The 57,671-nt window shown below is 37.7% G+C and carries 50 protein-coding genes and 1 rRNA gene; 1 reads left to right on the forward strand and 50 read right to left on the reverse strand.

Translation table 11 applies throughout. The annotated features are described in order from the left end of the window. From BM102_RS10005 to BM102_RS10055, 11 genes are all read right to left on the reverse strand, one after another. Window positions 1–317 (reverse strand): 16S ribosomal RNA (locus BM102_RS10005); the annotation flags it as partial. A 471-nt stretch (window positions 318–788) separates the two neighbouring features. Continuing rightward, entirely contained in the window at window positions 789–2,174 is a 1,386-nt protein-coding gene (gene radA, locus BM102_RS10010) for a DNA repair protein RadA (protein WP_090481611.1), read from the reverse strand. Between the two features lie 74 nt (window positions 2,175–2,248). Further along, on the reverse strand, window positions 2,249–2,662 hold the full coding sequence (locus BM102_RS10015; protein WP_033154424.1) for a hypothetical protein: 414 nt from the start codon (window positions 2,660–2,662) through the stop codon (window positions 2,249–2,251). 96 nt (window positions 2,663–2,758) lie between these two features. Then, window positions 2,759–5,200 carry an ATP-dependent Clp protease ATP-binding subunit gene (locus tag BM102_RS10020; RefSeq protein WP_044937996.1) on the reverse strand — a complete coding sequence of 814 codons (2,442 nt, stop codon included), beginning with the start codon at window positions 5,198–5,200 and terminating at the stop codon, window positions 2,759–2,761. Between the two features lie 13 nt (window positions 5,201–5,213). Beyond that, window positions 5,214–6,671, reverse strand: a complete 1,458-nt coding sequence (locus BM102_RS10025) for a hypothetical protein (protein WP_090481614.1) — start codon at window positions 6,669–6,671, stop codon at window positions 5,214–5,216. 116 nt (window positions 6,672–6,787) lie between these two features. Beyond that, entirely contained in the window at window positions 6,788–6,982 is a 195-nt protein-coding gene (locus BM102_RS10030) for a hypothetical protein (RefSeq protein ID WP_044938001.1), read from the reverse strand. Between the two features lie 68 nt (window positions 6,983–7,050). Continuing rightward, a complete protein-coding gene (locus tag BM102_RS10035) occupies window positions 7,051–8,193 on the reverse strand; it encodes an aldo/keto reductase (protein WP_090481616.1) in 1,143 nt (380 codons plus the stop codon). A 145-nt stretch (window positions 8,194–8,338) separates the two neighbouring features. Beyond that, on the reverse strand, window positions 8,339–9,766 hold the full coding sequence (locus tag BM102_RS10040) for an NCS2 family permease (protein ID WP_044938005.1): 1,428 nt from the start codon (window positions 9,764–9,766) through the stop codon (window positions 8,339–8,341). 34 nt (window positions 9,767–9,800) lie between these two features. After that, complete coding sequence (locus BM102_RS10045) at window positions 9,801–11,393, reverse strand: CTP synthase (RefSeq protein WP_090481619.1); 1,593 nt, start codon at window positions 11,391–11,393, stop codon at window positions 9,801–9,803. A 1-nt stretch (window position 11,394) separates the two neighbouring features. After that, a complete protein-coding gene (locus BM102_RS10050) occupies window positions 11,395–11,967 on the reverse strand; it encodes an ANTAR domain-containing response regulator (RefSeq protein ID WP_044938010.1) in 573 nt (190 codons plus the stop codon). Window positions 11,968–11,981: 14 nt separating this feature from the next. Next, entirely contained in the window at window positions 11,982–13,229 is a 1,248-nt protein-coding gene (locus tag BM102_RS10055) for a glutamine synthetase family protein (protein WP_044938012.1), read from the reverse strand. Between the two features lie 259 nt (window positions 13,230–13,488). Between BM102_RS10055 and BM102_RS10060 the strand changes: the two genes are divergently transcribed. Next, window positions 13,489–17,742 carry a 2-hydroxyacyl-CoA dehydratase gene (locus tag BM102_RS10060; RefSeq protein WP_090481621.1) on the forward strand — a complete coding sequence of 1,418 codons (4,254 nt, stop codon included), beginning with the start codon at window positions 13,489–13,491 and terminating at the stop codon, window positions 17,740–17,742. 41 nt (window positions 17,743–17,783) lie between these two features. Here BM102_RS10060 and BM102_RS10065 read toward each other — a convergent pair whose 3' ends face one another. From BM102_RS10065 to BM102_RS10255, 39 genes are all read right to left on the reverse strand, one after another. After that, entirely contained in the window at window positions 17,784–19,418 is a 1,635-nt protein-coding gene (locus BM102_RS10065; RefSeq protein WP_090481624.1) for an alpha-glucosidase, read from the reverse strand. A 190-nt stretch (window positions 19,419–19,608) separates the two neighbouring features. After that, the gene (gene htpG, locus BM102_RS10070) at window positions 19,609–21,687 is read right to left on the reverse strand and encodes a molecular chaperone HtpG (RefSeq protein ID WP_090481627.1); all 2,079 of its coding nucleotides are present in this window, start codon (window positions 21,685–21,687) and stop codon (window positions 19,609–19,611) included. 173 nt (window positions 21,688–21,860) lie between these two features. Further along, complete coding sequence (cobA, locus tag BM102_RS10075; RefSeq protein WP_090481630.1) at window positions 21,861–23,396, reverse strand: uroporphyrinogen-III C-methyltransferase; 1,536 nt, start codon at window positions 23,394–23,396, stop codon at window positions 21,861–21,863. 1 nt (window position 23,397) lies between these two features. Then, window positions 23,398–24,303 (reverse strand): hydroxymethylbilane synthase, encoded by a 906-nt coding sequence (gene hemC / locus BM102_RS10080; protein WP_090481633.1) that lies wholly within the window; start codon window positions 24,301–24,303, stop codon window positions 23,398–23,400. Continuing rightward, window positions 24,303–24,884: a biotin transporter BioY gene (locus BM102_RS10085; RefSeq protein ID WP_090481636.1), complete on the reverse strand. Its 582-nt coding sequence runs from the start codon at window positions 24,882–24,884 to the stop codon at window positions 24,303–24,305. The genes hemC and BM102_RS10085 overlap by 1 nt, the downstream gene beginning before the upstream one ends. 10 nt (window positions 24,885–24,894) lie before the next feature. Continuing rightward, window positions 24,895–25,326, reverse strand: coding sequence for a M67 family metallopeptidase (locus BM102_RS10090; protein WP_090481639.1), 432 nt, complete (start codon window positions 25,324–25,326; stop codon window positions 24,895–24,897). Next, window positions 25,313–26,152, reverse strand: a complete 840-nt coding sequence (gene thiF, locus BM102_RS10095) for a thiazole biosynthesis adenylyltransferase ThiF (RefSeq protein ID WP_090481642.1) — start codon at window positions 26,150–26,152, stop codon at window positions 25,313–25,315. Before thiF ends, BM102_RS10090 begins: the two co-directional genes overlap by 14 nt. Continuing rightward, window positions 26,152–26,358, reverse strand: a complete 207-nt coding sequence (thiS, locus tag BM102_RS10100) for a sulfur carrier protein ThiS (RefSeq protein ID WP_074791351.1) — start codon at window positions 26,356–26,358, stop codon at window positions 26,152–26,154. The genes thiF and thiS overlap by 1 nt, the downstream gene beginning before the upstream one ends. Window positions 26,359–26,377: 19 nt before the next feature. Then, window positions 26,378–26,695 carry a thioredoxin family protein gene (locus BM102_RS10105; protein ID WP_090481645.1) on the reverse strand — a complete coding sequence of 106 codons (318 nt, stop codon included), beginning with the start codon at window positions 26,693–26,695 and terminating at the stop codon, window positions 26,378–26,380. 2 nt (window positions 26,696–26,697) lie between these two features. Next, on the reverse strand, window positions 26,698–26,946 hold the full coding sequence (locus BM102_RS10110; protein ID WP_074791347.1) for a sulfurtransferase TusA family protein: 249 nt from the start codon (window positions 26,944–26,946) through the stop codon (window positions 26,698–26,700). A gap of 112 nt (window positions 26,947–27,058) precedes the next feature. Next, entirely contained in the window at window positions 27,059–27,928 is an 870-nt protein-coding gene (locus BM102_RS10115; RefSeq protein ID WP_090481648.1) for a 4Fe-4S binding protein, read from the reverse strand. A gap of 11 nt (window positions 27,929–27,939) precedes the next feature. Further along, window positions 27,940–29,157, reverse strand: a complete 1,218-nt coding sequence (locus tag BM102_RS10120) for an O-acetylhomoserine aminocarboxypropyltransferase/cysteine synthase family protein (protein ID WP_090481651.1) — start codon at window positions 29,155–29,157, stop codon at window positions 27,940–27,942. A gap of 141 nt (window positions 29,158–29,298) precedes the next feature. Then, window positions 29,299–30,138 carry a carbohydrate ABC transporter permease gene (locus BM102_RS10125; RefSeq protein WP_074791341.1) on the reverse strand — a complete coding sequence of 280 codons (840 nt, stop codon included), beginning with the start codon at window positions 30,136–30,138 and terminating at the stop codon, window positions 29,299–29,301. After that, window positions 30,139–31,017: a carbohydrate ABC transporter permease gene (locus BM102_RS10130; protein ID WP_090481653.1), complete on the reverse strand. Its 879-nt coding sequence runs from the start codon at window positions 31,015–31,017 to the stop codon at window positions 30,139–30,141. It lies immediately after the preceding gene. A 12-nt stretch (window positions 31,018–31,029) separates the two neighbouring features. Beyond that, window positions 31,030–32,334, reverse strand: a complete 1,305-nt coding sequence (locus BM102_RS10135) for an ABC transporter substrate-binding protein (protein ID WP_090481656.1) — start codon at window positions 32,332–32,334, stop codon at window positions 31,030–31,032. 75 nt (window positions 32,335–32,409) lie between these two features. Continuing rightward, window positions 32,410–33,345: a glycyl-radical enzyme activating protein gene (locus BM102_RS10140; protein ID WP_090481659.1), complete on the reverse strand. Its 936-nt coding sequence runs from the start codon at window positions 33,343–33,345 to the stop codon at window positions 32,410–32,412. Between the two features lie 2 nt (window positions 33,346–33,347). Then, window positions 33,348–35,819, reverse strand: coding sequence for a (2S)-3-sulfopropanediol dehydratase (gene hpsG, locus BM102_RS10145; protein ID WP_090481662.1), 2,472 nt, complete (start codon window positions 35,817–35,819; stop codon window positions 33,348–33,350). Between the two features lie 167 nt (window positions 35,820–35,986). Next, window positions 35,987–37,153 carry a PP-loop family protein gene (locus BM102_RS10150; RefSeq protein ID WP_090481664.1) on the reverse strand — a complete coding sequence of 389 codons (1,167 nt, stop codon included), beginning with the start codon at window positions 37,151–37,153 and terminating at the stop codon, window positions 35,987–35,989. Window positions 37,154–37,390: 237 nt separating this feature from the next. Then, window positions 37,391–37,672, reverse strand: coding sequence for a hypothetical protein (locus BM102_RS10155; protein ID WP_242942931.1), 282 nt, complete (start codon window positions 37,670–37,672; stop codon window positions 37,391–37,393). A 20-nt stretch (window positions 37,673–37,692) separates the two neighbouring features. Then, the gene (locus tag BM102_RS10160) at window positions 37,693–39,069 is read right to left on the reverse strand and encodes a YeiH family protein (protein WP_090481669.1); all 1,377 of its coding nucleotides are present in this window, start codon (window positions 39,067–39,069) and stop codon (window positions 37,693–37,695) included. A 150-nt stretch (window positions 39,070–39,219) separates the two neighbouring features. After that, window positions 39,220–39,852, reverse strand: a complete 633-nt coding sequence (locus BM102_RS10165; protein WP_090481671.1) for a helix-turn-helix domain-containing protein — start codon at window positions 39,850–39,852, stop codon at window positions 39,220–39,222. Between the two features lie 4 nt (window positions 39,853–39,856). Continuing rightward, window positions 39,857–40,507 carry a DUF3990 domain-containing protein gene (locus BM102_RS10170; protein ID WP_090481674.1) on the reverse strand — a complete coding sequence of 217 codons (651 nt, stop codon included), beginning with the start codon at window positions 40,505–40,507 and terminating at the stop codon, window positions 39,857–39,859. Between the two features lie 271 nt (window positions 40,508–40,778). Then, window positions 40,779–42,224, reverse strand: coding sequence for a nitrogenase component 1 (locus BM102_RS10175; RefSeq protein WP_090481677.1), 1,446 nt, complete (start codon window positions 42,222–42,224; stop codon window positions 40,779–40,781). Window positions 42,225–42,226: 2 nt separating this feature from the next. Further along, window positions 42,227–43,624, reverse strand: a complete 1,398-nt coding sequence (locus tag BM102_RS10180; protein ID WP_090481682.1) for a nitrogenase component 1 — start codon at window positions 43,622–43,624, stop codon at window positions 42,227–42,229. 23 nt (window positions 43,625–43,647) lie between these two features. Beyond that, window positions 43,648–44,526, reverse strand: coding sequence for a nucleotide-binding protein (locus BM102_RS10185; RefSeq protein WP_074791288.1), 879 nt, complete (start codon window positions 44,524–44,526; stop codon window positions 43,648–43,650). Between the two features lie 28 nt (window positions 44,527–44,554). Continuing rightward, complete coding sequence (locus tag BM102_RS10190) at window positions 44,555–45,256, reverse strand: SDR family oxidoreductase (RefSeq protein ID WP_090481785.1); 702 nt, start codon at window positions 45,254–45,256, stop codon at window positions 44,555–44,557. Between the two features lie 22 nt (window positions 45,257–45,278). Beyond that, on the reverse strand, window positions 45,279–46,553 hold the full coding sequence (locus BM102_RS10195; protein ID WP_207646573.1) for a radical SAM protein: 1,275 nt from the start codon (window positions 46,551–46,553) through the stop codon (window positions 45,279–45,281). A 15-nt stretch (window positions 46,554–46,568) separates the two neighbouring features. Further along, window positions 46,569–47,411, reverse strand: a complete 843-nt coding sequence (locus BM102_RS10200) for an ABC transporter ATP-binding protein (RefSeq protein WP_090481685.1) — start codon at window positions 47,409–47,411, stop codon at window positions 46,569–46,571. A 15-nt stretch (window positions 47,412–47,426) separates the two neighbouring features. Next, the gene (locus BM102_RS10205) at window positions 47,427–48,521 is read right to left on the reverse strand and encodes a taurine ABC transporter substrate-binding protein (RefSeq protein WP_090481688.1); all 1,095 of its coding nucleotides are present in this window, start codon (window positions 48,519–48,521) and stop codon (window positions 47,427–47,429) included. Between the two features lie 2 nt (window positions 48,522–48,523). After that, a complete protein-coding gene (locus tag BM102_RS10210; protein ID WP_242942932.1) occupies window positions 48,524–49,294 on the reverse strand; it encodes an ABC transporter permease in 771 nt (256 codons plus the stop codon). An 18-nt stretch (window positions 49,295–49,312) separates the two neighbouring features. Then, window positions 49,313–50,545: a methionine adenosyltransferase gene (gene metK / locus BM102_RS10215; protein WP_090481694.1), complete on the reverse strand. Its 1,233-nt coding sequence runs from the start codon at window positions 50,543–50,545 to the stop codon at window positions 49,313–49,315. A gap of 123 nt (window positions 50,546–50,668) precedes the next feature. Beyond that, complete coding sequence (locus BM102_RS10220; RefSeq protein WP_074791284.1) at window positions 50,669–50,812, reverse strand: YezD family protein; 144 nt, start codon at window positions 50,810–50,812, stop codon at window positions 50,669–50,671. 162 nt (window positions 50,813–50,974) lie between these two features. Beyond that, window positions 50,975–51,382, reverse strand: coding sequence for a PaaI family thioesterase (locus tag BM102_RS10225; RefSeq protein WP_044938042.1), 408 nt, complete (start codon window positions 51,380–51,382; stop codon window positions 50,975–50,977). A gap of 90 nt (window positions 51,383–51,472) precedes the next feature. Continuing rightward, complete coding sequence (locus BM102_RS10230) at window positions 51,473–52,450, reverse strand: LacI family DNA-binding transcriptional regulator (RefSeq protein WP_090481697.1); 978 nt, start codon at window positions 52,448–52,450, stop codon at window positions 51,473–51,475. A gap of 46 nt (window positions 52,451–52,496) precedes the next feature. Then, on the reverse strand, window positions 52,497–53,351 hold the full coding sequence (locus BM102_RS10235) for a carbohydrate ABC transporter permease (protein WP_044938046.1): 855 nt from the start codon (window positions 53,349–53,351) through the stop codon (window positions 52,497–52,499). Next, window positions 53,351–54,229, reverse strand: coding sequence for a carbohydrate ABC transporter permease (locus BM102_RS10240; RefSeq protein ID WP_090481700.1), 879 nt, complete (start codon window positions 54,227–54,229; stop codon window positions 53,351–53,353). Before BM102_RS10240 ends, BM102_RS10235 begins: the two co-directional genes overlap by 1 nt. A gap of 69 nt (window positions 54,230–54,298) precedes the next feature. Further along, on the reverse strand, window positions 54,299–55,591 hold the full coding sequence (locus BM102_RS10245) for an ABC transporter substrate-binding protein (RefSeq protein ID WP_090481703.1): 1,293 nt from the start codon (window positions 55,589–55,591) through the stop codon (window positions 54,299–54,301). A gap of 231 nt (window positions 55,592–55,822) precedes the next feature. Continuing rightward, window positions 55,823–57,040 carry an acyltransferase gene (locus BM102_RS10250; protein WP_177194953.1) on the reverse strand — a complete coding sequence of 406 codons (1,218 nt, stop codon included), beginning with the start codon at window positions 57,038–57,040 and terminating at the stop codon, window positions 55,823–55,825. An 84-nt stretch (window positions 57,041–57,124) separates the two neighbouring features. Next, window positions 57,125–57,571, reverse strand: a complete 447-nt coding sequence (locus tag BM102_RS10255; RefSeq protein WP_090481708.1) for a DUF6465 family protein — start codon at window positions 57,569–57,571, stop codon at window positions 57,125–57,127. Between the last annotated feature and the right edge of the window lie 100 nt (window positions 57,572–57,671).

Consider the following 57,671-nt stretch of genomic DNA (forward strand, 5'->3'; position numbering starts at 1 on the left):
CCTCTCAGGTCGGCTACTGATCGTCGCCTTGGTGGGCCGTTACCTCACCAACTAGCTAATCAGACGCGGGTCCATCTTGTACCGAAAAAACTTTTCACACTGCTTCATGCGAAGCTGTGCGCTTATGCGGTATTAGCAGTCGTTTCCAACTGTTGCCCCCCTGTACAAGGTAGGTTACCCACGCGTTACTCACCCGTCCGCCACTCAGTCAACAAATCGTCACCCCGAAGAGATCGTAATAAGTTGCTTCGTTCGACTTGCATGTGTTAAGCACGCCGCCAGCGTTCATCCTGAGCCAGGATCAAACTCTCATGTTTAAAAGAATTTAATTCCGAATCAGTATAAAACTGACTTGTTTACTATAAAGGTTTCGTTTCATTAAGAAACTTAAATGAATTTCAAGGATACATGTTTTATACAAAACTGTATTAATTCAAGGTTTGTTTCACTGTTCAGTTATCAATCTTCGCTTTGTTGTTGCCCTCAGCAGCAACTCGTTTATATTATCACGATGCTGTCTTTTTGTCAACAACTTTTTTATTTATTTTGTGAACTATTTAGGAAATCAAAATTGTTTATACAATTCTTTCAATTCCTTATTTCATTCAGCACTTCGTTTCCCTCAGTGCTCGATTATAATATCACCTAAAATAGGGCGTGTCAACAGAATTTCTGTGTTTTTTTAAAGTAAATCTATTTAACTCAAACGCTCATAATTGTGTGAATTGTACCAATTATTTTATCAATTCTATTTTGACGCCCATATATAGGTCATATAAGCACCTTCATTATCGAGATATAGCATCAACTGCCTCTTTTATATTTGATACGCCAACAACTATAATCCCATCAATATTTTTCACAGAAGGTATATTTGACATAGGCATTATTACCCTCTTAAATCCAAGCTTCTTAGCTTCGTTAACTCGCTGCTCTGCCATTGACACAGATCTAACTTCGCCTGACAAACCTATCTCACCAAATACTATCGTTCCTTCGTCAACAGGTATATCCTTTTCACTAGAATATATAGCAAGTGCTATAGCTAAATCGATTGCTGGTTCATTAATTCTAATTCCACCGGCTATATTCACATAAACGTCTGATCTTCCTAAGAATATACCACATGATCTGTTAGCCTTAGCATCTCTCATTCTTTCAAGTACCGCAACTAACAGATTAACCCTATTGTAATCGCATCCTGTAGCCATTCTTCTAGGAATTTCAAAAGCAGTTTTGCTGACTAATGACTGTATTTCCACAAGAATTGGTCTTGTACCCTCCATTGAGCATGTAACTATAGAACCCGTAGCATTTTCTGGTCTTCCATCCAGCATAACAGCAGAAGGATTCTTAACCTGTTCTAAGCCGGTGTCCCTCATTTCAAAAACGCCTATTTCATTGGTAGATCCAAATCTATTCTTAACTCCACGAAGTATTCTGTAAGAGGCGTGTCTATCTCCTTCAAAATACAAAACAGTATCTACCATATGTTCAAGAACTCTAGGCCCTGCAACAGTACCCTCTTTTGTAACATGTCCGACTATGAAGACAGCTATTCCTTTTCCTTTGGCTATCTCCATTAAGACGCTAGTCGATTCTCTAACCTGTGAAACTGAGCCTGGAGCCGAACCCACTGACTCATTAAACATTGTTTGAATAGAATCGATGATAAGAACTGTAGGCATCTCTCTTTCAACTACAGCTTTTATAGTATCTAGATTTGTTTCACATAATAAATCCAGCTTATCGTTAAACTTGCCAATTCTATCTGCCCTTATTTTTATTTGCTGCAATGATTCCTCACCAGAAACATACATGACATTTACACCAGACAAACAAAGCTTTTGACATGTCTGAAGCAAAAGTGTCGACTTTCCAATACCAGGATCTCCGCCAACTAAAACCATAGAACCAGGAACAATTCCACCGCCTAATACGCGGTTAAACTCCTCGATATTTGTAGATATTCTCTGTTCATTAGAGGCAGTAACATCGATAATCTTTGTTGGCTTAACATCCGATACTTTTGCTCTACTTTTAACAGATGTCTTATCTATGACCTCTTCTACTAAAGAATTCCACGCACCACATGATGGGCATTTTCCAGCCCACTTTGATGTTTCATTCCCACATTCCTGGCAGAAGAATACTGAAACCTTTTTATTTGCCATAATATATCTCCTTCTATAAATAAAAAAATCTTCCCACATTTATTTGTGGGAAGATAATAGTTTAAATTACGGTATTAAACTCTACTAACCTGAACTGTTACTGCAACTCCTGGATCAAGCTCAACTGAAAGATTAAGCTTACCGCCAAGATTGGTCTTCATCTGACCTGCACTTGCGCCATTAACAGTAATATCATAGCTAGTCTCTGGTTCAAGCTCCAAAGTAATCATTGCATCTTCTTTGCCCTCAACTGTAAACGAAACAGAATCAGAAGTACAATTGAACTTTTCTACAGCTGTACCAGGTACAGATTCATAAACAAACATCCCATTACGTTCTAACTTAGTGATATCTGAAAATGTCTTAACCTTGTACAAATCTCCGTCGTGCTTGTAGTCTTCGAGCTTCTTCTTATCAGCTAATGTATAATCCCCAAAGCTGATAGTTCCGTCTGCTTCACTGCGAATCAACTCACTAATCACAGCCATTTTTATTCCTCCTGTAGCCACTGCTTACCTGCAGATTGTCTTATTCTGATTATAACAAAGGAATATCATTTTAACAACAAGACCCACAAATTATTATTAGCATTTTTCAAAAACCACTACGTCTTTTTTAACCTTTGCTTTTACTGAATCAGATGGCTTTATTTTGCCTGCTAAAATATCCTCTGCCATTACATCCTCAAGAGCCGTCTGTATCTTTCTACGAATTGGACGAGCGCCATATTTAGGATCAAATGCTTTATCTACAATCCAAGTCTTAACTGATGCTGGAATTGTAACTGTAATATCCATCTGCTCTTTGCATCTAACAATAAATTGTTTAACCTGCAAACCAGCAATTTCTTTCATATCATCCTTTGTAAGGGCTCTAAATACGATTGTTTCATCAATACGATTCAAGAATTCTGGCTTAAAGATTCTCTTTACCTCTTCCATTACACCATTCTTCATAAACTCGTAGTCTTTGCTAGCATCCTCTTTTGATGCAAAACCGAGCTTTTTAGGCTCTATAATCGCCTGCGCGCCAGCATTACTTGTCATGATAATAATAGTATTCTTAAAGTCTACCTTTCGTCCCTGAGAATCTGTAACATGGCCATCATCCAAAATCTGTAAAAGAACATTGAATACATCAGGATGTGCCTTTTCAATCTCATCAAAAAGGATTACTGAATATGGATTGCGACGAACCTTTTCTGATAGCTGGCCGCCTTCCTCATAGCCAACATATCCTGGAGGTGATCCAATCATCTTTGAGACTGAATGCTTCTCCATATATTCACTCATATCAACTCTAATCATAGATGATTCGTTGCCAAATACAGCCTCTGCCAAGGCTTTTGAAATTTCTGTTTTACCAACACCTGTTGGGCCAAGGAATAAGAACGAACCAATTGGTCTGCCCTTTTCTTTAAGTCCCACTCTACCTCTACGAACTGCTCTAGCAACTGCAGAAACGGCCTCTTCTTGACCTACGACACGCTTATGTAAAATGCTTTCGATTTTACGAAGTCGAACTGACTCCTGTTCTGTTAATTTAGAAACAGGAATCTTTGTCCATAATGCCACAACCTTTGCAACATCATTTTCTGTAAGAACAACAGGCTTTGACTTAGAGCGTCTGTTAAGCTTCTTTTGCTCCGCTTCCTTCTTTAAGATAAGCTCATCTTTTTCTTTTTTAATTGAACTAGCAAGAGCAATATCGCCATTAATAATAGCGTTCTCCATGTCTTCAGAAAGCTGTTCAATTTGTTTATCTAAACTGTCATCTTTTGTAATTTTCTTTACGTCATTAAGCTTAATAGCAGCAGCTGCTTCATCCATCAAATCAATTGCTTTATCTGGCAAGAATCTATCTGCTATATAGCGTTCTGAAAGGTGTACACATGCCTCAACAGCTTCGTCCGGAATTGTAATCCCGTGGTGCTCTTCATATAAGTGTCTTACACCTTTAAGAATGTCAATTGTTTCCTCTGTAGAAGGTTCTTCTACCATAACAGGCTGGAAACGTCTTTCTAATGCAGCATCTTTCTCTACGTATTTACGATATTCATTAATAGTAGTAGCTCCAAGAATTTGAATCTCGCCACGAGCCATAGCTGGTTTTAAAATATTAGATGCATCGATAGCACCTTCAGCTCCACCAGCGCCTATTAATGTATGAATCTCGTCTATGAATAAAAGGATATTGCCCTCTTCAATAACTTCCGCAATAACCTTTTTTATTCTCTCTTCGAATTCGCCACGGTATTTTGAACCAGCAACCATTCCTGACAAATCAAGGGAAAGTACCCTTAAATCCTTTACAGAATCAGGAACATTACCGTCAACAATTCTTTCTGCTAAGCCTTCAACAATGGCAGTTTTACCAACACCAGGCTCACCAATAAGACAAGGATTATTCTTTCCTCGTCTAGATAGTATTTGAATTACACGCTGAATCTCTGAATCTCTACCAACTATAGGATCCAGTTCTCCTTCTTCAGCAAGCTCTGTTAAATCTCTAGAAAACTGATCTAAATAAGATGCTTCATTTTTGCGAGAGCGACCGCTGTTAATAGCCTGCATCTCTTCTTTGTATACAACCCCCTCTGCGCCCATACCGGCAACTAATTCGGAGAATAGTTTGTGAGGGTTGATATCCAGCGAATTAAGCAGACGTGCACCAGAGCAATCCTGCATGCGAATCATAGCAAGTAAAAGATGCTCTGTTCCTATAGTCTTAGAATTGCATTTAGCTGCTTCTTCGCTGGCATGTTCCAATAATTGTTCCATTTTAGGTGTGTAGCCATCTCTTTCCTGAATGGCAATCTCACCGCCTGGAGAAATAAGCTCCTCCACAAGCTTAAGTAACGCTGCTTTATCTACACCATTAGAATTCAAAACCTTGGCAGCAAGTGAGTTCTCCTGCTCAATAATAGAAATAAGGAGATGCTCAGTACCAACATAGCTATGCTGCAATGACTTTGAAAGCTTTGATGCCCCTGTAATTGCACGTTTTGCTTGTCTTGAATATTCCATATTTTTGCTCCTTTTATAGGTCATTTAAATCCATCATATTAAGACTAGATGCTCTACGAGCCTCGTATGACTCTGACTCAAATCTTGACTTAGAGAAATCTCTGTCGTCATCTTCGTCATCTTCATCATAATCATCGTACTCTTCTTCATCATCGTCATCGTACTCTTCTTCTTCGTACTCTTCGTCGTCGTACTCGTCATCTTCTTCGCCACGATCTTTTCCGCCAAAAACAATAGAACGAGGCAATCTGCGAGAAGATTTTGTAGGCGCCTTAGCAAATACATCGCCATCGAAATCATCGTCGTCACCATGACCTCTAATAGCTTTATTAATAATAATAAATAATAGTACAACACAAAGGACTATAAGCCCCATGATGATTTTGCGATATAAGTTGAGTTTTTCTACATATAAATTATTGTCGGTAGATGTTTCTGTTTCCTCTACCTCTTCGGTAGTATCAGTAGATGCTGAAGTAGAAAGTGCTGATTCATCAACTCTTGAAACAGTCTTATATGTGCTGTCGTATACAAACCAACCAGAAGCACCATCCTGGTTTGTACCGTAAACATAGAAAAACTCTGCTCCATCGATTGTGTATGCAGTAGCTGTGCCACCATTTACATCAAGTGTAGTTGCTGTAAAAGCAGATGTAGGTGCTGAACCATTGTCACTAACAATAACGTAGCTATCTGCTGTACCAAGCATTAAGAAAGGTGAAACAGTACCTGCTTCTGCATTATAAAGATAGAAAACACCTGAACCTGATGTGTTATCAGCTGGCTTTAAGTAAAGCAATGTAAGACTACCATTTGTTGGCTCGCTATATGTGCTTGAACCAATTGTAACAGTTGTCTTTGAAAAGCCTGCTGGCATATCAGAATCAGAAAATCTCTCTGAAACAACATATGCAACACCATCGATATCAAATCCACCGTCGGAGTTAAGAGTACCTACTCCGCTTGCAGATGTAGTAGCTGCTGGAGTTTCCTCTGTAGTTTCTTCTGTAGTCTCAGTATTCTCTTCTACTGTCTCTTCTGTTGTAGTTGTTTCTTCTGTAGTAGATTCACTAGCTGTGCTTGTAGATGAAGAGCTTGATGAGCCTCCGATAGTAAGTGTTGTACTGCTACCTGAATTTGCAGATGAAGAAACTATAATAGAAGCTGTTCCTTCTGCCGCTGCAGAAAATACGATATCTCCGGATTTGCCAGAGAAAGAAACTGCATTGCCCTCTGATGTGTAACCTGAAACACTGCAGCTAGAAAGAGAAAGCATGCTAGCTGTGTATTTAACAGTGATTGTGCCGCTTTCTGTGGCGGTTATAGAAACTGTAATAGAATCGCCAACTGATGCAGAACTTTTAGAAACATTAATAGTGGTAGTTCCCTGTGCCATTGCAACAATATTAAACGCAAAAACCATTACAGCTATAGCTGCAAAGCTAACTGCTCTTTTAAACAATTTATTCATAATCAATTACCTTCCTTAAAAACCCAGTGTACATCATATCGGTGAAAAAGCCTTTTTCACTAATATAAATACACTATATATAGATACTTTAATTATAGGTAACCCCCAATACATAGTCAACAATTTCTGCAAAGTAAAAAGAGCCATATTGAGCTAGAAAGCCCTGAGAATGAGCCTATTACTCCGCCTGCATTACTACTAGAAATGTGGATATCAAATATAAATAATAAGAAGAAAATAATGCCAACTGCAACAATAAACGAAATAGCTGCCAGCGATACAATTAATTCTTTATCAAGTTTCTTTTTCATAAAAAATACCTCCTGAATCATCTTATGTATAAGATAATATCAGAAGGTGTGTACATATTTATGGACTTCTAGCTTTCAAACATTTCAGCTACAAGTTCTAGATTCTTTCTAATAGGAAGATGCTGTGGGCAAATATGCTCACATTTACCACATTTGATGCAATCGCTAGCCTTACCAAAGTTAGCAGTAAGACGCTCATAGTATTCACGTTGAATAGTAAATCCTTTATCCTTTGATTCCTGTTTTTCTGCGTTATACAATGAGAAATACTTTGGAATAGGGATATTCATAGGGCAACCATCTACGCAATAAGCACATGCTGTACATGGAATTGCAATAGCACCGTTAATAATATCTCTTGCCATAAACACAAGCTTCTGCTCTTCCTCTGTAAGAGGTTTGAAATCAGCCATATAGCCTGTGTTATCAAGAAGCATCTGCTCACTTCCCATTCCAGAAAGAACCATCTTTACATTTGGAAGAGACGCTGCAAAACGAATAGCCCATGATGGAATTGAAGCATTTGCATCGTAATTCTTAAACAAATCCGTTACTGCATCAGGTACATTTGCCAAAGTACCGCCTTTGACCGGCTCCATAACAACTACTGGCTTATTATGCTTTACACAAACCTCGTAGCATTTTCTTGATTGAATAGCTTCGCTTTCCCAATCAAGGTAGTTTATCTGAAGCTGGACAAATTCAACCTCTGGATGCTCTGTGAGAATCCTATCTAAAAGCTCAGCTCTATCGTGATAAGAAAAGCCCATATGCTTAACAAGGCCCGCTTCTTTTTTCTTAGCTAGCCATTCAAAACTGCCAAGCTCTGTGTATTTTTTATAATGTCCCTCTCCTACATCGTGGATAAGGTAATAATCAAAATATGAAACACCAGTCTTTTCCAATTGCTTGTTGAAAATTTCATCCATCTCTTCTGCTTTATTGAAGAATCCAGCATGAAGTTTATCAGCAAGAGTAAATTTATCTCTAGGATATCTATCTACCAATGCTTCTTTTGTGGCATTTTCAGACTTAAATCCGCAATACATCCAAGCAGTATCAAAATATGTAAATCCTCTTTCAATAAAGGTATCAACCATCTTTTTAAGAGTCTCTACATCAATTGAATCCTCTTTATTTGGATCTAATCTTGGTAAACGCATTAAACCAAAACCGAGTTTCTTAGTATTATCCCCAAATATATTTGCCATTAGTCCTCTCCTTTCAATTGTGCAAAATCTATTTACATAATACTCCACATTCCCTATAGTTAGTCAATAGAAACTCTGATATTCACTTTCAATAAAAAAAGCTAGCTCTGTAATTAGAGCTAGCTTTTGAATGTCTATATTCTTCTTATACTGCTAAGAAGAACTTGATAAGGAAAAGTACTGAGATTACATATGTAAGAGCAGATACTTCCTTTGCCTTGCCTGTGAATACCTTGATTACTGTGTAAGAAATCATTGCAAGACCAATACCATGTCCGATTGAACCTGAAATAGGCATAGCAATAAGCATGATAGTAACTGGTACACATACTGAAAGGTCATCAAAGTTTACCTTCTTAAGACCTGTCATCATAAGAACACCAACATAGATGAGTGCTGCTGATGTTGCAGCTGCTGGAATGATTGCTGCGATAGGTGCAAGGAAAATGCAAAGAAGGAATGCAATACCGCATGTAAGTGCTGTAAGACCTGTACGTCCTCCTGCCTCAACTCCTGAAGCTGACTCGATAAATGTTGTAACTGTTGATGTACCTGTGCAAGCACCGAAAAGTGTTCCGATAGAATCTGAAAGAAGAGCTTCCTTCATGTTTGGCATATTGCCTTCTCTATCAACCATACCTGCACGAGAAGCTGTACCTACTAATGTTCCAATTGTATCGAACATATCAATGATACAGAATGTGATAACAAGCGTTACTGCTGTAAACCACCCCATCTGAGTTAGACCAGCAAAATTAAACTTAAAGAGTGTTGTTGTAGCCATATCACCAAATGCAGGAACAAATGATGCTGTTGCAAGTGATGCAAAAGGATTCTGGCCAAGTACGAAGAAATCGCCAATCCAGTAAATTACTGATGCAGCAAGCATACCAATAATAACTGAAGCCTTAACGCCCTTTGATGCAAGAACTACAATAATAAATAAACCAACAAACATTGTAATAACAGAAAGAACCATTACTGGGTAAGCATCTGTCATTGTCTGCTTAGCGTATGAAGCTGTAAGAGCTCCGAAGAAATCTTTCATTGCAAAATACTGATTGAAGTTTGAATCTGCAATGTAAACATTTGAACCAAAACCAATGTTAAGAAGCATAAGTCCAATAGCTGGTGAAATACCAAGACGAATGCCAAGTGGAATTGCATCTACAATCTTTTCACGAATATTGAGAAGTGAAAGGATAAAGAATACAATACCTTCGATAAGAATGATGCAAAGCATTGCCTGGAATGACTCTACATATCCCATACCAGTCATAGCAACAAGGTTGCCGATTACAATAGCCATGAATGAGTTAAGTCCCATACCTGGAGCAAGACAGAAAGGCTTATTTGCAAGGAAAGCCATAACAAACATAGCGACCGCTGATGAAATACATGTGGCAAGGAATACACCATTCCAAAGTGCCTGACCGCCTGCACCGTAACCAGTAAGAAGGTTTGGATTCAAGGCAATGATATAAGCCATTGTCATGAATGTGGTGAGACCAGCGATGATTTCTGTCCTTACAGAAGTGTTGTTCTCTTTGAGTTTAAATCTTTTCTCTAACATTTTTTTCTCCTTTATATAAAAAATTTATAGGGAACTACTTCAAGCTTGCTTTGATAAACGCAGCAAACAATGGATGTGGCTTATTTGGGCGGCTCTTAAACTCAGGATGGAATTGTACACCTACATGGAATTTGTTTGCTGAAACTTCAATTGCTTCAACAACTTCATCATTAGGTGAAGTACCTGAAATTGTGAGACCTTTTTCTGTCATAAGCTCACGGTATTGATTATTAAACTCGAATCTATGTCTATGGCGCTCAGAAATATTTTCTGAACCATATGCTTCATATAATTTAGTATTTTTTTGAACTGCACAAGGATATGCTCCAAGGCGCATTGTTCCGCCCTTTCTAAGAACAGCCATCTGCTCTTCCATAAGGTCGATTACGCAATTCTTTCCTGTGCTATTAAACTCACGAGAATTGGCATCCTCAAGACCGCAAACATTTCTTGCAAACTCAATTGCAGCAACCTGCATACCTAAGCAAATGCCAAGATAAGGAATATCATTTTCACGTGCGAACTGGCAAGCAGCTATCTTTCCTTCTACTCCTCTATCGCCAAATCCTCCTGGTACAAGAATTCCATCAACACCACCTAAAACATCTTTTACATTGTCTTTTGTGATTGTTTCAGAATCAACCCATTCGATTTCAACGTGAGCACTGTTTGCATATCCGCCGTGGTATAATGCTTCGCGAACTGATAAATAAGCATCATGAAGTGCAACGTACTTACCAACAATAGCAATTTTTGTCACCTTCTTCAAGCCTTTTATATTATCTACCATTTTTTCCCATTCTTCAATCTCTGGAGAATGATTTTCTAAACCAAGTTCACGACATACCACATCATCAAGACCATACTTGTGCATCATAAGAGGTGCTTCATATAAGCAATCAAGGGTATCATTCTCAATTACGCAGTCCTTCTTTACATTACAGAATAGCGAAATCTTATCCTTAATAGACTGCTCAAGTGGATGATCAACACGGCAAACAATAATATTTGGCGAAATACCAAGAGACTGTAGCTCCTTAACTGAATGCTGTGTTGGCTTTGATTTATGTTCTTCTGAGCCTGAAAGCCATGGAACTAAAGTTACATGAATAAATAAGCAGTTTTCACGTCCTTTTTCAAGAGATACCTGGCGGATAGCCTCGAGGAAAGGCTGTGACTCTATATCGCCTGTTGTTCCACCAATTTCTGTAATCAAAACATCACAATCAGATGTTTCTGCACCCATGTAGATAAATCTCTTAATTTCCTCAGTAATGTGTGGAATAACCTGAACAGTCTGGCCTAAATACTCACCTTTACGCTCGCGATTAAGAACATTCCAATATACTTTTCCTGAAGTAAGATTTGAATATTTGTTAAGGCTTTCATCAATAAAGCGCTCGTAATGTCCAAGATCAAGATCTGTCTCCGCTCCATCATCTGTAACGAAAACCTCACCATGCTGATATGGGCTCATTGTACCTGGATCAACATTCATATAAGGATCAAGTTTTTGTGAAGCAACCTTATAGCCTCTCATTTTTAATAAACGTCCTAATGACGCTGCTGTAATACCTTTTCCTAAACCTGATACTACACCACCTGTAACAAATACATGCTTTGTCATCTTAAACTCCTTCGTATTTCTTTATAATATCTTTAGCAATTTCGACGCGAGATTTTCTCATGTCCATTGCTTGTTTCTCTATAATTTTATGAGCTTCCTCTTCTGAAACATCACTATTAACAATCAGAAGCAGCTTCGCCCTAGATATGATTTTCATATCCTCTAACTTTTGTTCCAGTTTTGCACTTTCCTTATGAGCCATGCTAATACGCCTCTGTGCAACTCTGGCAAGTTTCAATGCCTGCCAAAATAATTGCTTATTTATAGGCTTTGAAACAGTTATAATACCGTAATCTTCAACGTGTTCTGCAACTTCGTCAATAAATTCTGCTTTAACAAACAATATAACCTGGCAATTATTTTTTTCAGCAATATCAATTGCTAAGTCTTCACCAGAACTATTATCTATAGGACCATTGATAATACATATATCAAAATCGTAGTCCAAAATAGCTCTTTTTGCCCGAGGTCCATTGTCAGTTGCAACCACATCTACAATTCCATTCTCTTTAAGAAAGGATTTGTAAAACAGAGTTCCTTTTTCGTTGTTGCAGACAATCAATGCCCTTTCCATAAAACCTCTCCAAATTAAATATAAGATTTTATGATGTCAATATATCGCTGAGCCACATCGCTGAAAGATGACTTAGTGATAAACTCACTATTCTCAGCGCACTCGATAGCTTCCTCAATGGAAAGTGGTAGCATTTCCAAATAAGCAGATCTATCTTCGGTTAAAAATCTAGAATTGACTTCTAATGCAGGTGGAAGCTTTTCCTTATTTTTGATTCCTGCAAGACCGGCCTGTAAAATAATTGCACTTGCTAAATATGGATTGATACAAGAATCTGGAGAACGAAGTATAAAATGATCTCTCTTGCCATTAATTTCAGGAACTCTAAATAATCTAGAGTTGTTTTGCGAAGACCATGTAATATACTTAGGCGCCTCAGCCATTCCAAATCTGTTATAGGAATCTCTTCTACAGTTAAGGAATAAAGTAATATCCCTCATTCTATTAAGAATACCTGCCATAAAGCTTTCTGAGAAATCCTCATCAGATGTTTGGAGATTTACATTCCCTTTGTAATTTGCCATCTTGATATGTAAACCATTACCAGGTGCATCTTCCAATGGAAGTGGATCAAATGATGCATAAACACCATTTCTAGCTGCAATGTTTTCTACTACGTTTTTGTAGGTCACAAGATTGTCAGCTGTTGTAAGAACATCGGCAGACATGAAATCAATCTCATTTTGACCTGGCCCCCTCTCATGATGAGATGTTTGTGGGATGATTCCCATTTCTTCCAAGGTAAGACAAATTTCTCTTCGAATGTTTTCCCCTTTATCACTTGGCGCAACATCAAGATATCCACCATTATCAAATGGTTCTTTAGTTGGATTTCCATCTTCATCTGTTTTAAATAGATAAAACTCAGATTTAAGACCCATACGAGTACTAAATCCTGCTTTCTCACATTCATTAAGGGTTTCTTTTAAGAAATTGCGATAATCGTAAGTAAATGGTGTGCCATCTGCAAGCACTACATCACAATACATACGAACAACTCGTCCTGATTGTGGACGCCAAGGCAAAATATGAAGTGTATCAGGATCTGGTTTAAGGAATAAATCCTGACTATCCCCATCATGGTAGCCTAAAATAAGAAAGGAGTCGAAATTCACGCCTTCTTCAAAGGCGTGTCTCAACTCCTGTGGCATTATAGATATGTTTTTTTGTGTACCGTATAGGTCACAAAAGGCTAGACGTATAAATTTTACGTCGTTTTCTTCAACGAAATCGATGATATCTTCTACTGATAGATTTGACATGCTCCCTCCAAAATAAAAAAAGCGTTTTTTTTTTGGAAAAACCTTTCCTAAAAAAAATACGCTCAATTACTCTGAAATATTACAACAGCATTATTCATTTGTAAAGAAAAATTTTTATAAATTTTTGATTGTATAAAATATAATTGTCTTTTAATCGAATAACATTTTTAAGATTTTGTTTATTGTATATTTGCTTATCTACATTTATAATACGTAATGTTGCAAAAATATTATATTAATAAGAAAGAATTATTATTATATGGAAAACAAATTATTCAAATTAGGCATCGATATAGGCTCCACAACAGTTAAAATTGCGGTGCTTGACGATGATAACAATCTTTTATTTTCTGATTATCAGAGACACTTTGCTAACATTCAGCAAACTCTCACTGATTTATTAACTCAAGCCAAGTCTAAGCTTGGTCAGATTCAAGTTCGTCCAATGATTACTGGCTCAGGCGGACTTACTCTTGCTAAGCACCTTGGTGTTGAATTTGTACAGGAAGTTATAGCTGTTTCTACTTCCCTCACTCACTATGCTCCACAGACAGATGTAGCAATCGAGCTTGGTGGCGAGGATGCTAAAATCATTTATTTCGAAAATGGTAATGTTGAGCAGCGTATGAACGGTATCTGTGCTGGTGGTACAGGTTCTTTCATCGATCAGATGGCTTCTTTGCTTCAGACAGATGCTACAGGCCTTAATACATATGCTAAGGACTACAAAGCTATCTATCCAATCGCTGCACGTTGCGGTGTATTTGCAAAGACAGATATTCAGCCACTTATCAATGAAGGTGCTTCAAAAGAAGACTTATCTGCTTCTATTTTCCAGGCAGTAGTTAACCAGACTATCTCAGGTCTTGCATGTGGTAAGCCAATTCGCGGCCACGTTGCATTCCTCGGTGGTCCTCTTCACTTCTTGGACCAGCTCAGAGAAGCATTTATTCGTACACTTAAATTAGATGATGAGCATGCTATCTTGCTTGATAACTCTCATCTTTTTGCTGCTATTGGTTCTGCACTTAACTCAAAGGAAGATCAGAACGTACCTATGGACGAGCTTATCGATAAGCTTTCACAGGGAATAAAGATGGACTTTGAGGTTGCCAGACTAGAGCCTTTATTCGAGGGCGAGGACGATTTCAGAGCCTTCAAGGACAGACACGCTAAGGCTGAGGTTAAGAAGGGCGATTTAGCTAATTATCATGGTAATGTTTACCTTGGTATCGATGCTGGTTCAACAACTACAAAGCTTGCTGTTGTAGGTGATGATGGCACACTTCTTTACTCATTCTACTCAAGTAATAACGGTAGCCCACTTGCTACTTCACTTAAAGCTTTAAAAGAGATTTACTCTATCATGCCTGAGGATACACATATCGTACACTCATGCTCTACAGGTTATGGTGAAGCATTACTCAAGGCTGCTTTACAGCTTGATGATGGCGAAGTAGAGACTATTGCCCACTACTATGCTGCTGCCTTCTTCAATCCAGAGGTAGACTGCATCCTTGATATTGGTGGACAGGATATGAAATGCATCCGTATCAAGAATGGCGTAGTTGATAGCGTACAACTTAACGAAGCATGTTCTTCTGGTTGTGGATCATTCATCGAGACTTTCGCAAAATCCCTTGATTTCACAGTTCAGGATTTTGCAGAGGAAGCTCTCTTTGCTCTCAACCCAATCGACCTTGGTACACGTTGTACCGTATTTATGAATTCAAAGGTAAAGCAGGCACAGAAGGAAGGCGCTTCAGTTGCAGATATTTCTTCAGGTCTTGCTTACTCAGTTATAAAGAACGCACTCTTCAAGGTTATCAAGCTTTCTGATGCTTCAGAGCTCGGCAAGAACATCGTTGTTCAGGGTGGTACATTCTACAATGATGCTGTTCTTCGTTCCCTTGAAAAGGTAGCAGGTGTAAATGTAGTTCGTCCTGATATTGCAGGTATCATGGGTGCCTTTGGTTGTGCCCTTATCGCTAAGGAACGTTACGAAGAAAATCCTACTACAACTACACTTGGCATTGATGAGATTAACAATCTTACATTTGATACAAAGCTTACTCGTTGCCAGGGTTGTGTGAACCACTGCTTACTTACAATCAATAGATTCTCAGGCGGACGTTCATTCATCACAGGTAACAGATGCGAAAAGGGTGCAGGCGGTGTTAAGAATAAAGAGAACATCCCTAACCTTTACGAATACAAATACAACAGATTATTTGATTACGAGCCACTTTCAGAGGAAGAGGCAACTCGAGGTACAGTTGGTATTCCACGTGTCCTTAACCTATATGAGAATTACCCATTCTGGGCTACATTCTTCAAGGCTCTGAAATTCAGAGTAGTTCTCTCTCCTCGTTCAAACCGTAAGGTTTACGAAATGGGTATCGAGTCAATCCCATCAGAGTCAGAGTGCTACCCAGCAAAGATGGCACACGGTCATGTTCAGTGGCTTATTAACGAAGGCAATGTGGATTTCATTTACTATCCATGTATTCCATACGAGAGAAATGAGTTTCCTGATTCAAACAATCACTACAACTGTCCTATCGTTACATCTTATGCTGAAAATATTAAGAACAATGTAGATGAAATAACAACTGGCAAGGTTCGTTTCTTAAATCCATTTATGGCATTCTCTTCAGAAGAGATTCTTACAACTCAGCTTGAGAAAGTATTCAAGGAAGAGTTTGATATCTCAGCTAGCGAAGTAAAGGCCGCTGCACATGCTGCATGGCTTGAGCAGGAGCATTTCAGAAATGATATGTATGCAAAGGGACAGGAAGTTCTTAAGTATCTAGAAGAGACAGGAAAGCATGGTATCGTTCTTGCAGGACGTCCATACCACGTAGACCCAGAGATTAACCACGGTATTCCAGAGCTTATCAACAGCTATGGCATTGCAGTACTTACTGAGGATTCTATTTCAGACCTTGGTGAGGTTGAGCGTCCTCTTATCGTTATGGACCAGTGGATGTTCCACTCACGTATGTACTCAGCTGCCAACTATGTTAAAAAGCACGACAACCTTGATTTAATCCAGCTCAACTCATTTGGTTGTGGTCTTGATGCCGTTACAACTGATCAGGTAGCTGATATCCTTACTCAGTCTGGTAAGATTTACACTTGCCTTAAGATTGATGAGGTTAACAACCTTGGTGCCGCACGTATCAGAGTTCGTTCTCTTCTTGCTGCACTTCGTGTTAAGAAAAAGAAAAAACAGGAACGTGAAATCGTACCTGCAAACTATAACCGTATCGTATTTACGGAGGAAATGAAGAAGAATTACACAATCCTCTGCCCACAGATGTCGCCAATCCACTTTGATTTGATTGAGCCTGCATTCAATGCAGCTGGTTACAACCTGGTGATTCCTGATATTCCTACACGTACATGTGTAGATGTGGGACTTAAGTATGTAAACAACGATGCTTGCTACCCTTCACTTATGGTAATCGGTCAGCTTATGGCTGCTATCGATACAGGCGAGTTTGATATGAGCCGCACAGCACTTCTCATCTCTCAGACAGGTGGTGGATGCCGTGCATCAAACTACATCGGATTCATTCGTAGAGCTCTTGCAAAGGCAGGATATCCTGATGTACCAGTTATTTCATTAAACCTTAATGGATTCGAGCCAAACCCTGGATTCAAGCTTACACCAAGCCTTATCCAGCACGGACTTTACGCTCTTACTTTTGGCGATATCTTACTTCGCTGTGTTTATAGAGTACGTCCTTATGAAGCAGTTCCTGGCTCAACAAACGAGCTTCACGATAAGTGGAGAAAGAAGGTTGTAGAGTTTGTATCTAACACAAAGATACTCTCTCATGGCAAGTTTAAGAGAATGTGTCGCGAAATGATTCGTGATTTCGATAACCTTCCTATCATCGAAGGTCTTAAGAAAGCTCGTGTTGGTATCGTAGGAGAAATCCTTGTTAAGTTCCTTCCAGCAGCTAACAATCAGCTTGCTGAATTACTTGAGCAGGAAGGTGCCGAAGCAGTTGTTCCAGATCTTACAGACTTCCTTCTTTACAGTTTCTACAATGCAAACTTTAAGGAAGAAAACCTTGGTGCAAGCCGCAAGACTAAGTTCTATTGCAACATGGGAATTAAATTCTTTGAATGGCTCAGAAGTGCTGCCAGAGATGAGTTTAACAAGTCTAAGAGATTTACTGCTCCAGCATACATTACTGATACTGCAGCAAACGCAAAGGAAATCGTATCAATCGGTAACCAGACTGGTGAGGGATGGTTCCTTACAGGTGAAATGCTTGAGCTTATTGAAACAGGTGCAAGCAACATCGTTTGTATCCAGCCTTTCGGATGCTTGCCAAACCACGTAGTTGGTAAGGGTGTAATTAAACGTATTCGTCACGAACACCCAGAAGCAAATATCGTTGCTATCGACTACGATCCAGGTGCATCTGAAGTTAACCAGCTCAACCGTATTAAGCTTATGCTTTCTACAGCAAATAAAAACTTGGCTAAGGCTGAGTAATATAGCAAAAGCCAGCTCATATGAGCTGGCTTTTATTAATCTTATATATTCGAAACAACTACTCTAAATTCATATGGCTTTAGGAAGAAGTTTTCTCTCTCTGATTCTTCATAATTACTAAATGCTATATTATCCCCATAGAATTCTACAGCCTTGTTAAAGTTGGTAAGGTTGCAATAAATGTATAATCTTTCATGTGTAGATTCTCTAGTAAAAATGTACACATCACATGGCGATGCTACTCTTCTATAATTTCCATCCTGAAGTGCCTCTGAATTCTTTCGGAATTCAATCATACTCTTATAGAAGTTTAAGATGCTATTATCATCTCTAAGCTCTGTCTCAACATTAATAAATGATTTATTAGCATTGATTTTTAGCCAAGGCGTGCCTGTGGTAAAACCTGCATTATCGCTGGCATCCCACTGCACTGGAGTTCTTGCATTATCCCTAGTGGTTTGAAGGATCAATTTGCGGCGGATAGAATGTACCAACAACATCTTTTTCAATGACTGATTTATATTGTAGGATTCTATATCTTTAAGCTCTCTGAGGCCTTTAAAATCGCCATTTGTCATGCCGATTTCCTCACCCTCGTATATAAAAGGAACTCCTCGAAGGCTAAGATTTAAACCACATAATAGTTTCGCACTTTTTTCCCAATATTTACCTACGTTACCAAAATGATTAACAGAACGAATCTGATCATGGTTCTCCAAATAATTGGCTGGGACCTCCAATGCAGTCTGCCACTTATCCAAGATTTTAATAAGTCTGCTTGGTTTAAATCCCTTTTTAAACCATTTTATTCCGTAATTATCAACATCCATGTGTTCAAAGAAGAACACTGCATCAAGCTCTTTACGATTTTCATCACTTAAAAGCTTGGCATCATCAGGTGTTACAAAAACAGTTTCACCAACTATAAATGTCTTGTATTTGCTCCACACTTCCTCGTTAAAACGCTTTAATAATTCATGGCATCCATCAGTGTTTAGATAGTGTTCCTTACCTGTTAAAGCAAAACGTTTTTTGCCATTCTCCAAAGATTCTTTATATATAATATTTATTACATCACATCTAAATCCAGCTACCCCTTTGTCTAGCCAAAAGCGCATAATATCTGTGATCTCATCAAATACTTCAGGATTTTGCCAATTTAAATCCGGTTGTTTTTTGCTAAAAAGGTGTAAGTAATAATCACCCTTTTCGGTTTTTGACCATGCTCGACCACCAAAGAAAGAACCCCAGTTGTTTGGATAGCCGCTTCCTACACCCTCTCTAAAATAATAGTAGTTTCGATATTTATCATCTCCTGCCAAAGCCTTTTGAAACCATTCGTGCTCATCAGAAGTATGATTGATAACCAAATCCATTATTATCTTAATCCCTAGTCTCTTGGCGCGACTAATGAGCCTTTCCATATCTTCCATTGTGCCAAATTCGGGATTGATGTCCTTGTAATCTGAAATGTCATAACCATTGTCATAGCCTGGACTGCGATAAACTGGGCTAAGCCAAATGGCGTCTATACCCAATTCTTTTAGATAATGTAATTTAGAAATAATGCCCGGAATATCGCCTATTCCATCGCCATTACTGTCACAAAATGAGCGTGGATATATCTGATAAACTATAGCATTTTTCCACCATTTCTTTGTACTAGTTGAAGCCATAACTATCCCCCATAGCATTGTGTGTGTTAGATTAATAATAACTAAGTTGACACATTTTTTCAATGATTTATTCACAATTTACACACAAATACGGATGAGTTGCGTGATAATTCAAAATATATTTTACAATATTAAAAAAACGGCAGGCTTATACGCCTACCGTTATAAATCTATGCAAGTTTTCAATCTACTATTTTGTTAATAACATCATGATCTTATTAGATCTTGCAACAAACTCTGTCATAGCTTCTGGTGAAAGTGGTGCATTTGCAATCTTTGCTAAATCATAAAGCTGAGCTGCAAATGTAGGAACATTCTCTGAATCCTTGTTATTAAGGATGTACTTAACTAAGTCATTGTTTGCATTAAGTACAAGTGTCTCAGAAGCTGAACCAAACATGCTCATATCCATGCCGCCCATAGCGTACATTTTCATCATATCCTGCATACGACGGCTCTCTTCTGATACTGTAATCATAGAAGAAAGATCCTTGTTCTTGAACTTTTCAACCTTTACTTCAAGGCCTTCGTTGTTGAGAGCTTTTCTAAATACATCTGTAAGTGTCTCTGTTTCAGACTTAAGCTCGTCCTCAGATGTTTCCTCAACCATAGAATCTGTAACATCAGCATCGATTCTGCAGAACTTGTAGTTTTCATTTCTCTGCTCAAGCTGAGTAATAAATGAAGTATCTATTGCATGATCAAGGATTACAGCATTCATACCCTGCTCTTTGAACATATTGATATACTGGCCCTGCTGTGCAACATCTGTTACATAGTATACAGTCTTTCTTGTATCCTCTGGCTCTTTATTATCATCAGCATCCTTTGTTTCATCAACAACTTCTGCTTCTACCTTTTCGCCATTTTCATCAGTGGCTTTTTCCTCTTCCTTAACAAGTAGCTCTGGAAGAGTGATGTATTTATCATTGATATCCTTGAAGAGGATGTAGTCGTTCATCTTATCGCAGAACTTATTATCCTTTAAGCAGCCAAACTTGATGAATGGAGCAATATCATCCCAATATTTCTCATAAGATTCTTTTTCTGTTTTGCACATACCAGTAAGCTTATCAGCAACCTTTTTAGTAATGTACTCAGAAATCTTTGTAACGAATCCATCATTCTGAAGTGCAGAACGTGATACATTAAGTGGAAGGTCTGGACAATCAATAACACCCTTTAAAAGCATTAAGAACTCAGGAATAACTTCTTTGATGTTATCAGCGATGAATACCTGATTGTTGTAGAGCTTGATTGTACCTTCGATTGAATCATACTCAGTGTTAATCTTAGGGAAGTATAAAATACCCTTAAGGTTAAATGGATAATCCATGTTGAGGTGAATCCAGAAAAGTGGCTCTTTGTAATCATGGAATACATCACGATAAAATGCCTTATATTCTTCCTCTGTACATTCAGATGGATTCTTTGTCCAAAGTGGATGTGTCTCATTCAATGCAACTGGACGCTTTACAATCTTAAGCTTGTCCTTTGCAGGAGAAACCTCTACCTGCTCCTTGGTGCCGTCTTCCTTTTCCTTCTCTTCGAATTTAGCATCCTCATGGATTTCTTCAATAACTTTATCTGTATCGAGCTTGTCAGCTGCATCGATTGTCTCATACTCTTCTGGAGCATCCTTCTTTGAAAGGAAAATCTCTGTAGGCATGAATGAACAGTACTTTTCGATGACCTCGCGAGCTCTGTATTCATTAGCAAACTCGAGGCAATCTTCGTTTAAGAATAATGTGATTTTAGTACCTACCTGGTCCCAATCACCATCGCCCATTTCGAATTCTGTGCCGCCATCGCATTCCCAATGAACTGCTGTAGCGCCATCCTTGTATGAAAGTGTATCGATGTGTACTTCATCAGCTACCATAAATGCAGAATAGAATCCAAGACCAAAGTGACCAATAATCTGATCTGAATCAGCCTTGTCCTTATATTTCTCAAGGAAATCTGTAGCGCCAGAGAAAGCAATTTGATTGATATACTCATCTACTTCATCAGCTGTCATACCAAGACCATTATCAATGAATGTAAGTGTCTTGTCCTCAGGGCTTACGATAACCTGAATCTTTGCCTTATAATCAAGAGGAAGTGAGTACTCACCCATCATATCAAGCTTTTTAAGCTTTGTGATAGCATCACATCCGTTTGAAATAAGCTCTCTATAAAAAATGTCGTGATCTGAGTATAGCCACTTTTTGATCACTGGAAAAATATTTTCACTTGTAATTGATAAACTACCTTTTTTGTTACCCATTTTAATCACTCCTTTGTTAACCTACGTGCAGTTACACTAACAAGCATAATGATTTCTACGCTCAGCAGAAGAATGCTTCGCTTAAGAAATATTATAGCTTGTTAGTTACTGCACTTATTCACTAATGAGTATGATAATACGGGGAAAAATCAAAGTCAATAAAAAATTAGCACTCATATACAATGAGTGCTAATAGTATAATTTTTTATCAAATCAAGTAGTCCTTCATAAGAAGAAATCTCTGCTACCGAGATGTTGTCATACCTAGCTGCTATGGCACGTTTACATGCATTTCCTATTGCAAAAATGTGCTGTGGCATCTTATCTCCTAAAACTTCAGCTCCAAACAATGCATTACTGGCGCTTGTAAACACTGCACCATCATAGGATGATATTTCTTCTAAGTCACTATCAGTAATAGAGACTTCAAGCTTTTCGTTTTTATATACAGGAATCTTGTTTAATGGAATTCTATTATCAAGATTTGCCTCGAAATCCTCTGACATATTTGAAGCGCACAGCCAGTATACTCTACCGCCACTTACTATTTTTTCGCTTATTTTCAGAGCCAAATCTTTGCCATTTTGTGCTTCTGATATCACATCTGCTCTCACCCCAAAAGATTCTAGAGCCGACGCAGTTTTTGCTCCTATGGCAGCTATTTTAACAGGACCAATACTTCTGATGTCTTTTTGGCAAACCTCATATAAATTATAAAAGAAAGCCTTTACACCATTTGCACTGGTAAACACAATGTAATCACTTGGCTGAGTTAATTCTAAGAAACCTAGATCAATTTCTAATGGAACAATCTTTCCACTATCTACAGTGTAAACTTGAGCGCCTAATTGTATCAGCTGCTCTTCCAACTTATTAGTTTTCTCATACGAAAACTTCTCACCGAAACCGTAATTAAATCCTATAATCTTTGGGAGAAAATACCTTTTGCCAAATAATGGGCGCTTTTCAAATAAAGACAGTCTATCTGACATAGCAACCACATCTCCCACCACAATTATAGATGGGGAAACAAGATTAGCCTTTTCAACCAAATCCGATATATCAGCTAAAGTCCCAACACATTTCTTTTGCTTATTAGTGGTAGCATTAGAAATAACTGCCGCTGGAGTCTTCGGAGAACGTCCGGCATTAATTAGCCCTTCTGCTATTTCACCAACATGTGATAACCCCATCAAAAATACAAGGGTAACATCCTCCTCCAGAAGCTGACTGTAATCAATATCCGCAGCCTCATCTTTTCTACTGTGAGCCGTTATAACCTGAAAGCCTTTTGCCAATCCTCTATGTGTAATTGGAATGCCTGCTGCAGAAAGAGCTGCTATAGGTGACGTTACACCAGAAACCACCTCAACATCTACACCTCTCTCTAAAAGGTATAAAGCTTCTTCTCCTCCTCTTCCAAAAACATAACTGTCACCACCTTTTAGGCGAACGACAAGGTTATACTCTTTAGATTTCTCATATAATAGCTCATTTATATTCTCCTGCTTCATGGTATGATTATGATTTTCTTTTCCAACAAAAATCTTCTCACACCCATCAGGTGTCATTTCCAGAAACTTTTTATTAAGGAGTCTGTCGTAAATAACACAGTCTGCTCTTTTTAAGTATTCTGCTCCTTTTAAAGTAAGCAGGCCCCACTCACCTGGACCTGCTCCAACCAAAACTACTTTGTTTAGTTCTGACATTCTATTCCTCCAGCTGTCTTTTTATATCTCTTACAGCCTTATCAATCATTTCTTCTGTAGCTTTTTCTCCTGACACAACAGTCTCTGCTATTTTGCTTCCATCCTCTGTGCCAAACAAAGCCCTAAGCTCATAGCCTGTATCCGTAACACTAGCATATGCCCCTATTGGTAAATGGCAATCGCCACCTATTTTCTTTAGAAATCCTCGCTCTAAATATGTGATATTTCGTATTACTTCATCCGAGAAAGAGTTAACCATCTTCAAAAGCTCTTCATTATCTGCTTTTAGTTCAATAGCCAGTGTGCCTTGAGCTGGTGCGGGAATCATGTCTTGTATACTTACATACTGAGATATTTCCGATTCCAAACCTAAACGTTTTAATCCCGCTGCTGCAAGTACAATTCCATCAAGCTTTGTTCCATCAGGAAGTCCCTCTCTGAGCTTTCTGATTCTAGTGTCTATATTTCCTCTTATTGGGAAGATATTGATATCTGGCCTAAGTGCAAGAAGCTGATACGAGCGTCGCTTGCTACCTGTTGCAACATTAGCTCCCGATGGAAGTTCATCCAATGATTTAGAATCATTCAGAATCAATACATCTCTTGCATCCTCCCTGTCCCAAGGGTCTGCAAAGATAAGCCCTTCCTTCAAAGTATCTGGCATATCCTTCATCGAATGGACCGCCAACTGAATCTCTCCAGATAAAAGTGCCTTTTCAATCTCATCTGTAAAAATTCCCTTGGAGCCCAATGCATCCAAGGGTCTATTTTGATCCAAATCTCCTGTTGTTTTGATTACTACTAATTCATAATCATTTTCAGGAAATCTTTCTTTTAACTTTTCTAATACGTAATTTGACTGTGCTAAGGCTAGCTTTGAGCCACGAGTTCCAATTTTAATATTCATTATTGCTCCTGCGCATTTAGTAATACAATCTTTTTAAATGCTGGAATTAGCTGAGCAGACAAACTAGCTGCCATTACGCAAAGAATAAAATCTGGAATGATTGTTATAAGACAATACTGCACAACAACAACTGCGAATGATACGGCCTCACCAACATATAAATTCTTTATTAAGTAAAAATATACCGCACCTACACTATAATATGCAATAAGACCAATTGAAGCTGGTACAATAAGATATAATAGTTTTTTTGATTGTAGCTTTTCTGTATATAAGCCTATTAAGTATGCTGCAAGAATAAAGCCTAACAAAAAGCCAAAGCCTGGACGTAAAACATATCCTATTCCACCGCCTGCAGCAAACACTGGAACTCCAGCTAATCCAACCAAAATATATGTTAAAACGCTAAGTGCGCCCAACTTCTTTCCTAAAATAAATCCTGCCAAAAGCACAAACAACCACTGGAATGTGAAATGCATTGTGTATAAAGGAAGTGGTATATCTATTTTAATAAATGCTCCAACTGCAATAAGTGCTGCAAATAATCCTACAAATGATATTTCTCTTGATGTTAGTTTCATAATTATTCTCCTAGTAATAGTATTCTTGTGTGTATATTCTTAAATCCTCTTTTTCAACTTCTCCATTTTCAATATGAAAACTGTTGAGCACTGGATAATTTGCCATTAATGATAAAATCATATAACTAGCCTTTGAGTCATATGCTAATTTGATATCCTCCCTAGAAGGTCTAGATGGTGATTCAGGATGGGAATGCCAATTGCCCAGTGGTTTTAAATCTTTTGCTCGCATGTCTTTAATAGCTTTCATCTGATCCTTGGGATCAAGTGTAAAATGATCAGAAGCATGCTCGATGTTTTCTAAATAATAGACCTCCTTAATGCTGATACCATCATCACTCTCTGTACCGGCAATTAAACCACATGCCTCCTCAGGTAAATTCTTTTTTGCATATTCTATCATTTCATCATATAAATGAGAATCCATTCTAATTATTTTCATTTTTAACCTCGAATCTACCTGCTGTTTCCTCACATACTTCCTGCTCATAATCAATAAGCTCTGTGATTGTTGGATTAGCACCACAAACAGGACATTTGCTTGTATCATGTGGAAGCTTAATCTTTCTGAAGTCCTGGTTTACAGCATCGTATGTTAGAAGCTTTCCTGTTAATAAATCACCAACACCAACAATATATTTGATTGCTTCCATTGCCTGAAGCGAACCGATCACGCCGCCCATTGCACCAATAACTCCCGCCTGTTTGCAGGTTGGTACTGCATCTTTTGGTGGTGGATTTTTAAAGACACATCGATAGCATGGTCCTTCCCCAGGGACATAAGTCATAAGCTGTCCTTTAAAGCGAATGATGCCTGCATGACTAAATGGTTTCTTTTCCATAACACACGCATCATTTATAAGAAACTTTGCTGGGAAATTATCAGTACCGTCAATAACAAAATCGTATTCACGAATTAGTTCGCGAATGTTTGTTGAATCCACAAACTTATGATAGGTTTTCACTTCAACATCAGGATTCATGGCGTTCATAGTTTCCTTTGCAGATTTCACCTTTGGCTTACCAATATCTGCAGTACTATGGATAATTTGACGCTGAAGATTTGATAAATCAACTTCATCCGCATCTACGATACCAATTTTACCTACACCTGCTGCGGCAAGATACATCGCTGCTGGTGCACCCAGACCACCTGCCCCGATAATTAGAACACTGGCATTTAAAAGTTTTTTCTGTCCCTTTGCTCCTACTTCTTTAAGGATGATGTGGCGACTGTAGCGTTCAATCTGGTCATCTGTCATTGCCATTAACAGCCACCTCCCATGAAGTAAAGAAACTCAACTGAATCGCCTTCTTTTAGAATAGTAGACTCTTTCTCTTCTGTTGGAACAAACTCATCATTGATTGAAACTGTAACATATTGAGGAGTTTCCACATCCTCAATTTCAATAAGCTCTGGTAATGTCAAACCATCCTTATATTCTTTCTTTTCACCTGCAACTGTGATTGTCATTTCATTATCCTCCAATAAATTAAATATAGTCTTCTAACCATTCAACTAGCTCATCGTACTCTCTTGGACCTACCTGTTTGCCAACAGCCTTTCCCTCTTTAAAAAGAATAAGTGTGGGATTCGCCTTAATTTCATACTCTTCAACAAGCTTTGTATCATAGTTTGTATTAACCTTGAACACATTAAGCTTGCCCTCGTACTCCTCTTCAATATCACAAAGAGTTGGAGCCAACTTTTTGCATGTAATGCATGAATCAGAATAAAAATCCACTACAACTGGCACGTCACTTTCAAGTACCTTTGATTCAAAATCATCTGTATAAATTCTTGTAGCCATACTTACTCCTCCACTTTTCTTACAAACAATGTATATGTTCCATCCTCATTGTCATTAAGCTTTAAAATTTGGTGGCCATCCTCTTTAAATGAACGAGGCACGTTTTGTACTGGCTCGCCATCATTCATGCGGACAGCTAGCACCTGACCGTCATCAAGCTCTTCGATTGCGACCTTGGCAGTAACAAAAGTCAACGGACAAACCTTATCTGTGATATCTACCGCCTCATCATATTCTAATAATTCACTCATACTAAACCTCCAATCCGGCAGTTACGGCTACAAGCCTTAGTATTTCTCCGCTCGACAACACGTCTCGCTTGAGAAATCTAAGAGCTTGCAGCCTACTGCCTCATCTAATAGTTTACTTACCCTGATAAGCCTTATCCAGCACCTCGCGTAAGCCTTCGTCGCCCAGGCGAGTAAGGGTTGCGCGGAAACGTTCTGATGGTTTTGCGTTAGCTTCGAAGTAGTCGATTGCAGCATCTGTTACACGGAAAAGTGTTTCCTTATCACGGATGATTGGAACCAACTCCTCTGCCTTATGAATCTTGTTACCAAATGTTCCACCGAAGGATACGATATATCCTGGTGTGCCTACCCATGCATCTGTAGGACAACTCTTTACGCAACGCGCGCAGTGATTACACTTTGCATTGTCGATTTCAACCTTGCCGTCCTTCATAGTAAGTGCACCTTCTCGGCAAGCCTTTACGCAAACGCCACAGGAAATACAAGCATCTTCCTTGTATTCTACGGTCATGCCGCCCTTTACACCCACATCATTTTCCTCTGCCTTAAGACAGTTGTTTTGGCATCCAGTTACGCCAAACTTAAACTTGTGAGGTAACTCTCTACCAAAATATCTATCATTAAGCTCCTGGGCCAATGTATATGTATCTATACATCCACTTGGACAGATTTCAGAGCCCTGACACGCTGTGATAGTACGTACTCTTGGGCCACATACACCTGTGTATACACCGCCCTCTTGTAATTCTTCCTTTACTTTTTCCAAATCATTTACGTGAATAAATGGAATCTCAATACCTTGACGACTTGTCATATGAACATAACCATGTCCATATTTTTCAGCTACTTCCGCAACTGTTTTGATTGCACTTGCATCAAGATTTCCACCAACAACAGCAAGTCTTAAAGAACCATATCCTTTTTGTTTTTGACTCATGAAGCCGCCAGCCTTCAAAGCCTTGTAATCAATTTTTTCTGCCATCTCTACTCCTTTTATATTGCATTTCTGAAGTCTTCAATAAGATCTTCAACATCCTCTATACCTACGCTTATACGAATTAAATCATCATATACACCAGCATCTTCCAATTCTTTTTCAGTGCTATGCAATGAAATAGTTGATGCAGGATGAACAACCAGTGTTTTGGTATCTCCTATGTTGGACAATATATAAGGAATTGTCAGGTTGTTCATGATTTCAAAAGCTCTTTCCTTGCTGCCAACTCTAATAGTAAGAATTGCGCCGTAACCTTTGTCTAATATCGTATTTGCGATATCGTTCCATTTACTAGATTTAAGCCCCGGATAATTAACAATCACATCTGGATATGTTTCCTCTATCCACTTTGCAAGTAAAAATGCATTGCTGCACTGCTTTTCCATTCTAAGCCCCAGTGTCTCAAGACCGATTACATTTAAATATGCATTAAATGGAGAAAGACAGGTTCCTATATTTCTATATAGTCCGTTTCTTAATTTAGCAATATATGCCATTGGTCCGAATTTTAAATATTCTCCTAAAATAGAATATTTTTCCTTGTCCCATTTAAAATGTCCGCTATCTGTAAGCACACCGCTTATAGAATTGCTGCTTCCGTTTATGTATTTTGAAGATGAATTAACAACAATATCAGCCCCATGCTCTATCGCTCGAATCAAATATGGTGTTGCAGTAGTATTATCAACTATTAACGGTACTCCATGGGCATGTGCTATTTCAGCAAGTCTATCAATATTAGTTACGTCCAAACAGGGATTCCCGATGGTCTCTGCAAATACCACCTTGGTACGGTCGCTAAAAGCCGCCTCTATTTCATCCCAGTTATTGTTTTCTACATATTTGGTATTAATGCCAAACGCTTCTATATCTCTAAATAAATCGATTGTGCCTCCGTATAAGCTGGCGCTGGATATCACTTCATCTCCTGCTTTTAGGATATTGAGAAGTGCCATAGAAAGTGCCGCCATTCCCGACGCACAGGCAACGGAAGCCATTCCGCCTTCCAGCTTTGTTATTCGTTCCTCAAAAGCTGTGATTGTAGGATTTGCCACTCGAGTGTAACAATATCCCATCTTTTTGTTTTCAAAAATTCCTGCTAAATCCTCTGCTGATTCTTGTGCGAAAGCACTACTTTGAAATATAGGAGGAAATGTTGCTCCATTAGGCTGTTTTTTCACTCCCTCATGGAGAAGTCTAGTATTAAAATTCATGTAATTCCCCCTCTCATTGTCTTATTACCTACTAGGTTGATAGGATAATAACAGATGCTGACTTTCACTTCAATATAGCTAGTTCCTAAATAAAATTAGAACTAGCTATAAAAGAAATTTATATCAATGCAAAATTGTGTATTATCCCTTTATTGCTCCTGATGTAAGACCTGAAATAATCCTCTTTTGGCATATAAGAACCACAATAATAATTGGAATTGTTGCAACGATTGATGCTGCTGACATATCCCCCCAAGGGACTGAGTATTCTCCTGGGAACATTGAGATTGCAATCGGAACAGTTCTCATTTCGTCTTTTGTAACAAGTACAAGTGCAAACATAAACTCATTCCAAGCAGATATAAATGCAATGATTGCTGTAGTAAATAATCCCGGAAATGATAGCGGCAATACTACTTTCAAGATTACATCTCTTCTTCTTGCTCCATCAATCTTCGCTGCTTCCTCAAGCTCAAATGGCAGTGTCTTTATGAATGCTATTAAAGTCCATATTGCCATTGGTAATGTAAGTATTACGCTTGGAAGTATTAATCCAAGATATGTATTTAATAGATGTAACTGTCTAAAAATAATAAACATAGGCGTTACTATTGCTATCAAAGGAAACATATTTGCAAGAAGTATTATGTTTTGCCAGAATTTCTTAAATTTAAACTTGAATCTGACAAATGCATAAGCTGCTGGAAATGCCACAACAACTGTTAGAAACATGGCGCCTACAGCAACAATAATGCTGTTTAGCAAGTACACCTGAAGATGATGATTTACAAAAACACTTTTATATAAATCTAATGAAAATCTACTTGGCCATAGCTCTGTAGGCATCTTAGTAATATCTGCCGGATCTTTTATGGATGTTATTACCTGCCAGTAAAACGGAAATACGATAATTATCATAAACACCAGCAAGCCAACTATATAAAATATCTTCTTACCTATAATTGCTGATTTTGATTTCATCTAGTCCTCCGTTTTAAGTGTTCTAATATATACAAAGCTAAGTATCATTATCAATAATGTGATAATGGTAGACATCGCTGAACCAAGTCCAAAATTCATATCTCCGAAAATATACTTGTATGCCTTGTATAATAAAGTTGCTGTAGAATTTGCAGGTCCACCACCTGTAATTCCATAGATAATATCAAAGATTCTGATAGCTCCCATTGTTCTAAATAAAAGAACTATAAGAATAATCCCTTTCAAGTTTGGCAATGTTATTTTGAAAAATTGCTGTATTGTTCCAGCTCCATCCACACTTGCAGATTCGTATAGCTCCTTAGGGATAGTTTGAAGTCCTGCTAAGAGCATTAGTGCTATGTATGGGAACTGTTTCCATGTATCAGCAACTACAACTACAAACATTGCCCAATGCTTGTTTGCAAGAAATGTAATAGGATTGTCTATCAATCCAAGACCTTCTAGAATTACATTTATTACACTAAGCTGATCATTAAACATAAATGAAAACATGTAAGCAATGATAATTCCTGGAATTGCCCAAGGTATCAATATAATAGTTCTTATTATTCCTACATATCGTTTTGCACTATTCATAAATAATGCTGCTGTAAGACCAACGAACAATTCCACTGTCATAGATAAAATTGCAAACACTGCAGTGTTTTTAAACACCTCCCAGAAGGAGGGATCCGTCAAAAGCTTTATATAATTATCTAGTCCTACAAAATGTATATTTAACGGATCCGTTAGAACCCTATATTGAAAACTGTATGTAAATGTAATCAGTATTGGTATAATTCCAACTCCTCCTATTAATAGAATTGCTGGAGCTATACTCAAATATCCAATTAAGTTTTCTTTTATAGTCTTAGTCATAAATCTATTTCCTTATTGCATTTCTGCTAATGCCTCGTTTAGTTTTGTATCCAATGTTTCAAGCGCTTCTTCGTTGCTAAGCTCTCCTGTAAGTGCTTTGTGAATATACTCAGCAAAGAGAGTTGATACTGTAGAGTAATCTCTTACCTGTGGTCTTGGTTCTGCTGCATCAGCTGCATCCTTTACAGCTGCTATATATGGCTGCTCGCTAAGAACCTCTTCGTCATCGTAAACATCTGAAACTACTGGGAAAGTTCCTCTCTTGAGAGCTGAAATCTTCTGTGCCTCGTAGCTAGACATATATTCAGCAAATGCCTTTGCAGCCTCTGTCTGCTCTGAATATGCATTAACTGCAAATGCCCATCCACCAAGAGTTCCTGATGATGAAGAGCCATTTGGTCCTGTAGGAAGTGCAGCTACACCTACCTTGCCAACTACCTGGCTGCCTTCCTCTGTCTGAGTAAGTGCATAAGCACTTGTCCAGTTACGCATAAATAATGCATTTCCTTCTTCAAAGATTGCTCTTGAATCTGCTGGCTTGTGAGTAAGCACACCTTCTGGTGAAACTCCTGAAGAGATAAGCTCTTCTACAAATTCAAGTGACTCTACTGAATTTGAGCTATTAAGCTTAAACTCTCCATTTACTAAGTCCTGTCCACCATTTTGTTTGATGAGCTCAAGCATGTTGCAGCTTGTAGGCTCGCCCTGGAACATTTGGAATAAATATCCATATTCAATTCCGTCTTTGCCAACGTATTCATTTGAAAGCTCCACCAACTCGTCCCATGTTGTTGGAGGTGTATCAATGATGTCTGATCTGTAATAAAGCAATCCAACATCTGTGTAATCTGGATATGCATATGCTCGGTCGTTGTAGTAAACAGTTGAAAGTGGTCCACCTAGGTACTGATCTGCAATTGGTTCAATATCTTCTGTCACATCTGCAAGCCATCCAGCTGCTGCAAACTGTGAAACCCAAATGATGTCACACTCAAATACATCAGGGCTTGAATCTCCTGCTGCAAGAGATGTCATAAGACTTTCTTTAATATCATCACTTGCTCCTGGGAGACTTTCATGATTTACAACAACGTTTGGATATACTTTATTAAATGATTCAATCATCTCATCTAAAGCACCTGTTTGGTCATTGGCACTTACAAAAGTGATTTCACCTGAGATATCCTCTGGGATTGTGGCTTCATCTGTAGCAGATGCTGCGCTTGCACTTGTAGATGATGATTCATTGCCACAGCCTGCAAAGCTGGCTGCCACCACCGATGTTGCTAGTAAAAGTCCTAATAATTTTTTCTTCATATTCCTCACCTTTTCCCTTTCATTCTAGAATTGATTAAATTATTTAATTAAATAGGCCGAAAAAAAAGCAACCTATTAAATTCCAAGCCCTTTTTGCCATCCCTCATCCTCTAACTGTGAGCTTATATTGTTGAACTCAAACTGCTTTAACCTTCTAAATGTCTCCTCAGACAGTTCTACATCTCCCATAGGATACATTCTATGTAAGGAAGCATACTTGCTCTCTCCTAGACGATGATATTTTAAAAGCTCATACCTAACGTTGTTCTTGCAACGGATAAAATCTGCAATACTTCCAATAGCCTCTTCTGTATCATTTACTCCCGGAATAACTGGTGTTCTAACCTGAATAGGCAAATCTGGATATGCTCTTGATATGGTATTAAAGTTATCCAGGATTACTTCGTTGCTAACACCTGTAACCTTTCTGTGCATATTGTCATCCAGCGTCTTTATATCCATCAATAAATAATCCAGTTTCCCTGCTATTTTTATGAAATCTGCAGTTGTCCCAAAACCAGTAGTTTCAATTGCTGTGTTGATTCCATTTTTCTTTGCTTCTCTAAGAAGCTGATATGTAAACTTAGGCTGCATTAAAGGTTCGCCGCCGCTGATTGTTAAACCGCCTTCCTCGTCACCATAAAAGATAGAATCACGATCAATCTGCTTTATCACCTCAGAAACAGTTGTCTCATAACCTATGACATGTAGCGCCTTCGATGGGCAGACTTTATCTATGGCAGCTGCATCCCCATCATCTAAATTATCCCAATACAGTTCGTCCTCTGAAAAATATGGACTGCACTTTAAATTTGATCTACTGCACTCGCCACATCCTATGCACTTGCTTTTTGTCCATGCCAATTGAGGTGTAGGAATCTGCGATTCAGGATTAGCACACCATTTACACCTTAAAGGACATCCCTTTTCAAAAACGACGGTCCTTATTCCTGGGCCGTCGTGAACTGAAAACCTTTGAATATTAAATATTAATCCCTTTGTTTCATTCATAACTATGCTATCTCATCATGTGCAGTTCTATTAACAACATCGTCCTGTAGATTTGGCGACAATTCAACAAAGTATGCGCTATAGCCTGCCACTCTGACCAGCAAGCTTCGATAGTTTTCTGGATGTGCCTTTGCGTCAAGCAATGTCTCTTTGTTTATAATGTTGAACTGTAAATGCCAAAGCTTTAAATCTCTCCAGCTCTTTATAAACTGAACTAGTTTCCTGGTTCCAATATCTCCTGCCACACTTGCTGGTGTCAGCTTGATATTGAGCAATCTAGCTGCTCGATTGTTATAGTTTGTATTCTTCGTACGATAGTTTGACAACAATACAGCTGTAGGTCCATGCTCATCTGCTCCCTGGGAAGCTGACGAACCATCAGATAATGCAGTACCTGCAAATCGGCCATTTGGAGTTGCCCCAACAACAGTTCCGAATGGTACATTAACTGACTGAGATACATATCTTAAGTCCATATAGATTCCTATATTTTTTGCATATTGATTTACAAAGCTTACAGCCTCTTTATCAATTCTTTTTGCAATGGAATCGACGTATTCGTCATCGTTGCCATACTTAGGTGCATTCAATAAACGCTGTCTTATAGGCTCTGCCCCGTCAAAATTGTCCTTGAGGGCCTGAAGTAAATCACTCCAGCTAATAGTTTCATCTTCATAAACACATTTTTTTATAGCAGCCAATGAATCAGCAACGGTTCCAAATCCTATAAAATCAAAGAAGCCTGCATCAAATCCGCCATCTATCTTTTCACTATGCAAATCCTTGCCTGCTTTCATACAAAGCTTGTGAAGTGAAGATCCAAGTGGAGAAGCAAAATGCTTTGGACGTGTTCTGTTTGCCACAAATTGCTGTCTGAGAGCCTGCTTTAAAAGATATCTCTCCTGAGCAACAAATGCATTTTCCAAATCCTCATATGACTTAAATGTGGTTACATCACCTGTCTCTATTGTTAACAGCTCATCTCCATACTTTGCCATTCTTCCGTTGTACAATGTCAGCTCTAAAATAGCCGCCAGATTAATGAAAGGGCATGGAGTTGTAAATGTATCAAGATTTGGCATTCTTACTTCTGTACAGCCTGATACCGCATAATCGTTAGCTGATGCAAAATCCGCTCCCTTCGATACAAGGATAGGAATAATTTCCTCATCGTTAATAAGCTTTGGAAAACCTGAGCCATCCTTTATGGTAATTGCGATTTCCTTAAGAAATCTCTCAGGTGAACCAGCGTGCACACGAGCTGCTAAATCCGGATAGTTTAATTGGAACTCTCTCTTATCCTCCAGTAAAAGATATGACAAATCATTTGTTGCATCATATCCATCTTCATCCACACCACCGATTGTTACTGCTTCCCAGTGAGCATATCCTTCATGGAATTTAACACCTGCAGGACTCACAAACAAATCCTGATACTGAGCCATAGCAAGCCATACGCATCTGAATAATTCCTTTGCTTTTTCAGGTGTAATTCTGCCTTCCTTTAAATCCTTTTCATAGTATGGATATAGGTACTGATCCATACGTCCATTGGAAATTGTTGCTCCTGTCTTTTGTTCAAGACGAGAGAACATCTGAATAAACCACTGTGCCTGTAATGCCTCATGGAATGTTTCTGCAGGTTTTGCTGGCACCTTGTAACAGATTCTTGCAATTTCCAAAAGCTCCTGCTTTCTTTTCTGACTTGATTCGATTTCAGCAAGTCTTTTAGCTTCATCACCATGTCGCTTTGCCCACAGAATAATGGCATCACTTACGATGATGATGCTTTCATAAAACTCAGCTTTATCAACTGTATCCTTTGGATCAAACTCATCTAAGTTCTCAAGGGCTGTCTTGGCTTCTGCCTTAATAGCTTCAAATCCTAAATCAATTCCTTTTTTATAATCGTGAACCCACTGTAATGCCGAACGCATTGACGAGGATTCATTCAGAATAAATCTTGAAGAGAACAAATCCTTTGGATCATATGTAATCTTAAGTACATCCTTTGGCATTGCATGTGCAAAATCCTCATAATAAGTTTTGCCTTCCCAATAAGGTGCGATTTCATTTTCAATTACTTTTATATCCTCTTCATCAATTTCGAATGGAGACTCCACTCTGCTGCTTGCCTGCTTTACAAACTGTCTAAGGAAACAGCCATCAAGCTCAGGATATATTATTCCGTATTTACCAACTTTACCGCCTCGTCCTACTATTAGCTGATCTTCATCTATTACTACATCAATCTTTTCTGCTATGTTGTATAAAGCCTTGGCCCATCTTAAAGATAATGCCTGGCCTTCTGTTTCTTTAAAAGACTCTGTAAAATATTTAGCTCTTTGAACATCTACAACAGACTTTGAATTTTGAAAGCTATCGTATATACGTTGTTCGCGACCTAATAATTTTACTTTTCCCTTATTTTTTCCAATCCTCTCCTCCTGAGGAGATAATAATACATTAGACATTTATACATCCTCCTACATCCACCTACTCACTTAGTAGGTTGATAGGATAATAACAGATGCTGGATTCTACTTCAATATAGCTAGTTCCTAAATAAAATTAGAGCTAGCTATAAATCATATTTATAGCTAGCTCTTTACTCTTAAAACTACCGTATTTACGTACTATTTTATTTATCATAGTCATCTAGGAAGTGATGCTTTACTCCATCCTGCTTGTAAGCTATTACTGTAGCAAGATTTACATTCTCAACACTTCTGAAGATATTTGACTCTACATAAGGATTAACCTTCTTTAGCTCTGCAATAAGATTTCTTGTTTCAAGACGCTTTGAAGCACTTGTACCATCTACTGAGCAGCTGTCACATGTCTCTGTGAAATGACATGCACATTGAAGGAAATGCAATCCATTGTATCTTTGCCATGCAATAATATCATCCTGTCTAACAAGATAAAGCGGGCGAATCAATTCCATGCCTTCAAAGTTTGTGGAATGAAGCTTTGGCATCATTGTCTGAATCTGAGCTCCGTAAAGCATTCCCATAAGGATTGTTTCGATAACATCGTCGTAGTGATGACCAAGGGCGATTTTGTTGCAGCCTAATTCCTTTGCCTTTGAATATAAGTGGCCTCGGCGCATTCTAGCACACAAGTAGCATGGGTTCTTTTCAACAGTATCTACGGCATCGAAAATATCGCTCTCGTAAATAACAATTGGTATTCCCATAAGCTTTGCGTTGCTCTCAATGAGGCGACGATTTACCTCACTGTATCCAGGGTCCATTACAAGGAAAGTCAGATCAAAGTTGACCTTTTGATGCCTTTGGATTTCCTGGAAAAGCTTTGCCATCAGCATTGAATCCTTACCACCTGAAATACAAACAGCGATATGGTCTCCTTCTTTTATAAGCTCATACTCCTTGCAAGCTCTGGCAAATGGGGAGAATAAGCTCTTGTGGAACTTCTTTCTAATGCTTTTTTCGATTTCTGCTCTCTGCTCATTAAGCTCGTCGTCTGCCTCAGAGTTTTGCTTATCCATCATGTATGAAAGGTAGCTGTTATATCCACCCTTAAGGCTGACAGCATCAAAGCCCTGCTCTGTAAGAAGACCTGCATCATCTATTGAAACCTGACCTCTTGTGCAATATAAAACAATCTGCTTTGTTTTATCTAGCTTGGACATTACGCTATCTAAATCAACTTCAAATAATTCATGGGTGATACTGATAGCATCAGGAATCATACCATACTTAAGGCTTCCTTCATTTCTGGTATCAACCAGCATGTATTTATCTTTATCAAGCTTTGTAAGCTGTTCAAATGTGATTTCTCTCATAAAATACCTCATTAAACAACACAAAAGCAGATGTTATAACATCTGCTTTGAAGTTCTCCTATCAAATTGATAGGCTATACTATACTATTTTCTTTTTGATGATTTGTCAATTTCTTTCAATCCATTACTTTTACAGGTATACACGTTGGACACCACAGTAATAATTACTATTATCAAAAATATAATCCAACTTTTGAAATCATTTATATTATCCATAGCACAACCTTCTCTATATGATTATAGCTTTTTATCTAGCCAACTCCATAACTTATACATTGCTACACCCCAGATTAAAAATAAAACAATATGAATCCACATTGGAAAAGCTGATTTAAAATGCTCCCCATTTACATACTTTGAAAACTGTGGAATGTCAGCATAATAATATGCACCTGCGCCAAAGTCCAAACTATCAATTAGTCCAATGCCATTTGCCATAATATATAGCACTACAGCTACCACTCCTATCATAAATATGATTCCTATTATTTTTATAAGTTTTTTCAATGTAGATTTCATATTTATCATCTCCTAAAAGGTTAGTTCAATACTGGAATAGGGAAAATTTTTCCAGAAAGAAGTAAATATACTGCTATAAATGTAAGAAGAATATTAAACAACTGTCCTACTATATAAAGAACCAGTGGCTTTCCTCCCCTAAACTGTTCCTTAATTTCTCTGAAGTTTGTATCTAGTCCAATGCTTGTAAATGCAAGAACAAATGCCCAGTTCTTATATTGATCAAGGACACCATTAATACTTGAAACAGATTCACTACCTACTGCAGGAAGGAAAATGAATGATGCAATAAGTGATGCTGCAAAGAAGCCCAAGATAAATTTTGGAAGTCTATACCAAATCTCTGCTGCCGAAACATTTGTTTTTCCATCTCCATTTTCCACTCTTGTAGAGAAGAAAATTGCTACCGCAAATGCGATAAATCCAATAAGAATATTTTGAATAGATTTTACAAGTACTGCTGCTGTCTGTGCAGTTTCTCCAAGTGCAGTTCCTGCCACTGTAACAGCTCCTGTTGAGTCAATTGTTCCGCCGATAAGAGCACCTCCCATAAGCTCTCCAAGGCCTGTAGCCTTTATCAAAATTGGCTCGAACACCATCATGATTACTGTAAAGATTATTGAAATTGAAACTGCAAGAGAAAGATCTGTTTTCTTTGCCTTTGATGATGCACCTGCTGCTATTGCTGCTGATGTACCGCAAACAGATGTTGCAGTCGCAAGTGTGATAACTAATGGCTTATTGTCAATCTTTAATACCTTTGTTCCAAAAAACCACATAAAGATAATGACAACTGGAGTAACTATCCATGCTATGCCAAGACCGTACAGTCCGAAGTTGATGATGTTAGAAAACAATACAGAAAATCCCATTATTACAAGACCGGCCTTAATATAGTATTCTGTCTGCACTGCTGGCTTAAGCCATTGTGGAACTCCAATTGTATTTGAGATAACAAGACCAACAATAAGTGCCCAGAAAGCCCACTCTAAATATCTGTTGAGTGTATACTCTGCTGAAATAAATCTAACAAGAATTGCCAGAATAAATAATACAGAATATGCTGGAATATAATCCTTTACTGATTCACCCTTTAGCTTAACTCCAGCAGTAAAAAGTGCTCCTGTAACAAGAAATGTTCGAACTAATGAAATCCAAAAACTTCCTGTAGAAAGCTGTTCAACTACACTCACTCCGTTTCCCCATGTTGAAAACTTAGCTGCACTAAAATCAAAAGCTCCCGTAAGTACAGCTATTGCTGCTACTGCGATGAGGATTGCTCCAATCCAAATTGTCAACCAATCCTCTTTCTTCCACAAATCCGAAATCTGAGATTTTGATGTTGTAACAATATCATCATTTTTCACTTGATTTCTTCCTACTGTTATATCCGCCATATTATTTTCTCCTTTCAAACTACTTATCTACTAGGTTGATAGGATTATATGCTACAAACCCTGTAAATTCAATACTTCTAGCTCCTAAAGAAAATGAGAGCCCGTTATAAATCTGTTTTATAACGAGCTCTCATTTTCTTATCTAAACTATCATAAAAGATTTTTCATATCACATTTTAATACCCTGGCAAGGGAAGCAATGGTTGATACCGATGCTTTGTGTATATCTTTTGCTCCAATTTCGTATTGTTGCAATGTTCTTAGATTAACATCTGCTTCAGTAGCTAGTTCACTTTGAGATAAGCCTAACTTCTTTCGATACATCTGAAGACGATTAACAGCATTAGTTTTATCTGCCTTTGATTGAATATAATCTACTATCTGCATCTCATCCATTTCATGATAAGGGTTATATTTATTTTTTAATTCAGACATACTAATTATTTGCTGAATCTCTTTAAAGGTCTTACCTGAAATCCACTGATAATAAGCAGTCACCCAACCAGTCCAATATTCCTCAGATATATTTATAAAAGATGTTTCTGGCATTTTAACCTCGGAAGCATTTGTAAGTATTACAGCATCTGCCACTAATTCTGCTCCAGATTTACCTGCTATATATTTAGGATTTCCTTTTTCAAACTGTGATGCAATACCAGAAATTATAAAAATCTGTAAAAAGTAATCTAAATTTAATTTGTAAATATGAGCTGCTATTTCAAATGCTTCGGCCATATTATTCATAGCATCATTCAAATATAACTGATTATACGAATATATCATAACCTTACCCCTTTCGCATAAGATCTAATAAGAATGTTCCATTTTTATCAACAGATTCTGTAATTTTCTTATAGTTTTTTCGTGCATTGGAATCTCTTAAAACTTTATTTGAATAATACTCCGCTGAATCAACTGGAATAGCTTCAATAAATTTGAGCTTTGAAAATGCTTTTTCACTTTTAATGAAATATTGTATTCCTAATTCACCTAAATACATTGCCTGCTGAAGCTGAGATACACTAATAGAATTTGATATAAAAGCCCTTGCAAAAGAGAAATATGAATCATCAGCTCGATAGCCGATTATTACATCGTAATCATCTAAGGCTACATGATAATGCTCTTTCAAATACTCCAAGCCATCTATCGCAACTGGAGTATTAACACTAATATTTCTATGCTCAAGTAAAACTGTCAGCCAATGTAAAATACTGTAACTATCGCTATTTAAATCAAGTACTTTTAATCCTGCTAAATCTATTTCATAGATGTTAACAAAGCCATCTCTGCCTTCATCCACAGCCCACTCTTTTGCAAGCTCTATATGTTTCGTACAATATAAGCCTTGGCCGTAGTCATTATATTTTTTCCCTAAATTGCATTTAGGCTCAGATATAATTTTATCTGAGCCATGATATAAAGTGATTTTATTCATTTTCTCTCCTATACTTCTGTGGAAGTAATTTTATTATAACTCCTTAGAAGTATAGAATCAAGTGGTGTATTCTTTTGATACCTATACACCGTCATTATAGTTATAGCTCCCATAAGTACGCTAAGAGGATTTGCAATATAAACGGCCCATTTGCCTAGCGTAGGAAATGTTGCATATGCAAATGAAACTCTACTAATAATATTTAGGGTAAATGCTAGAAGTACAAATCACATCTGCTCTTGTACCTGATTATCAAAATCAAGTGTTGAAGCTACCTCTGGGCTGATATATACTCCCTCGTTGGTAATTCTGTTATCAAGTTCGATTGTCTTAAAAAGTTCTTCTTTTGTGATAGCTCGCGCCATGATTCTCCTCCTTTTACTTCTTTAATAATAGATGATGCAAGTTCTTTTTTTCTTTCATCATATTGCTTTACAACTGTAATATAGTTTTCCAAAAGACTAATTACGCCATTAACCCCCGCATCAGTCCTATTTAGAATTAACTTATCAGCAATTGGATACGAAACTTCAACAAGTGGTAGATTTAATTTCTCTGCTATTCCTTTTTCAAGAGAACTTCCGAAAATAACCTCCACATCACTAGAACTAACTATTTCATCAATCTCTTTTTGATCAGCTCCCTTATAAATGTTTTCAGATATAGTTCTAAGTACTTCTTCATCATTTGTTTCATGTGCTTCATCCTTTTTCAAGGAATCAATTAGCACTACCGAAGAAATAACAACTCCTAATCTGTCCTTCAAAAAACTTCCAAGTCTAATTACCTGTTCTTCATCTCCTATAATTACAGCATTTTTCGAAAGTCCCAATTCAAATATTTCATCCCTAACTCTAAAAATCAGACTCTTTTCAGTATGTTCTTCTTTTTCCAAGAAATCTTTTACCAGTGATTCATCTAAGCTAATCACTTTATTAATAGCTTCCGCTAAATCCTGGACTTTCTCTGTGCCAATCGGCAGTGATGATCTGTATATTACAGGGATATCAAACTTTTCATTTAAGATTTTTGCTGGCAGTTCTCCCCACTTGGAAAATACGATAGATGCCGATGCATTTTTCGCATTTACGAAGTCAGCAACACCACCTTCTGTTCCAAAAAATACATTGGATTTTATTCCTAAACCTGTAAGGATTCTTTGCAACTCATTTAGATTCCCCTGCCAATAAGGATCCTTTTGGGGAACAATTCCAAAAATGTTTACAAGATTTGATTCTCTTTTTAAACCACTTTTTTTGACTTCATATATGGATTTAAAAATATCTCCCAAAACCTGCTCATATCCATAGTGAGGCCCACCATTAAATCCAGCTACCAGCGTGTCAACAACTGGTTCTCCTTGCTCAACAATTTCTCTTGTCATTGCATCTACATCATCGCCCACCATTGCAGATTCACAGCTATTGAGAATTACATATAAATCTCCTTTTTGAATCTTAATAGTGTTTTTGATTTGCTCGCGAAGCCTCGATGCGCCTCCAAAAATTACATGTCTTTCTTGTGCTGCAGTACCTGGAATAGAAAAGCCTGAATAAGATGAGGCTCCTCCAGAAAACCTTTGATTAGCTAGATAATTAACTACACCACAACCAGCATTTGCATGCACAACTGGTACCGCTCCGTTAATCTCTTGAACTGTCTGCAAAGCTCCATGAAGTGCACATCCATTTCTAGGATTTTTGATTACATTTGACATAACTAGCTTACCTCCTGCTTCACATACCAGTTGCCACTTTTGCTTTTCCAACTAATCTTGTAGTTGCCTTTATCTACACCTTGCAACTTTCCCGAGAGTCGTATTGCTTTGACAAATGAGTCATACAATACATAAACTCCGTCAAATCCGTAAATGGATTTATTTCTGGTGGATACAACTGTAGCGCCTTCATCAGAAGCAAATGAGCTTCCCTGAAATTCGCTAACATATATATCAACTTCTCCCTTTGCTATTGCATTTGCCTTCTCAAAATACTGACCATTACCAATCACCGCTGTTATTCCTTTTGAAAGAAAACGTAATTTAGATAACTGATTTCTATTCTCTAAATCAACAAAAGGTGCTCCAAATCCAACCACTTCTCCACCAAGATTTGTAAACAATCTTGCGTATGCAGGAATTCTACTTAGTGATGCATCAATAAATATCTTTTTGCCATCCAAAAGATGCTTTGAAATGCTTCTTGTTAATTCCGTTTCTACTTCATCAACATATTTACTTGCTTTATCCTCAACCTTTAGATACGCAGCCAACTTTAGCAAAAATGCTTTTGTACCTCTAAATCCAACTGGTGCTTCAGTAACTATGTAAGGAACATCGTATACTTCCTCTAATTCTCTGGCTAAATATCCACCTTCTTCTGGATTTAATACAACAGTTGCTTTAGCTTTAGATGCCGCTTTGATTTCATCTATGCTAGAAAACCTTGGCAAGACCTGATATTTAATATCCAATGCCTTAAGGATTTTTGCTATTGCAGCAATATCTTCAATGCTCTCTGAAAATGAGATGACGTTAATGAATGGTTCCGTTTCCTCTGGATTTTTATCAATCAAATACTTTAACAAGCTATGAGTCACAATGTCGTAACCGGTTACTGGTGTTTTTGATTTAAATCCATCTGTATAGATGCTTATAATAGGAATCCCTATTTCATCTTCCAGCTCTAAAATAATGGAATTCACATCGTCATTATTAATAGCAACCACAGGTGTTCCTATAATAAAAACAGCTTTAGGATGTTGTTCCTCATAGGCTCTGATAACTGCTTCTCTAAGCTTGTCTTCACCTCCTAAGATGGTGTCCCTTTCCACCAAATTTGTACTGTACCACCCAAAAGCTTCGTCAATTTGAGTAAGTCCAATATTTCCGCAGCCAATTGCACCATTCACAATTATTGCAGCATCCTCAATCTTAGATAACACATCAAATGCATATATAGTTTCATCCACATGGATTTGAGAATAAGTCCTTACTCGTTGTTTGATTTCCGTGCCTGAGGTTTCATCAATAAGACCTTCAAGTGTTCCGTGAAAATGACTTAATGCACTTAATCTTTTTTCTCTGGTAAGGGCTTTTCTATCTTCCAAAAAACTCATAAAATCTCCTCCTTACCTAAATGCTAAATAGCCTCAGCCACTCCATTTACAACACCATTTTCAATATCGTATATACGGTCTCCCCAGGACCTAGCCCAATCTCTAAGTTCTGCTGAACCAAGAGGATTTGGTACCACCAGATCTTCATTTTCAGCAATATACTTTGCAAGATTTCTATAAATATCTGCCTGGGCACTGTTTGGTTTTGCCTCGATAACTGTCTTTCCATAAAGCTCAGATTGCTGAACATCAAGTGAACGATTTACATAGCCGGCAATGCTTGTGCCTGTCTTTGCCACAAAGTCATCAACTATCTCTCTGTGATAGCCTGGCTTCATGCTGTTTGCAATAACTCCACCAAGCTTAGCACCACCGGTAGGAGCATATTTATTAATTGCCTTGAAAAGGTTATTTGCTGCATACAATGCCATAAAATCAGAAGAAGAAACAACATATGCTCTGTCAGTAATTCCATCTCTGATAGGAACTGCAAAACCGCCGCAAACAACATCACCTAATACGTCGTATAAAACATAATCAGGCTTAAATTCCTCAAATAGATTTAGCTCCTGCAATAAATTTACAGCCGCATTGATACCACGCCCTGCACAACCTACTCCTGGAACTGGTCCGCCTGATTCAATACAAAGCACTCCACCAAATCCTTTAACAGAAATATCATCCAAATGAATCTTATTTCCTTCTCTTAGACTATCCAGTACTGTTGGAAGATAGTTATTTCCTCTAAGTGTATTTGTAGAATCACTTTTCGGATCACATCCAATTTGAATTACTCTGTAACCAGCCTCTGCAAGAGCTGCACTTATATTGGATGTGGTGGTTGATTTTCCGATGCCACCTTTTCCATATATAGCAATGTGCTTACCTATTTTTCCTGCCATATTTTCCTCCTAAATGTATGGTATTCTATTAATCTTGTTTAATCCTTTGGGCGCCGTTATTAATATTGATTGTCTCTCCATTAATATATTCTGGAGATTCTGTTGCCAGCCAAAAGATTGTTTCTGCAACTTCTTCTGTTCTTGCATAGCGCTTAAGAATTGTTCTGTCCTTAAGCTTTTCAAACCTGTCTCTATAAATGGATGTTTCTATAAAACCTGTATCTACAGGCCCTGGTGCAACAGAATTAATAACTACACCTTTATCGCCCAAAACACTGGCCAAGCTTTTTGTAGCATTATCAATTCCTGCCTTAGTTATTCCATACCAGATATCCTTATGACCTATCTGGCAGGACTGAGAACCTACATTTACCACTCGACCTTTATTCTTAATTAAGGAAGGCGCAAATTTAGATATCAGCTCTACCGGTGCCTTTAGGTTAATATTAATTATCTTATCCACTTCTTCAGTAGGATAATTGTCATAAAAATAAGGACGATCAATTCCTGCATTATTAATCAGAATATCAATATCCCCTATCTCATCAACCAGATTTTGAATATCAGAAATATTTTCCAGATTAAATTCTATTTTTGTGACCTCTGGAATATCAAACTTTGAAAAATCCCTAGCAACAACTGTTACCTTGTATCCCTTCTGACTAAATAATTTTGCAGTTTGATAACCAATTCCTTTTGTTCCTCCTGTCACTAATACATGTTTAGCCATGCTAATACTTAAAGTGTAGTGACTAAGCAACTACACTCTTTCCCCCTTCATATTCACTCAAAACACTATCATCTTCTACGCCAAGCTTTGCCTTAGGTAAACTTTCTGTTGAAACGCCCTCATACAATCTAAGCAAATCATGAGCAACAGTATCTGGTTCCGCAGTGGCATCGTTTAAATATTCCCATGTGAGTCCGTATTTTCGATAGATATCCACAACTCTTTCAAATACCTCCCAGTGCCAATTAGCCTCTGGTGTTCTATGTCCTACTAGTGAAGAACCAACGTTAACATTCCACTGAGATGCAAGTGCGACAACACCTTTTGAAACCAACTGCTCAATACCTTCAAGCAATGATTCCTTTGGCTCTAATCCAGAAACAAAGGTAGAGCGAACTCTAAATTTGCCAAATACATTAAGTTCTTCATCAAGTGCTTTAAGCCAATTGTCTTGTCCGCCGCATTCGATTGCTTTTCCTGGGCAAATAACATTAAAGATATTTCTATCCCAAATCTCAAGATTTGTAGCAATTGTTCTAAATCCTGCATCCTTGTATTTTGCAAATACATCTAAATCTTTCGGTGCACCAACACATGCTGTTCCATTAAAATCCTCAAGACCTGTTGCATCGATTATAGCTTCAGCTGCATCAATGTAATAATCTACTTCACGTCTTTCTGGAATAAATCCTCCACTGATAGTCAGTTTGTTAAAGCCGTCCTTATAGCCTTCCTTCACAGTTTCAGCAATCTGATTTGGTGTCTTCCAATTGATGCATTGTGCTTCACCATACAATGCCTTAGTCTCATTAATATTGCAGAAAAGGCAATCTCTGCCCTTATCCTTCAGTGAACACTCATTACTATATGAGATAAACATATGACCATATCCATAATCCCCTGCTACTGTTCGCATTAAAGCTCCGTCTGAAGTCTTTTTGCTATAATAAGCAGCTCTTCTTGAGAAGGTTACATTTTCTAAGACTACGCCATCATATACATGTCTGATTTGAAACTGATTACCCTCATATGTAAGTGTGTAAGGACTGGACTGAACCCATCTGAGCTCGATTCTATATTTTCCCTTTGGAGTGATAATGCACGCAGGGAAATCAATACCTGTATGTGCATGATGATCAGCCGCAAATAGAATATTGACCTGCTCAGTATATTTTGTTCCTAGCTCAATATTTTTGAATATATCAGGATTAAATCTCACTCCATCGACTAATATTTGATTTTTAATCTTTATCTCATCGTATAATTCTTTTTCAAAACTATTTAATTCCTTTGCCATACATATATCCTTTCACTATATAATTGTTTCAATAGGTCTTGTATCTCTTATACTAATTAAGCTAAGAAGCTTTTCTCGATATTTAAAATACTCTTCTGTATAAACTCTTTTATTTGATTTTTCTTCAATAAGATCTCTAGAAAAATTTAGGGGCAAGTCTGCAACAATTCTTCCTGGATTCTTGCCTAATACAATGACTCTAGTTGCGAGCTGTAACACTTCATCTACGTCGTGTGTAATAAAGAAAATAGTATTTTTTGTGGTATACCAAATTTCTCGTATCAGTTTTTGCATCTCTTCTCGGGTTAATGCGTCTAGAGCACCAAAAGGCTCATCCATTAATAGTATCTTTGGCTCATTAATTAGTGCTCTAGCTATAGCAGCTCGTTGTTTCATGCCGCCTGATAACTCAAAGACTTTCTTTTCTCCCTTACCTGAAAGCCCCACTCTATCTAAAAGATAATTAACCTTTTCATCAATAATGTTCTTAGGCACATTATTAACTTTAGGTCCAAACTCAATATTTTTTCTAACAGAATACCAGCCGTATAGAGATGGCTTTTGGAAAACTACTCCTCTATCTTTATCTATGCCAGCTAGTTCTTTATCTTCTAGAAATACTTGTCCTGAAGATGGCTTTTCAAATCCGGCAAGTATATTTAATAGAGTACTTTTCCCGCAGCCACTCTCGCCCATTACACATATAAATTCACCACTATAAATATTGAAGTTTAAATCCTCAAATATAGCATCATTTTCAGAGCGATTATCTATGGAATCATATCTAAAGGATACGTTTTTTACAGAAATAAGTTCTCCTTCTGGCTCATAAACATCATCAATTCCATAATTACTCATATACGCACCTCTTTGTTATTTATTAAGAATGTTTTCAATAAAGGTAGAGTCAACATCTGCTCTGTAGAAATCAAGTTCTTTTGCACTATCTAAGTTGCCCTGTGTTACATGAAACTCTGCAGTCTTTTTAATAGTTTCTGCAAGTCCACTCTTCTCTCCTGTTTTGCCAAGGAATCTTTCACTTACCTGCTCAGATGGTGCAATCCATACTGAACCATCCAATTGATTATTAGCTTCTTCTTCTGATATCTGTAAATTAGCAACTAAATCCTTAACCGCTACATCTCTTTTGTTTGCAATAATGTCATATGCTTTAGTCTGAATTTCTACAAAACCGGTAACAAGTGTTGGATATTTCTTAGCAAATTCTTTATTGGCTGTTGTTAAATCTGCAGTAATGATTCCATCCTCTGCAAGGTCTGCGCTTGATACAAGTACATTTCCTGTAGCCTCAATCTCTCCTAAAACTGGAGTCCAAACATAAGCTCCATCAATATCACCTCTTTGCCATGCCGCCAAAATATCCTGTGGTTGCAAATCAATTACGTCTACATCTCCAATTCCCTGCTGCTCAAGATAGTTTAATAAGCTATAGTGAGAAGTTGATGCAAATGGTGTAGCTATTACCTTCCCGCTTAGATCCTCTGGTGTTTTGATGTCCGAAGAAACTGCAAGAGATTCTGCTGTACCGATTGTTGCATTTATATAAACCACCTCATATCCAAGTTCATTTGTTGTTCCTAATGAAATTGGTGATGATCCAAATGTGGCAACATCAACAGATGCTGAAGCATACGCGTTATTAACATCGCGACCTGATTCAAAATAAAGTACCGTTGTCTTTACACCAGTGTTTGCTTCAAATTCACTGTAAAATCCTTCAGCAATTGCTATTGCATCTATAGAACTTCCATTAAGAATAGCTATCTTTATTTCATCAGGATATTTTTCTCCTGAAATAGGATCTACTCCAAGATTTGACTGAGCTTCAATATTAACTTCAGCATCAGCAGTTTGCTCAACCTGTGCTGTCTTTCCACATCCTGTTAAAACCTGTAAAGTTAATCCAAAAATTGCTATTGCCGCTAATTTCTTCTTTGTATTCTTCATAATCACTCTTTTCCTTTCCAAAAAATCACTTTCTTATCAATGAGCTTTAAAACTGAATCTAGTAATAATCCTGTTATTCCCATGATAATAATCGCTACAAAAATAATGTCGCTTCGCAAATACTTGCTGGCATCCAGTGCCATCCAACCTATTCCACTCATTGCCGCAACCATTTCAGCCGCTACTAGAGTTCCATATGCTCCAGCGATAGAGTTTCTCAAGCCTGTAAATATATCAGGCAATGCTGCCCAAAACATTACTTTCCAAAATATTTGAAACTTATTGGCTCCTAGAGTTTTTGCAGCGTTAATATAGTCCACATTAACTTTGGAAATTCCATCCACGCAGGAAACATATATAGGAGGTGCTGCTGCAATAAATAAGAGCATTACTTTTGATTCATCACCAATTCCCATCCATAAAACTATTACTGAATAATAAGCTAGTGGTGGTAATGGTCTAATAAAAGTAATGATTGGCTCCATTATTGCTCTTAACCTAGGTCTATATCCGCACAACAATCCTAATGGAACAAATATAATAGTTGCCCAGAAGAAAGCCTCAAAGATTCTCTTTAGACTGTCTAATATATGTCTCCAAATTGAATAATTTTTATATCCTGTCTTTAATACTTCGCCAAATGCAATAAGTACACTTTTAGGAGACGGAAATATTAGTGTAGATATAGATAGCACCTCAGTAATGACAAACCAGACAACAAGTACTGATATAGCCGTTATTACACTTAAGTATCTATAATTTTTCTTATTCAAAATCGTTGCTCCTATGAACTAAACAAACTCTGTCTCTAATACCTTGATATTGATTTTGAACTCAGGCTGCTCTAACACCTTCTTAATCTCCTCGACTTTATCTAAATGCTCCCATGGAAGGTCCACATCGGTCCTGCCGAAATGTCCATAAGCAGCAGTCTGTTTGTAGATTGGCCTACGAAGATTAAGGGCGTCGATGATAGCTGCTGGTCTAAGATCGAAAACATTTTCAATAATTTCTGCAATTTTTTCATCACTGATTACCCCCGTATTAAAACTATCAACTGAAATTGATACAGGCTTTGCTACGCCAATGGCATAAGCAAGCTCAACCTCTACCTGCTTTGCAACACCTGCTGCCACAAGGTTTTTAGCCACCCATCTAGCTGCATATGCTGCGGAGCGGTCGACCTTAGTAGGATCTTTTCCTGAGAAAGCACCGCCACCATGTCGACCGGTGCCGCCGTATGTGTCAACAATAATCTTTCTACCTGTAAGTCCAGCATCTCCCTGTGGTCCGCCGATTACAAATCGTCCTGTAGGATTTACATAATATATTGTGTCCTCATCCAAAAGCTCCTCTGGAATAACTGGCTTAATAACATATTTAATTACATCTTCTCTAATCTTTTCTAAAGTTACATTTGCCGCGTGTTGAGTTGAAATTACAATAGTATGAATTCGTTTAACTGTTTTATTGTCATCATCGAATTCTACCGTCACCTGAGATTTTCCATCTGGTCTAAGGTATGGAAGTGTTCCATTCTTTCGAACCTTCGTAAGCTGACGTGTAAGACGATGAGCAAACGAAATAGCAGGTGGTAAATATTCAGGTGTCTCATCTGTCGCATATCCAAAAATGATTCCTTGATCTCCAGCTCCTGTTCCAAAATCTTCCTTTACTCCTTCCTGTTTTGATTCAAATGCCTTATCTACACCAAGTGCGATATCAGCTGACTGTTCGTCGATTGATGTAAGAACTGCAATTGAATCTGCGTTGTACCCATCCACATTGTTTACATATCCGATTTCCCTGATTGTATCCTTTGCAATTTTTGCAATGTCCACATAAGCTTTTGTTGTAATCTCGCCTACAACAAGTGCCAGTCCTGTAGCAACTGTTGTTTCAGCAGCTACTCTTGAATATGGATCCTGAGCAAGTAGCTCGTCAAGGATTGCATCAGAAATTTGATCTGCAATTTTGTCTGGATGTCCTTCTGTTACTGATTCTGATGTGAATAACTTTCCCATATTTGTTTGTCTCCTTTTCTTAAAATATTTTTTTATATGAAAAAACAACTAGAGGCCAAAGCACAGCTAATGGAACCATGCTCTAAACCTCTAGTTGTCTAGTCAGTTTATTTAATATCTATATTAAATTCTTATTTTTTCACTCTTATCAATCTGTACTATTTTTCCATCCTGGATAATTATACTAACAGAACCAAATTTTATTGTTTCTATGAATTCTTTAATCTTTGCCAGTTCATCATTAGAAACACTCCTTACATTTGCCATATGCTTCTCTCCCTTTACAATTGCCTTCTGTTAAGTTGTTAGGAATTATATTAGAGAATCGTTGTAAATTCAATACTTCTAGCTCCTAAAGAAAATGAGAGCCCGTTATAAATCTGTTTTATAACGAGCTCTCATTTGGTATTTTTAGTACATTTAAACCCATTACTGGTGATCTGCAACACAGTAATAATCGAAGGTTCCTTTGCTAACTAATTCGCCGTTGTCATCTGTCACTTCTACATCAATGATACAGAACTTACGAGTACGCTTTACAACCTTTCCTTTGGCTGTAATACGTCCAGATTTGGCGCCTTTAAGGAAATAATAGTTGGACTGCTGTGTGACATACTGGCGCCCATCTGCTCTTGCTGTGTAGCCAGCGCAAGTATCTGCCAAAGTGAAATGTGCTCCGCCATGGGCAATTCCAAGAACATTAAGTGTTTCTGGAACAATATCAATATGTGCAGTGGCACCTGTCAACTCAATATCGTCCATAACGATATGATTATATTTTACAAATTCATTTGCATTAAGAGACTCTGCTAACATCTCCATTAATTCTTCACTCATAATATAACTTCCTTTCAATTAACTAGAGATATTATAGAATATTTAAAACAAAAAAACAGCCCACATCAAACCCTGATGTGAGCTGAAATATTATGTACTTTCTCTCTTTACAAGCGTAACTGGAAGCAATGTTCGCTTAGGAACAGTCTTGCCTTCAGACGCTGTAATTACCATATCAACAGCCGCCTCAGCCATTTCTTTTATTGGCTGGTGAATGGTAGAGATTGGTGGATTTGTGATTTGAGAAATCATAACATCATCAAATCCAACTATTTTGATATCCTCAGGTACACGCTTGCCAAGCTTGGAACAGACCTGCAAAATCTGAGAAGCAATCAAATCTGAACTGGCAAAGACCCCATCGATTTCTTCGTCGTATTCCAATGCACCTTCCAGCATATCATGATAATCAAGGCTGTTATATTGCCCCATATTCGTAGCAACAACCTTATAATATACTCCGTTCTTTTCACAGACTTCTATGAACCCTAGGGCTCTGTCATCAGCTGGCATGGAATTATTCAAAATACCACTGACGTGTAGAAGTCTCTTGCAACCGCAGTCAATTAAATGCTGAGCTGCAAGTTCTCCCCCTTGTTTATTGTCGCACTCTACAGCTGCTGTTCCATTTTCAACAAAACGCTCAACTGTAACAAGTGCTATATTGCTGTCCGTAAATTCCTGTACTGCCACACTTCCAGAGAAAAGAATGATTCCTGCAACCCTATTGCTCGTGCACATATCCAAATACTCTTTTTCCTTATTGTTTCTCCCCTTGGAGTTGCACAAAATAATCTTGTAACCATGCTTACTAGCAGCATTTTCGATGTTACTTATCATCTCTGCAAAGTATGGATGTCTAATATGAGGAACAATGACTCCGATAGTATTAGTTGTTTTTTTCGATAGAGATCTTGCTACCTCATTCGGTCTATAGTTAAGCTTAGCCATAGCTTCATAAACCTTTTTTCGAGTTTCGTCGCTAATATAACCTCTGTTGTTTAATACTCTCGATACCGTGGTGACAGTCAGTCCGCATTCTGCTGCCACATCTTTTAATGTTGCCATTGTAACCCCCTTATACTTCTACGGGAAGACGCAGCATTATAATTGCCTATTTAACAGCCCCCGCTGTTATTCCCTCAACAATATATCTCTGTAAGAAAATATAAAGAATGAGGATAGGTAACATAGCAAGCAAAAGTGCTGCCATAATTAATCCTGTGTCTGTAGAAAACTGCCCATAGAATACCTTCGTAGCGATAGGAATAGTATATAATTCCTTTCTACCGAGTACAAGTGATGGAAGCAAATAATCGTTCCAGAATGCCATCGCATCAATAATTGCTACTGTTGCAATTGTTGGCTTCAATATCGGAAATACGATTTGTGAGAAAATCTGCCACTTGTTACATCCATCAATTGTAGCTGCTTCTTCCAACGAAATAGGTACATTTGTGTGAATACTTCCATGGAACATAAATGTTGCCATAGAAAGTGAAAAACCAATATGCATAAAAATTAATGTAACTCTATGATTTAAAATACCAAAAATTCCACCATATAGGGAAACAAGAGGTACCATGAGCACCTGGAAAGGAATAACCATTGATGCAATCATAAGTACAAATAAAATCTTGTTAGCCTTCCAATTATTTCTAACAATAAGATAAGCAGTCATAGATGAAAGAATGATAGTTCCTATTGTAGAAAGAATTGTTACGAACAATGAGTTTCCAAATACTTTGAAGAAATTCATTTTCTTGATAGCATTTGGGAAGTTCTCAAGTGTAAATCCATGCTTACCAATAAGAGCAAGTGGATTTGCTGTAATATCAGCCTTAACCTTGAAAACGTTCATGATAACCATTATGAAAGGGAATACGAATGCAATAAATAATAACGTAAGTACGATAATCATAATGGCATGTTTGATTTTTTTATTACGAGCTGCTACTTCATTTTCCATTATGCCTGCACCTCCCCTTTCTTACCAACGTAAACTTGAATTCCACCAATTACTGCACAGATAACAAACAAGATTAAAGCCTCAGCCTGGCCTGTACCATAGTTTTTGTTAATGAATGCCTGATTGTATACGTGCATAGCTGCAAGAGCTGAGCTACCGTATGGATCACCGTTTGTCAAAGAAAGGTTTACATCATAAACCATGAAACATCTGGTGATTGTAAGGAACAGACACTGTACAAATGACGCTGTCATAAGTGGAATAGATATGTGAATGATTGACTGTGTTCCTGTACAGCCATCAATTTTAGCCGCCTCAATAACATCTTCTGAAACACTCATAAATCCTGCAACATAGATAAGCATCATATAGCCTGCATATTGCCATACAGAAACTATAATAAGTGCTGCTATCGCCCCATTTTCTGTTGCAAGGAGTGACTTAGCATTGCCTGATGAAATAAAGCTTCCCAATGCTACAAAAGCTTTATTGAAAACAAATTTCCAAACGTAACCAAGTACGATACCACCAATCAAGTTTGGTACGAAGAAACCTGCTCTGAAAAAATTCTGCCCTTTAATTCCGCTTGTTACCATATAGGCAATGATAAAAGCTACAGCATTTACAAGAATAACTGCAATTGCTGAATAAATAAATGTGCGTCCTAATGAAACCCAATAACCTGAATCCGCAAATGCGTTAATGTAATTTTGAATACCCACAAATGGTTTGTTACGAGAAACACCATCCCAGCTGGTAAGTGTTAAGTATAAACCATAAATGAAAGGTATGATTACCACGCAGGCAAATATAACTGTTGATATACCTGCAAAAAGCAAATACTGCTTTATTTTATAGCTCATTGTATTTGTTTTCATAATTCTATCCCTTTCAAAAAAAAGTGGGACCTTGGAGTCCAAGGCCCCTTATTAACAATCAATATGATTTTAGTGTTCGATTGGTGTTGCTGTCTTGAAGTACTCTTCTACTGCTGTAACCAATTCGTCTCTTGTCATAGCCTCATCCAAATACTTCTGCATGATTTCCTGACCAACTACTGTCATGTGATCATCTGGTAAGTAGTTGTAGTTAGGAATAAGCTTTCCTGCATCTGCATAAGACTTAACTGATAATGAAAGTGGGTCAAGTGCTGAAGCATCGATGTTGTCGAATGCTGGAACAAGTGCACACTGCTCTGTAAGGAATGCATTTCCTTCAGGATCACTTACTAACCAGTTAAGGAAGTCAAGTGCTGCCTGTCTCTGCTCATCGCTTGTAGCATCTGAGCTATCTACAAAGAAGTACTTAGAACCGCCACCAACAAGCTTTGTATTTGTGTCATCAGATGTGTTCTCAGGTACTGGCATGATTCCCATGTTCTCTGTGTAATCGTACTGGTTGATTACTGACCAATCCCAGTTACCACCAAACATGAATGCGATGTCGCCCTGTGCGAGCATCATAGATGACTCTTCACGGTCAGCGTTTGCTGCTGAACCCTTAGCATAGTTGTAAGCGATTAATGTATCGAATGTATCCATAAGCTCGTTGAACTTTTCGTTGCTTCCAAGATCAGCTTCGCCAGCTAATAATGAGTTAACGAATGCATCTGGATCTTCCTGCTGCTCATATACTTCTGCGAAGTAATGTGCACCAAGTGACCAGTACTCAGAAAGGACACCAACTGGAGTCTCCATTCCGCCAGCCTTAAGCTCATCTAAAAGAGCCTGGAAATCATCAAGTGTTGCAACTGATGATGGATCAAATGTTTCGCCTGTGATTGCTTCAATTGCATCTGCGTTGTAGATAATACCTCTAGCCTCTACACAAACTGGGAAACCAGCAAGCTTGTCGTTTACTGTAATACCAAGTGTTGTGTGACTAGCCCAATCTTCATTTGAAAGATCATATGCATAATCATCAGCAAGTGAATAAATATCTTTTGCATCAACCATTGTAAGTGTGTATGGATCGTTTGATGCATACTTTGTTGCTACCTGAGATGCAACTGTTGTATCAGTATCAGCGTTGTATACCTCTACGTGTACGCCAGTAGCCTCCTCATAAGCTTCAGCCATTTCTTCGAACTGTGTCTGAATCTCAGTCTTTGAATTAAGTACTGTGATTGATACGCCTGAGCCTGAAGCACCGTCAGATGAACCACCCTCTGTGCTACCACAAGCAACTAGTGAAGCTGACATTGCAGCTACCACTATAAGTGATAATAACTTCTTCTTCATTACAATTAACCCTCCTTCAAATAGGTTCGTGTGTTGTTTACAAATTGGATATTAGCATTCAACATATACTATGTCAATCGGTTGACATACAATTTAAGCCCTAAAGTGTTCATTTTGTAAAAATAGGTCAAATTGTTAGAATTATTTTTGTGCATTATTCACCTAAATCAGGCATAAAAATAGCTTTAACATATGTCAAACGTGTGATATATGTCAAAGCCATTATGTTAACTATTTTCTCTTTTTAATATCAAAAATTGCTGATATAGGTTTAACCGTAATGTTGTCTATGAAGTAGGCAATTATAACAGAACCTATTAATGTAGCCAGTGAAAGAAACAAGAATCCCATGCCCTTATGCATTAGTGAGCTTGTAAATGTATAACAATATTTTCTCACTGCAAAAACCAGCACCAACATGTGTCCTAAAATAATGCCATAGCTATACTGGCTAATCAATCTTATCAGATATACATTTTTTAGCTTATCCCCCAATTTAAAGAAGATAGCCATTATGCCTACAGATGCAACTATCATATATGGATAATGAGCCGCTAAATCATCTGACATTGGTGGGTTCAAATGAATCGCCACTTCAAATAATATAAGTGCAACCACACCAGCAATCATTGCAATGCTATCGTATTTACGTGACTCATCCAAGCTATACCAATACCCTATCAAGAAAATCAAAAGCCAGAATGTAAAATTCATAGGCATGGCATTTTCATTGATAATAACTTTTGTAAGAACAAAATATATGTATAAAACCATTATCAATGCTGTCAATTTTTTGTATGGCATCTCTTTAAGCATGTATCGTAAAAACGGTACCAACACATACAAAGAGATGATTACATATATAAGCCAAAAATGATGTACATTTGCCTTTGAATAATCTGCAGTAATTATTTTATAAATTGCAGTTGTAAATGATGTATAGCGCTGCGCATTATACTCCCATAAATAATAAAAGTAATAAATTACAAGTGGCACTATTATCTTGGTAAATCTCCTTCCATAAAATGTAAGAAGATTTTCATCCTTAAACCTTAAAAGTAATGCACCTGATATCATTAAAAATAGGCAGTTGCCTCCTACCCCGGAAATACATCTAATTAGATTTAAAACCTCATATAAAGGTGTTCCTGCCATGCCTGATGCATATGGCCAATCCATAGCCAGCACATGAACAAACATAATAAATAATACCGCAAGAGCACGAATGTAATCATACACCGGTTTATGATTGTTTTCTGGCAGAGCAAGGGTCTGTTTTATATAGCCTGTATCTTTAATAGATTTTACAATGCTAAAAACACTGCATAGCCCCACAATTAAAATGGCGATAACCCAATTAATAGGATGTGTAGTAAACACTCCTATAATGGCCAGAAAAAGGATATCTATTAATACCCAATAGGCCACTGTGAATAAACTTTTTTTCATCATTCCTCCACGTAGCATGACCATAAAAAAGCTGCATCGTATATACGATACAGCTTTGTGCTACGACATAAAAAATATTAAGGATTAAAGATCTACTGAACCAACGCGATCCTTGTTTGCTACATAATAAATCTTGCGCTCCTCTGGCTTGATATAGATGTTGAGCTCTTCAAGAGTCTCCTTCTTATAATCCTTCTTAAACTGAGCCTGTGCTTTCTTGATGCACTCAGCTTCTGTAAATTCACGATCCTGATACTGAACAACAGCTGTTGTTACTACTGTTTTTTTAGCCTTAGCTGTTGCTTTCTTAACAGTCTTTGTAGCTGTCTTCTTAGCTGCTGTAGCTTTCTTTGTTGCTGTTGCCTTAGCTTTTGTAGCTGTCTTTTTAGCTGCTGTAGCTTCCTTTTTAACTTCTGCAACTGCTTTCTTAGTTGCTTCACTAGCGCTTGCTGCTGCAGTCTTTACAGTTGTAGCAGCAGATGCAGCTGACTTCTTTACATCATCAACTGTAACCTTTGCATTTGTTACCATTTTTTCACCCTCCTATATGAGCAAACAATTATTATTTTTTATATGCCCTATATTATAGTCATTTACTCACGCAATTGCTAGTACATTCAATTAATTTTCT

This window comes from Pseudobutyrivibrio sp. JW11 (genome assembly GCF_900115355.1).
Classification (GTDB): domain Bacteria; phylum Bacillota; class Clostridia; order Lachnospirales; family Lachnospiraceae; genus Pseudobutyrivibrio; species Pseudobutyrivibrio ruminis.

Coding starts and splice junctions, on each gene's coding strand:
- radA (WP_090481611.1), bottom strand. CDS start 2,174: ATGGCAAATAAAAAGGTTTCAGTATTCTTCTGCCAGGAATGTGGGAAT.
- BM102_RS10015 (WP_033154424.1), bottom strand. CDS start 2,662: ATGGCTGTGATTAGTGAGTTGATTCGCAGTGAAGCAGACGGAACTATC.
- BM102_RS10020 (WP_044937996.1), bottom strand. CDS start 5,200: ATGGAATATTCAAGACAAGCAAAACGTGCAATTACAGGGGCATCAAAG.
- BM102_RS10025 (WP_090481614.1), bottom strand. CDS start 6,671: ATGAATAAATTGTTTAAAAGAGCAGTTAGCTTTGCAGCTATAGCTGTA.
- BM102_RS10030 (WP_044938001.1), bottom strand. CDS start 6,982: ATGAAAAAGAAACTTGATAAAGAATTAATTGTATCGCTGGCAGCTATT.
- BM102_RS10035 (WP_090481616.1), bottom strand. CDS start 8,193: ATGGCAAATATATTTGGGGATAATACTAAGAAACTCGGTTTTGGTTTA.
- BM102_RS10040 (WP_044938005.1), bottom strand. CDS start 9,766: ATGTTAGAGAAAAGATTTAAACTCAAAGAGAACAACACTTCTGTAAGG.
- BM102_RS10045 (WP_090481619.1), bottom strand. CDS start 11,393: ATGACAAAGCATGTATTTGTTACAGGTGGTGTAGTATCAGGTTTAGGA.
- BM102_RS10050 (WP_044938010.1), bottom strand. CDS start 11,967: ATGGAAAGGGCATTGATTGTCTGCAACAACGAAAAAGGAACTCTGTTT.
- BM102_RS10055 (WP_044938012.1), bottom strand. CDS start 13,229: ATGTCAAATCTATCAGTAGAAGATATCATCGATTTCGTTGAAGAAAAC.
- BM102_RS10060 (WP_090481621.1), top strand. CDS start 13,489: ATGGAAAACAAATTATTCAAATTAGGCATCGATATAGGCTCCACAACA.
- BM102_RS10065 (WP_090481624.1), bottom strand. CDS start 19,418: ATGGCTTCAACTAGTACAAAGAAATGGTGGAAAAATGCTATAGTTTAT.
- htpG (WP_090481627.1), bottom strand. CDS start 21,687: ATGGGTAACAAAAAAGGTAGTTTATCAATTACAAGTGAAAATATTTTT.
- cobA (WP_090481630.1), bottom strand. CDS start 23,396: ATGTCAGAACTAAACAAAGTAGTTTTGGTTGGAGCAGGTCCAGGTGAG.
- hemC (WP_090481633.1), bottom strand. CDS start 24,303: ATGAATATTAAAATTGGAACTCGTGGCTCAAAGCTAGCCTTAGCACAG.
- BM102_RS10085 (WP_090481636.1), bottom strand. CDS start 24,884: ATGAAACTAACATCAAGAGAAATATCATTTGTAGGATTATTTGCAGCA.
- BM102_RS10090 (WP_090481639.1), bottom strand. CDS start 25,326: ATGAAAATAATTAGAATGGATTCTCATTTATATGATGAAATGATAGAA.
- thiF (WP_090481642.1), bottom strand. CDS start 26,152: ATGGCAATGACAGATGACCAGATTGAACGCTACAGTCGCCACATCATC.
- thiS (WP_074791351.1), bottom strand. CDS start 26,358: ATGACAATCACAGTTGCAGGTGAAAAGAAAGAATATAAGGATGGTTTG.
- BM102_RS10105 (WP_090481645.1), bottom strand. CDS start 26,695: ATGGCTACAAGAATTTATACAGATGATTTTGAATCAAAGGTACTTGAA.
- BM102_RS10110 (WP_074791347.1), bottom strand. CDS start 26,946: ATGAGTGAATTATTAGAATATGATGAGGCGGTAGATATCACAGATAAG.
- BM102_RS10115 (WP_090481648.1), bottom strand. CDS start 27,928: ATGGCAGAAAAAATTGATTACAAGGCTTTGAAGGCTGGCGGCTTCATG.
- BM102_RS10120 (WP_090481651.1), bottom strand. CDS start 29,157: ATGAATTTTAATACTAGACTTCTCCATGAGGGAGTGAAAAAACAGCCT.
- BM102_RS10125 (WP_074791341.1), bottom strand. CDS start 30,138: ATGAAATCAAAATCAGCAATTATAGGTAAGAAGATATTTTATATAGTT.
- BM102_RS10130 (WP_090481653.1), bottom strand. CDS start 31,017: ATGACTAAGACTATAAAAGAAAACTTAATTGGATATTTGAGTATAGCT.
- BM102_RS10135 (WP_090481656.1), bottom strand. CDS start 32,334: ATGAAGAAAAAATTATTAGGACTTTTACTAGCAACATCGGTGGTGGCA.
- BM102_RS10140 (WP_090481659.1), bottom strand. CDS start 33,345: ATGAATGAAACAAAGGGATTAATATTTAATATTCAAAGGTTTTCAGTT.
- hpsG (WP_090481662.1), bottom strand. CDS start 35,819: ATGTCTAATGTATTATTATCTCCTCAGGAGGAGAGGATTGGAAAAAAT.
- BM102_RS10150 (WP_090481664.1), bottom strand. CDS start 37,153: ATGAGAGAAATCACATTTGAACAGCTTACAAAGCTTGATAAAGATAAA.
- BM102_RS10155 (WP_242942931.1), bottom strand. CDS start 37,672: ATGAAATCTACATTGAAAAAACTTATAAAAATAATAGGAATCATATTT.
- BM102_RS10160 (WP_090481669.1), bottom strand. CDS start 39,069: ATGGCGGATATAACAGTAGGAAGAAATCAAGTGAAAAATGATGATATT.
- BM102_RS10165 (WP_090481671.1), bottom strand. CDS start 39,852: ATGATATATTCGTATAATCAGTTATATTTGAATGATGCTATGAATAAT.
- BM102_RS10170 (WP_090481674.1), bottom strand. CDS start 40,507: ATGAATAAAATCACTTTATATCATGGCTCAGATAAAATTATATCTGAG.
- BM102_RS10175 (WP_090481677.1), bottom strand. CDS start 42,224: ATGTCAAATGTAATCAAAAATCCTAGAAATGGATGTGCACTTCATGGA.
- BM102_RS10180 (WP_090481682.1), bottom strand. CDS start 43,624: ATGAGTTTTTTGGAAGATAGAAAAGCCCTTACCAGAGAAAAAAGATTA.
- BM102_RS10185 (WP_074791288.1), bottom strand. CDS start 44,526: ATGGCAGGAAAAATAGGTAAGCACATTGCTATATATGGAAAAGGTGGC.
- BM102_RS10190 (WP_090481785.1), bottom strand. CDS start 45,256: ATGGCTAAACATGTATTAGTGACAGGAGGAACAAAAGGAATTGGTTAT.
- BM102_RS10195 (WP_207646573.1), bottom strand. CDS start 46,553: ATGGCAAAGGAATTAAATAGTTTTGAAAAAGAATTATACGATGAGATA.
- BM102_RS10200 (WP_090481685.1), bottom strand. CDS start 47,411: ATGAGTAATTATGGAATTGATGATGTTTATGAGCCAGAAGGAGAACTT.
- BM102_RS10205 (WP_090481688.1), bottom strand. CDS start 48,521: ATGAAGAATACAAAGAAGAAATTAGCGGCAATAGCAATTTTTGGATTA.
- metK (WP_090481694.1), bottom strand. CDS start 50,545: ATGGGAAAGTTATTCACATCAGAATCAGTAACAGAAGGACATCCAGAC.
- BM102_RS10220 (WP_074791284.1), bottom strand. CDS start 50,812: ATGGCAAATGTAAGGAGTGTTTCTAATGATGAACTGGCAAAGATTAAA.
- BM102_RS10225 (WP_044938042.1), bottom strand. CDS start 51,382: ATGAGTGAAGAATTAATGGAGATGTTAGCAGAGTCTCTTAATGCAAAT.
- BM102_RS10230 (WP_090481697.1), bottom strand. CDS start 52,450: ATGGCAACATTAAAAGATGTGGCAGCAGAATGCGGACTGACTGTCACC.
- BM102_RS10235 (WP_044938046.1), bottom strand. CDS start 53,351: ATGGAAAATGAAGTAGCAGCTCGTAATAAAAAAATCAAACATGCCATT.
- BM102_RS10240 (WP_090481700.1), bottom strand. CDS start 54,229: ATGAAAACAAATACAATGAGCTATAAAATAAAGCAGTATTTGCTTTTT.
- BM102_RS10245 (WP_090481703.1), bottom strand. CDS start 55,591: ATGAAGAAGAAGTTATTATCACTTATAGTGGTAGCTGCAATGTCAGCT.
- BM102_RS10250 (WP_177194953.1), bottom strand. CDS start 57,040: ATGAAAAAAAGTTTATTCACAGTGGCCTATTGGGTATTAATAGATATC.
- BM102_RS10255 (WP_090481708.1), bottom strand. CDS start 57,571: ATGGTAACAAATGCAAAGGTTACAGTTGATGATGTAAAGAAGTCAGCT.